The organism is Kosakonia sp. H7A, from assembly GCF_003028445.1.
Lineage (GTDB): Bacteria > Pseudomonadota > Gammaproteobacteria > Enterobacterales > Enterobacteriaceae > Kosakonia > Kosakonia radicincitans.
Genome location: NZ_PYTZ01000010.1, coordinates 57,672 through 115,342 on the forward strand (window position 1 = coordinate 57,672; position 57,671 = coordinate 115,342).

The 57,671-nt window shown below is 54.3% G+C and carries 51 protein-coding genes (1 of these 51 only partly in view); 26 read left to right on the forward strand and 25 right to left on the reverse strand.

All coding sequences use genetic code 11. The features are described 5' to 3' along the window. The first annotated feature begins 13 nt into the window (after positions 1–13). The 5 genes from alsB to alsK all read left to right on the forward strand — a co-directional run bounded on the left by alsB (position 14) and on the right by alsK (position 5,141). Complete coding sequence (gene alsB, locus CWM66_RS23880; protein ID WP_107147394.1) at positions 14–949, forward strand: D-allose transporter substrate-binding protein; 936 nt, start codon at positions 14–16, stop codon at positions 947–949. A gap of 63 nt (positions 950–1,012) precedes the next feature. Next, positions 1,013–2,545, forward strand: a complete 1,533-nt coding sequence (alsA, locus tag CWM66_RS23885) for a D-allose ABC transporter ATP-binding protein AlsA (RefSeq protein WP_007372513.1) — start codon at positions 1,013–1,015, stop codon at positions 2,543–2,545. Beyond that, entirely contained in the window at positions 2,524–3,504 is a 981-nt protein-coding gene (gene alsC, locus CWM66_RS23890; protein WP_007372512.1) for a D-allose ABC transporter permease, read from the forward strand. Before alsA ends, alsC begins: the two co-directional genes overlap by 22 nt. Positions 3,505–3,514: 10 nt before the next feature. Next, complete coding sequence (alsE, locus tag CWM66_RS23895; protein ID WP_007372511.1) at positions 3,515–4,210, forward strand: D-allulose 6-phosphate 3-epimerase; 696 nt, start codon at positions 3,515–3,517, stop codon at positions 4,208–4,210. Next, positions 4,194–5,141: an allose kinase gene (gene alsK, locus CWM66_RS23900; protein WP_071920054.1), complete on the forward strand. Its 948-nt coding sequence runs from the start codon at positions 4,194–4,196 to the stop codon at positions 5,139–5,141. Before alsE ends, alsK begins: the two co-directional genes overlap by 17 nt. Here alsK and CWM66_RS23905 read toward each other — a convergent pair. Further along, a complete protein-coding gene (locus tag CWM66_RS23905; RefSeq protein WP_107147396.1) occupies positions 5,095–7,659 on the reverse strand; it encodes an ATP-binding protein in 2,565 nt (854 codons plus the stop codon). The genes alsK and CWM66_RS23905 overlap by 47 nt on opposite strands. Before the next feature lie 148 nt (positions 7,660–7,807). Between CWM66_RS23905 and CWM66_RS23910 the strand changes: the two genes are divergently transcribed. The 6 genes from CWM66_RS23910 to CWM66_RS23935 are packed head-to-tail and all read left to right on the forward strand — an operon-like array spanning position 7,808 to position 13,904. After that, positions 7,808–9,331: a sugar ABC transporter ATP-binding protein gene (locus tag CWM66_RS23910; protein ID WP_107147397.1), complete on the forward strand. Its 1,524-nt coding sequence runs from the start codon at positions 7,808–7,810 to the stop codon at positions 9,329–9,331. Beyond that, positions 9,324–10,313 (forward strand): ribose ABC transporter permease, encoded by a 990-nt coding sequence (locus CWM66_RS23915; RefSeq protein ID WP_007372507.1) that lies wholly within the window; start codon positions 9,324–9,326, stop codon positions 10,311–10,313. Before CWM66_RS23910 ends, CWM66_RS23915 begins: the two co-directional genes overlap by 8 nt. A gap of 40 nt (positions 10,314–10,353) precedes the next feature. Continuing rightward, on the forward strand, positions 10,354–11,295 hold the full coding sequence (locus CWM66_RS23920) for an ABC transporter substrate-binding protein (RefSeq protein ID WP_007372506.1): 942 nt from the start codon (positions 10,354–10,356) through the stop codon (positions 11,293–11,295). A gap of 46 nt (positions 11,296–11,341) precedes the next feature. Next, positions 11,342–12,028 (forward strand): D-lyxose/D-mannose family sugar isomerase, encoded by a 687-nt coding sequence (locus tag CWM66_RS23925; RefSeq protein WP_007372505.1) that lies wholly within the window; start codon positions 11,342–11,344, stop codon positions 12,026–12,028. Between the two features lie 11 nt (positions 12,029–12,039). After that, positions 12,040–12,900 carry a ketose 1,6-bisphosphate aldolase gene (locus tag CWM66_RS23930; protein WP_007372504.1) on the forward strand — a complete coding sequence of 287 codons (861 nt, stop codon included), beginning with the start codon at positions 12,040–12,042 and terminating at the stop codon, positions 12,898–12,900. Further along, positions 12,900–13,904, forward strand: a complete 1,005-nt coding sequence (locus tag CWM66_RS23935; RefSeq protein ID WP_107147399.1) for a carbohydrate kinase family protein — start codon at positions 12,900–12,902, stop codon at positions 13,902–13,904. Before CWM66_RS23930 ends, CWM66_RS23935 begins: the two co-directional genes overlap by 1 nt. Before the next feature lie 76 nt (positions 13,905–13,980). On the opposite strand, the gene CWM66_RS23940 is transcribed toward CWM66_RS23935, so the two are convergent. Continuing rightward, complete coding sequence (locus tag CWM66_RS23940; protein ID WP_007372502.1) at positions 13,981–14,712, reverse strand: response regulator; 732 nt, start codon at positions 14,710–14,712, stop codon at positions 13,981–13,983. 256 nt (positions 14,713–14,968) lie between these two features. Between CWM66_RS23940 and fdhF the strand changes: the two genes are divergently transcribed. The 3 genes from fdhF to CWM66_RS23955 all read left to right on the forward strand — a co-directional run bounded on the left by fdhF (position 14,969) and on the right by CWM66_RS23955 (position 20,386). Then, the gene (gene fdhF / locus CWM66_RS23945; RefSeq protein ID WP_107147400.1) at positions 14,969–17,116 is read left to right on the forward strand and encodes a formate dehydrogenase subunit alpha; all 2,148 of its coding nucleotides are present in this window, start codon (positions 14,969–14,971) and stop codon (positions 17,114–17,116) included. Between the two features lie 213 nt (positions 17,117–17,329). Then, positions 17,330–19,060: a penicillin-binding transpeptidase domain-containing protein gene (locus CWM66_RS23950; RefSeq protein ID WP_064568766.1), complete on the forward strand. Its 1,731-nt coding sequence runs from the start codon at positions 17,330–17,332 to the stop codon at positions 19,058–19,060. Positions 19,061–19,177: 117 nt separating this feature from the next. Further along, positions 19,178–20,386 (forward strand): MFS transporter, encoded by a 1,209-nt coding sequence (locus tag CWM66_RS23955; protein ID WP_071920047.1) that lies wholly within the window; start codon positions 19,178–19,180, stop codon positions 20,384–20,386. A gap of 33 nt (positions 20,387–20,419) precedes the next feature. On the opposite strand, the gene gltP is transcribed toward CWM66_RS23955, so the two are convergent. After that, positions 20,420–21,733, reverse strand: a complete 1,314-nt coding sequence (gene gltP / locus CWM66_RS23960) for a glutamate/aspartate:proton symporter GltP (RefSeq protein ID WP_007372496.1) — start codon at positions 21,731–21,733, stop codon at positions 20,420–20,422. A gap of 688 nt (positions 21,734–22,421) precedes the next feature. Between gltP and acs the strand changes: the two genes are divergently transcribed. From acs to actP, 3 genes are all read left to right on the forward strand, one after another. After that, positions 22,422–24,380 carry an acetate--CoA ligase gene (acs, locus tag CWM66_RS23970; RefSeq protein WP_107147404.1) on the forward strand — a complete coding sequence of 653 codons (1,959 nt, stop codon included), beginning with the start codon at positions 22,422–22,424 and terminating at the stop codon, positions 24,378–24,380. 248 nt (positions 24,381–24,628) lie between these two features. Then, a complete protein-coding gene (locus CWM66_RS23975; protein ID WP_035886908.1) occupies positions 24,629–24,940 on the forward strand; it encodes a DUF485 domain-containing protein in 312 nt (103 codons plus the stop codon). Beyond that, entirely contained in the window at positions 24,937–26,586 is a 1,650-nt protein-coding gene (actP, locus tag CWM66_RS23980; protein ID WP_007372492.1) for a cation/acetate symporter ActP, read from the forward strand. Before CWM66_RS23975 ends, actP begins: the two co-directional genes overlap by 4 nt. 230 nt (positions 26,587–26,816) lie before the next feature. On the opposite strand, the gene CWM66_RS23985 is transcribed toward actP, so the two are convergent. Further along, positions 26,817–27,299: a hypothetical protein gene (locus CWM66_RS23985; protein WP_107147405.1), complete on the reverse strand. Its 483-nt coding sequence runs from the start codon at positions 27,297–27,299 to the stop codon at positions 26,817–26,819. A 516-nt stretch (positions 27,300–27,815) separates the two neighbouring features. Between CWM66_RS23985 and yajD the strand changes: the two genes are divergently transcribed. Both yajD and CWM66_RS23995 read left to right on the forward strand, forming a co-directional pair. Then, on the forward strand, positions 27,816–28,163 hold the full coding sequence (gene yajD / locus CWM66_RS23990) for an HNH nuclease YajD (RefSeq protein WP_043955614.1): 348 nt from the start codon (positions 27,816–27,818) through the stop codon (positions 28,161–28,163). Positions 28,164–28,357: 194 nt separating this feature from the next. Beyond that, the gene (locus tag CWM66_RS23995; RefSeq protein WP_072440842.1) at positions 28,358–29,296 is read left to right on the forward strand and encodes an omptin family outer membrane protease; all 939 of its coding nucleotides are present in this window, start codon (positions 28,358–28,360) and stop codon (positions 29,294–29,296) included. Positions 29,297–29,594: 298 nt separating this feature from the next. Here the strand turns inward: CWM66_RS23995 and blaOXA are convergent, their stop codons facing one another. The 3 genes from blaOXA to CWM66_RS24010 all read right to left on the reverse strand — a co-directional run bounded on the left by blaOXA (position 29,595) and on the right by CWM66_RS24010 (position 31,551). After that, entirely contained in the window at positions 29,595–30,398 is an 804-nt protein-coding gene (blaOXA, locus tag CWM66_RS24000; protein ID WP_107147407.1) for a class D beta-lactamase, read from the reverse strand. A 39-nt stretch (positions 30,399–30,437) separates the two neighbouring features. Further along, positions 30,438–30,998, reverse strand: coding sequence for a GNAT family N-acetyltransferase (locus tag CWM66_RS24005; protein ID WP_107147430.1), 561 nt, complete (start codon positions 30,996–30,998; stop codon positions 30,438–30,440). Positions 30,999–31,119: 121 nt separating this feature from the next. Next, positions 31,120–31,551 carry a VOC family protein gene (locus tag CWM66_RS24010; RefSeq protein WP_007372486.1) on the reverse strand — a complete coding sequence of 144 codons (432 nt, stop codon included), beginning with the start codon at positions 31,549–31,551 and terminating at the stop codon, positions 31,120–31,122. Between the two features lie 261 nt (positions 31,552–31,812). Here CWM66_RS24010 and CWM66_RS24015 point away from each other — a divergent pair, with 261 nt between their 5' ends. Beyond that, positions 31,813–32,724, forward strand: coding sequence for a LysR substrate-binding domain-containing protein (locus CWM66_RS24015; RefSeq protein ID WP_007372485.1), 912 nt, complete (start codon positions 31,813–31,815; stop codon positions 32,722–32,724). Positions 32,725–32,808: 84 nt separating this feature from the next. Here the strand turns inward: CWM66_RS24015 and CWM66_RS24020 are convergent, their stop codons facing one another. After that, positions 32,809–33,708 carry a LysR family transcriptional regulator gene (locus tag CWM66_RS24020; RefSeq protein ID WP_035886901.1) on the reverse strand — a complete coding sequence of 300 codons (900 nt, stop codon included), beginning with the start codon at positions 33,706–33,708 and terminating at the stop codon, positions 32,809–32,811. Between the two features lie 163 nt (positions 33,709–33,871). Between CWM66_RS24020 and attM the strand changes: the two genes are divergently transcribed. Continuing rightward, positions 33,872–34,663: an N-acyl homoserine lactonase AttM gene (gene attM / locus CWM66_RS24025; protein WP_072440844.1), complete on the forward strand. Its 792-nt coding sequence runs from the start codon at positions 33,872–33,874 to the stop codon at positions 34,661–34,663. A gap of 141 nt (positions 34,664–34,804) precedes the next feature. After that, positions 34,805–35,719 carry a LysR family transcriptional regulator gene (locus CWM66_RS24030; protein WP_007372482.1) on the forward strand — a complete coding sequence of 305 codons (915 nt, stop codon included), beginning with the start codon at positions 34,805–34,807 and terminating at the stop codon, positions 35,717–35,719. Between the two features lies 1 nt (position 35,720). Here the strand turns inward: CWM66_RS24030 and CWM66_RS24035 are convergent, their stop codons facing one another. The 11 genes from CWM66_RS24035 to soxR form a co-directional block, all read right to left on the reverse strand. After that, positions 35,721–36,401, reverse strand: a complete 681-nt coding sequence (locus CWM66_RS24035; protein ID WP_007372481.1) for a DUF1989 domain-containing protein — start codon at positions 36,399–36,401, stop codon at positions 35,721–35,723. A gap of 14 nt (positions 36,402–36,415) precedes the next feature. Continuing rightward, positions 36,416–37,084 (reverse strand): amino acid ABC transporter permease, encoded by a 669-nt coding sequence (locus CWM66_RS24040; RefSeq protein ID WP_079518347.1) that lies wholly within the window; start codon positions 37,082–37,084, stop codon positions 36,416–36,418. Further along, a complete protein-coding gene (locus tag CWM66_RS24045; protein WP_072440846.1) occupies positions 37,084–37,734 on the reverse strand; it encodes an amino acid ABC transporter permease in 651 nt (216 codons plus the stop codon). The genes CWM66_RS24040 and CWM66_RS24045 overlap by 1 nt, the downstream gene beginning before the upstream one ends. Before the next feature lie 3 nt (positions 37,735–37,737). After that, positions 37,738–38,385, reverse strand: coding sequence for an urea carboxylase-associated family protein (locus tag CWM66_RS24050; protein ID WP_035886900.1), 648 nt, complete (start codon positions 38,383–38,385; stop codon positions 37,738–37,740). Beyond that, positions 38,369–39,001 (reverse strand): DUF1989 domain-containing protein, encoded by a 633-nt coding sequence (locus CWM66_RS24055; protein ID WP_007372477.1) that lies wholly within the window; start codon positions 38,999–39,001, stop codon positions 38,369–38,371. The genes CWM66_RS24050 and CWM66_RS24055 overlap by 17 nt, the downstream gene beginning before the upstream one ends. A 2-nt stretch (positions 39,002–39,003) precedes the next feature. After that, entirely contained in the window at positions 39,004–39,840 is an 837-nt protein-coding gene (locus CWM66_RS24060; RefSeq protein ID WP_007372476.1) for a transporter substrate-binding domain-containing protein, read from the reverse strand. A 251-nt stretch (positions 39,841–40,091) separates the two neighbouring features. Then, on the reverse strand, positions 40,092–40,943 hold the full coding sequence (locus CWM66_RS24065; RefSeq protein ID WP_043955630.1) for a MurR/RpiR family transcriptional regulator: 852 nt from the start codon (positions 40,941–40,943) through the stop codon (positions 40,092–40,094). A 115-nt stretch (positions 40,944–41,058) separates the two neighbouring features. After that, positions 41,059–42,705, reverse strand: coding sequence for a Na+/H+ antiporter (locus CWM66_RS24070; RefSeq protein WP_007372474.1), 1,647 nt, complete (start codon positions 42,703–42,705; stop codon positions 41,059–41,061). Positions 42,706–42,841: 136 nt separating this feature from the next. Further along, positions 42,842–44,191 carry a guanine/hypoxanthine transporter GhxP gene (gene ghxP / locus CWM66_RS24075; RefSeq protein WP_043955634.1) on the reverse strand — a complete coding sequence of 450 codons (1,350 nt, stop codon included), beginning with the start codon at positions 44,189–44,191 and terminating at the stop codon, positions 42,842–42,844. 300 nt (positions 44,192–44,491) lie between these two features. Beyond that, positions 44,492–45,160, reverse strand: a complete 669-nt coding sequence (locus CWM66_RS24085; protein ID WP_107147408.1) for a glutathione S-transferase family protein — start codon at positions 45,158–45,160, stop codon at positions 44,492–44,494. Between the two features lie 265 nt (positions 45,161–45,425). Further along, the gene (gene soxR, locus CWM66_RS24090; protein WP_035886898.1) at positions 45,426–45,884 is read right to left on the reverse strand and encodes a redox-sensitive transcriptional activator SoxR; all 459 of its coding nucleotides are present in this window, start codon (positions 45,882–45,884) and stop codon (positions 45,426–45,428) included. An 81-nt stretch (positions 45,885–45,965) separates the two neighbouring features. Between soxR and soxS the strand changes: the two genes are divergently transcribed. After that, positions 45,966–46,289, forward strand: a complete 324-nt coding sequence (soxS, locus tag CWM66_RS24095; RefSeq protein WP_007372469.1) for a superoxide response transcriptional regulator SoxS — start codon at positions 45,966–45,968, stop codon at positions 46,287–46,289. 344 nt (positions 46,290–46,633) lie between these two features. Beyond that, complete coding sequence (locus CWM66_RS24100; RefSeq protein ID WP_158262966.1) at positions 46,634–49,087, forward strand: autotransporter outer membrane beta-barrel domain-containing protein; 2,454 nt, start codon at positions 46,634–46,636, stop codon at positions 49,085–49,087. 19 nt (positions 49,088–49,106) lie between these two features. Here the strand turns inward: CWM66_RS24100 and CWM66_RS24105 are convergent, their stop codons facing one another. Next, positions 49,107–50,678, reverse strand: a complete 1,572-nt coding sequence (locus CWM66_RS24105) for an EAL domain-containing protein (RefSeq protein WP_007372467.1) — start codon at positions 50,676–50,678, stop codon at positions 49,107–49,109. Positions 50,679–51,017: 339 nt separating this feature from the next. Continuing rightward, a complete protein-coding gene (locus CWM66_RS24110; RefSeq protein ID WP_071921816.1) occupies positions 51,018–52,424 on the reverse strand; it encodes a sensor domain-containing diguanylate cyclase in 1,407 nt (468 codons plus the stop codon). A gap of 528 nt (positions 52,425–52,952) precedes the next feature. Between CWM66_RS24110 and CWM66_RS24115 the strand changes: the two genes are divergently transcribed. Next, positions 52,953–53,234: a YjcB family protein gene (locus CWM66_RS24115; protein ID WP_007372465.1), complete on the forward strand. Its 282-nt coding sequence runs from the start codon at positions 52,953–52,955 to the stop codon at positions 53,232–53,234. Between the two features lie 343 nt (positions 53,235–53,577). Here the strand turns inward: CWM66_RS24115 and CWM66_RS24120 are convergent, their stop codons facing one another. From CWM66_RS24120 to CWM66_RS24135, 4 genes are all read right to left on the reverse strand, one after another. Further along, positions 53,578–54,399, reverse strand: coding sequence for an ABC transporter permease (locus CWM66_RS24120; protein WP_079517081.1), 822 nt, complete (start codon positions 54,397–54,399; stop codon positions 53,578–53,580). After that, entirely contained in the window at positions 54,396–55,229 is an 834-nt protein-coding gene (locus CWM66_RS24125) for an ABC transporter permease (protein ID WP_107147412.1), read from the reverse strand. Before CWM66_RS24125 ends, CWM66_RS24120 begins: the two co-directional genes overlap by 4 nt. A gap of 65 nt (positions 55,230–55,294) precedes the next feature. After that, entirely contained in the window at positions 55,295–56,440 is a 1,146-nt protein-coding gene (locus CWM66_RS24130) for an extracellular solute-binding protein (RefSeq protein WP_035886891.1), read from the reverse strand. 34 nt (positions 56,441–56,474) lie between these two features. Then, complete coding sequence (locus CWM66_RS24135; RefSeq protein WP_035886889.1) at positions 56,475–57,461, reverse strand: ABC transporter ATP-binding protein; 987 nt, start codon at positions 57,459–57,461, stop codon at positions 56,475–56,477. Positions 57,462–57,614: 153 nt separating this feature from the next. Between CWM66_RS24135 and CWM66_RS24140 the strand changes: the two genes are divergently transcribed. Beyond that, positions 57,615–57,671, forward strand: partial view of an MBL fold metallo-hydrolase gene (locus CWM66_RS24140; protein ID WP_107147413.1) — the 5' end (the start) only. 702 nt of this gene lie beyond the right edge of the window; the window shows 57 of its 759 coding nt (coding positions 1–57); its start codon is at positions 57,615–57,617; the stop codon falls past the right edge of the window.

Below are 57,671 nucleotides of genomic sequence, written 5' to 3' on the forward strand. Positions count from 1 at the left end.
TGAGAAGACCACTATGAATAAATATCTGAAATTATTCAGCGGAGCTGCTATCGGCCTGATGATGAGCACCAGCGTATTTGCCGCTGCCGAATACGCCGTCGTCTTAAAAACATTATCCAACCCGTTCTGGGTGGATATGAAAAAAGGTATCGAAGACGAAGCGAAAACACTGGGTGTCAGTGTGGATATTTTTGCCTCGCCGTCGGAAGGTGATTTTCAGTCGCAATTACAATTATTCGAAGATCTGAGCAATAAAAATTATAAAGGCATCGCCTTTGCCCCACTCTCTTCCGTTAACCTGGTGATGCCGGTCGCCCGCGCCTGGAAAAAAGGCATTTATCTGGTGAACCTCGATGAAAAAATCGATATGGATAACCTGAAAAAAGCCGGCGGGAATGTCGAAGGTTTTATTACCACCGATAACGTTGCAGTCGGCGCAAAAGGCGCAAGCTTTATCATTGAACAGCTTGGCGCACAGGGCGGCGAAGTGGCGATTATAGAAGGTAAAGCAGGCAACGCCTCGGGTGAAGCGCGCCGCAACGGCGCCAGCGAAGCGTTTAAGAAAACCAGCCAAATCAAGCTGGTCGCCAGCCAGCCCGCCGACTGGGATCGCATTAAGGCGCTGGACGTCGCTACCAACGTGCTGCAACGCAACCCGAACCTGAAAGCCTTCTACTGCGCCAATGACACCATGGCGATGGGCGTTGCCCAGGCGGTGGCGAACGCCGGTAAAACCGGCAAAGTGCTGGTCGTCGGCACCGACGGCATTCCGGAAGCGCGCAAAATGGTGGAAGCCGGGCAGATGACCGCCACCGTCGCGCAAAACCCGGCGAATATTGGCGCTTCGGGTCTGAAAATGATGGTTGATGCGGCAAAAACCGGCAAAGTTATTCCGCTGGATAAAGCCCCGGAATTCAAGCTGGTCGATTCAATTCTGGTCACTAAGTAAGCCATCAACGCCGGATGACGCTTTGCGCGCATCCGGCCTGAAGAGTGTGCAAAGAGGTTACTTATGGTCACGCCATATATCTCAATGGCGGGTATCGGCAAATCCTTTGGCCCGGTCCACGCATTAAAGTCCGTTGATTTAACTATTTATCCTTATGAAATTCATGCGTTATTAGGAGAGAATGGTGCCGGTAAATCAACGTTAATGAAAATTCTCTCGGGGATTCACGACCCGACCAAAGGCACCATCACCATTAATAACGTTAATTACGACAAACTTGATCATAAACTGGCGGCACAACTTGGTATTGGCATTATTTATCAGGAACTCAGCGTTATTGATGAATTAACCGTGCTGGAGAATTTATATATTGGCCGCCATATCACCAAAAAGGTATGCGGCGTCAATATTATCGACTGGCGAGAAATGCGCGTACGGGCGGCAATGATGTTATTGCGCGTCGGCTTAAAAGTCGATCTCGATACCAAAGTGGCGAATTTATCGATTAGCCACAAGCAGATGCTGGAAATTGCCAAAACATTAATGCTGGATGCCAAAGTCATTATTATGGATGAGCCCACCTCTTCGCTGACAAATAAAGAGGTGGATTATCTTTTCCTGATCATGAATCAGCTGCGTAAAGAAGGCACCGCCATTGTTTATATCTCGCATAAGCTGGCGGAAATTCGCCGGATCTGCGATCGCTATACGGTGATGAAAGACGGCAGCAGCGTCTGCAGCGGCATGGTCAGCGACGTCACCAATGACGACATCGTGCGGCTGATGGTCGGACGCGAACTGCAAAACCGCTTTAACGCGATGAAAGAGAGCACCGGCAATATCGAGCGCGATACGGTGTTTGAGGTGAAAAACGTCACCAGTCGCGACAAGAAAAAAGTCCGTGATATCTCTTTTAGCGTGAACCGCGGCGAGATCCTCGGTTTTGCCGGGCTGGTCGGCTCCGGCCGCACCGAACTGATGAACTGCCTGTTCGGCGTCGATAAGCGCAGCCGCGGTGAAATTCGCCTCAATGGTCACGCGATTTCCCCACGCTCACCGCTGGATGCGCTGAAAAAAGGCATGGCATATATCACCGAAAGCCGCCGCGACAACGGCTTCTTCCCTAACTTCTCGATTGCGCAAAACATAGCGCTCAGCAAAAGCCTCAAGCACGGCGGTTACAAAGGCGCAATGGGGCTGTTTAACGAACACGAAGAGCGACGGATTGCTGAAGCGCAGCGCGAGCTGCTGGCGCTGAAGTGCCACTCGGTGGAGCAGAGCATCACCGAGCTTTCCGGCGGTAACCAACAGAAAGTACTGATCTCCAAATGGCTGTGCTGCGAACCCGAGGTGATCATTTTCGATGAACCGACCCGCGGTATCGACGTCGGCGCGAAGGCCGAGATCTACAAAGTGATGCGCCAGCTATCGGATGACGGAAAAGTCATCCTGATGGTGTCATCCGAGCTTCCCGAAATTATTGCCGTCTGCGACCGCATCGCCGTGTTCTGCGAAGGGCGGCTGACGCAAATCCTGACCAATCGCGACGACATGAGCGAAGAGGAGATTATGGCATGGGCATTACCACACGAGTAAAAAGCGAAATGAGCGAGAAAAAGCCCTTCAACTTCGCGCTGTTCTGGGATAAATACGGCACCTTTTTTATCCTCGCGATCATCGTCGCCATCTTCGGCACGATGTCGCCGGAATACTTCCTCAACACCAATAACATCACGCAGATTTTTGTTCAGAGTTCAGTAACGGTGTTGATCGGCATGGGTGAGTTCTTTGCCATTCTGATCGCCGGGATTGATCTCTCCGTCGGTGCGATTCTTGCGCTCTCCGGCATGGTAACCGCCAAACTGATGCTGGCGGGCGTCGATCCCGTGCTGGCGGCATTGATCGGCGGCGTGTTGGTGGGCGGCGTGCTGGGGGCGATTAACGGCTGCCTGGTCAACTGGACCGGCCTGCACCCGTTCATTATTACCCTTGGCACCAACGCGATTTTTCGCGGCATTACGCTGGTTATTTCCGACGCCAACTCGGTGTATGGCTTCTCCTTCGACTTTGTGAATTTCTTTGCCGCCAGCGTGGCAGGCATTCCGGTGCCGGTGATCTTCTCGCTGCTGGTGGCGCTGCTGCTCTGGTTCCTCACTACGCGCATGCGGCTGGGGCGCAATATTTACGCGCTGGGCGGCAATAAAAACTCCGCCTTCTACTCCGGTATCGATGTGAAGTTTCACGTGCTGGTGGTGTTCATTATCTCCGGTGTTTGCGCCGGGCTGGCGGGCGTGGTCTCCACCGCGCGTCTCGGTGCGGCGGAGCCGCTGGCGGGAATGGGGTTTGAAACCTACGCCATCGCCAGCGCCATTATCGGCGGCACCAGCTTCTTCGGCGGTAAGGGGCGTATTTTCTCGGTCGTGATTGGCGGGTTGATTATCGGCACCATCAATAACGGCCTGAATATCCTGCAAGTTCAAACGTATTACCAGCTGGTGGTAATGGGCGGGCTGATTATTGCCGCTGTTGCGCTTGACCGGCTTATCAGCAAGTAAGGAATGAATGATGAAAATCTCCCCCTCCCTGATGTGTATGGATCTGCTCAAGTTTAAAGAACAGATCGAGTTTATCGACAGCCACGCGGACTATTTCCATATCGACATTATGGACGGCCACTTTGTGCCGAACCTGACGCTGTCGCCATTCTTTGTCAGCCAGGTGAAGAAGCTGGCCAGCAAACCGCTGGATTGCCATCTGATGGTGACGCGCCCGCAGGATTATATCGGCCAACTGGCGCGCGCAGGCGCAGACTTTATCACCCTGCACCCGGAAACGATCAACGGCCAGGCGTTTCGCCTGATCGATGAGATCCGCCGCCACGGCATGAAAGTCGGGCTGATCCTCAACCCGGAAACCTCCGTCGAAACGATGAAATACTATATTCATAAGGCGGACAAAGTGACGGTGATGACGGTCGATCCTGGCTTTGCCGGTCAGCCGTTCATTCCGGAAATGCTCGACAAGGTCGCCGAGCTGAAAGCCTGGCGCGAGCGCGAAGGGCTGAGTTATGAAATCGAAATCGACGGCTCCTGCAACCAGGCCACTTATCAGCGTTTGATGGCCGCAGGCGCGGATGTCTTTATCGTCGGCACCTCCGGGTTATTCAACCATGCGGAAAACATCGATGACGCCTGGACGGTAATGACCGAACAGATTCTGGCGGCCAAAAACGAGGTACTGCCTCATGCACGAACCGCATAATCAACTGGTAGCAGGCGTTGATATGGGCGCGACCCATATTCGCTTCTGCCTGCAAACCGCCGCAGGCGAGGTGCTGCATTGTGAAAAGCAGCGCACCGCGGAGGTCATTGCGCACGGCGTGGTAAACGGCATTACTGCGCTTATCCAGGCGCAGCTTGACGCACGTAATGCCCGCTGTTACGGGCTGGTAATGGGCTTTCCTGCGCTGGTCGGCAAAGATAAACGCACCATTATCTCCACGCCCAACTTACCGCTGGCACCTGGTGAACTGAGCGGGCTGGCCAGGCAACTGGAAAATGCGCTGGGCTGCCCGGTGGAGTTTTCCCGTGATGTGAATCTGCAACTCTCTTTTGACGTGCAGGAGCATAACCTCACGCAGCAGCAGGTGTTGGCGGCCTATCTCGGCACCGGCATGGGTTTCGCCATCTGGCTGAACGGTGCACCGTGGACAGGCGCGCACGGCGTGGCGGGCGAACTGGGGCATATTCCGCAGGGAGACAGGCAACTGCGCTGCGGCTGCGGCAATGCGGGTTGTCTGGAAACGGTGTGTTCTGGCCTTGCGCTGCGCCGCTGGTATGAACAGCAGCCGCGGGATTACGATCTTGGCGATCTGTTTATCCATGCAGCACAGGAGCCTTTTGTCGTCGATCTGCTGGATCACGCCGCGCGCGCCATCGCCACCAGCATTAACCTGTTCGATCCCGATGCAGTGATCCTCGGCGGCGGCGTCATGGATATGTCCGCATTTCCGCGTGAAGCGTTGATCGCGGCGATCCGCACCTGGCTGCGCAAACCGTTGCCGTGGGAAGCGGTGCGTTTTCTGGCGGCCTCATCATCAGCGTTTAACGGCGCGCAGGGCGCGGCGACACTGGCCCGCAACCGTTTTACGCCGCAATCCGTCGCAGCGCCTGCGCAAGCTCTGCACGGGTAAAGGGTTTACGCAGCAGTTCCACGTCCGGCAGCGCAGGGTTGTGCGCCGGGCGCAGATCCTGGCCGCTGATGAGCAGCATCGGCAGATGCGGATTCTGCTGGCGCGCCTGGTGAATCACTTCCGCGCCGCTGAGCGCGCCCGGTAGCATTAAATCACTGACCAATGCGCCAATCTCCGTCGAAGCGGCCAGTAGCTGCAACGCCTGCTCACCGGTTTCCGCTTCCAGCGTCAGATAGCCCAGTTCGTGCAACTGTTCGCACAATGTCTGGCGCACATCGGCCTCATCTTCCAGCACCAGAATCAGCGTGTCGCTGCTATCGCGCGCCTGCGCGGCATCCGGTTCGCGGCTTTCCACCGCCTGCACCGTTGCGCGCGGTAGTTGCAGACGCACGGTGGTGCCCTGCCCCGGCGCGCTCTCAATCTCTACCCGCCCGCCGGACTGGCGAACAAAGCCATATACCATCGACAGGCCCAGCCCGCTGCCGCTGCCGGTCTGTTTGGTGGTGAAGAAGGGTTCGAACACCTGTGCTTTGACCTCCTGAGACATACCGCAGCCGCGATCGATCACCTCCAGTGCCACCATATCCTGGCGGCGTCCGTCACTGCGGGTGACGCGCTGGTTCCAGGTGCGGATTTTAATGGTGCCGCTCTCGCCCTCCATCGCATCGCGGGCATTCATCACCAGATTGATGATGGCATTTTCCAGTTGTCCAACATCGATCCACGCGGGCCATGCCGGGCTTTGCGCTTCGATCTCCAGCGCCAGTGTGCCGGGTAACGAATGGCGCATAAGCTCGCCGAGATTCTCCAGCAGCGGTTGCATCTCCACGGCATGAGGATGCAACGACTGCTTGCGGGAAAAGGCCAGCAGCCGCTGGGTCAGTAACGCGCCGCGCTCAGCGGCTTTCAGCGCCCGCGAGATACGCGGCGCATCCGGCGAGCCGGGCGTCACCAGTTCAAGGCTGCCAATAATCACCGCCAGCAGGTTATTGAAATCGTGCGCCAGCCCGCCGGTCAATTGGCCGACTGCTTTCATCTTCTGACTGTGCAGCAGCGCCTCTTCCAGCCCTTTACGCTCCGTGCGATCCAGCACCACGTTAACCATGCCGCGCCCCGGTACCGGGCTAAAACGCAGCTCAATGGTACGATTGTCCGCCAGCCGTAATTCCTGCGGTTTGGGCAGCGGGCGAGCCAGATTCTCCTGTACGTGACCGGGGAGATCGCTCACCTGTTGTAACAGGCTCTGATAGTGCTGGCCGCGCTGCAATGCCTCTGCCGTCAGCCCCAGCAGCAACGGATATTGCGGATTCCACACCACCAGGCAACCCCGGTTATCGAACAGCGCAAAACCATCGCGCATCGCGTGGAAAGTGGTTTCCAGCTGTGTGCTTTTCTCTTTCAACAACTTAGAGGTGTGTTCCAGCGAAGCAGTATTACGGGCAAACACGTTAAACGCACGCGCCAGTTCGCCCAGCTCATCGCGCCGTTGCAGCGCCGGAACCGACACGTCCTGCTCGCCACGCGCCAGCCGCGACATGGCGCGCGAAATGGCCGTCAGATTCGAGCCCAGATTGCGGTAGATATACCATCCGGCAAAGCCGGTGATCACCAGCGCCAGCAGGGCGAAAACGCTGATAAACAGAATGATCGAGCGCATCTCCTGGTGGCTTTGCGCCGTGCGCAGTTCCGACGCCTGCGCGACCTGCGCAACGTACTGGTTGATGTCGCTGTTGAGCAGCGCCACCAGCGCTTTGATATGAAACATCGACCAGCTAATCGCCAGATCGCTCTCTTCCAGCCGGAGCGACAGCGGCCCCAGCTTGCGCAGCTCGGCGCTGAAATCCGGCAGGATAAAATCCACCGTCGGGCTGGCGGCGCGCAGCGGCAATTGCCCCATGATGTCGGAGATCTGTTTGATTGTCGGCCGGGGAGACGGCGTCTGAATGGCGGCGATGATCAGCCGGTCCATCTCGGCGAGCAGGCGGTTATCCGGGATGTTGCTCGCTTCCCGGGCGGTGATCACCTGTAAATGGCGCAAATAACTTTGGTTCTGGTACAGCGAACTGAGCAGCGCATTACGCTCCAGATGCCGCTGTTGTCCGCGTTGCAGCATCACGGTGACGCTTTGCTGCAATTCGTGGCTGCGGCGGGTGATCTGCGCCACCAGTTGCGGTTCCTGCTGCGCCAGCGGCGCGTGGGCAAGCTGGCTGAGCGAGTGTTGCAGCGCGCTCTGCGTCGCTTTCAGGCGTTCGGCTTCGCCCTGATACTCCAGCGCTCCGACCACCTGCGACAACCGCACAGCCGCCGTGGCGACGCTGGCGGTATCGCGCGCCAGATTCATGCTGCCGGTCATGTCGTCCAGCGTCTGCTGCTGCGCCAGTTCCTGAATCTGGCTGGCGTGGCGAAATCCCAGCACTGCCACGCCGCAGACCATTAAAGTTACCGCCACCACCAGTAAATTGAAGAACAGCAGACGCCCGCGAGCGCTGGTGAAAAACGGGTTCGCGCGATACGACATAGTGGCTCCGGTGCAATGTTGATCCTGCCGCAGGACGGCAGGAAACGGTTTCTCCAGGTAACTATGACAAATATGAACAGAACCTGACATTGTGCATTTACTAACGTGTGATGAAGTGCGGATATCGTTCCTCCAAGGAAGCCCGCTGATGAGCAACACGCCCGTACTGGAGATGCGCAACATTGCCAAAGCTTTTGGCAAATTTTACGCCCTCAAAGGGGTCGATCTGACGGTCTGGCCCGGCGAGATCCATGCGCTGATGGGGGAAAACGGCGCGGGGAAAAGCACGCTGATGAAGATTCTCGCCGGGGCGTATAGCGCCACCAGCGGCGAGATCATGATTGACGGCCAGCCTTACGCCATCAAAAGCCCCAAAGATGCGCTCGCTGCCGGTATCACACTGATTTACCAGGAGATGCAGTTAGCGCCGAACCTGACCGTGGCGGAAAACATCTTTCTTGGCAGTGAAATCGCCCGCGGCGGGCTGGTGCAGCGCAAAGAGATGGTGACACAGGCGCAGGCGGTGATTGATCGCCTTGGCGCGAATTTCACCGCCACCGATCGGGTGATGAAGCTGACTATCGCCGAGCAGCAACAGGTGGAGATCGCCCGCGCTTTACACCGCAACAGCCGCATTCTGGTGATGGATGAACCCACCGCCGCCCTCTCCTCACGCGAAACGCATCGTCTGTTCGAACTGATCCTGCGCCTGCGCGATGAAGGGATGGCGATTATCTACATCAGCCATCGCATGGCGGAAGTGTATGAACTCTCCGATCGCGTCAGCGTCCTGCGCGACGGCCAGTATGTCGGCAGCCTGACGCGCGACAAACTCAATGCCTCTGAACTGGTGCGCATGATGGTCGGGCGGCCATTGAGCGACCTGTTTAACAAAGAGCGCGATATCCCACTTGGCAACCCGCGTCTGAGCGTTCAACACCTGACAGACGGCGAGAAAATCCAGCCAGTCAGCTTGCAGGTGCGTGCCGGGGAGATCGTCGGCCTTGCCGGGCTGGTCGGTGCCGGACGATCCGAACTGGCGCAGCTGATCTTCGGCGTACGCAAAGCCACTGGCGGCATGATCGAAGTGGACGGTGAACCAGTGGTGATCCACTCGCCGCGCGCCGCCATCGATTTAGGCATCGGTTTTCTGACGGAGAACCGCAAAGAGCAAGGCCTGTTTCTGGAGCTGGCGGCGCAGGAAAACATCACCATGGCAACGCTGGAGCGCGACGCGGCGTGGGGAATGCTCGATCGCAAAAAAGCGCAGTCGATCTCCGATGACGCCATCAAGTTATTAAATATTCGCGTACCGCACGCGCAGGTGCGGGCGGGCGGCTTATCCGGCGGCAACCAGCAAAAGCTCTTGATCTCCCGCTGGGTGGCGATCGGCCCGCGCATTCTGATCCTTGATGAGCCAACGCGCGGCGTGGATGTCGGTGCCAAAAGCGAGATCTACCGGATCATGAACCAGATGGCGCGCCAAGGCGTGGCGATCCTGATGATCTCCAGCGAGCTGCCGGAAGTGGTCGGCATGAGCGATCGTGTTTATGTGATGCGCGAAGGCAGCATCGTCGGCGAGCTGCAACAACATGAGATTACTCAGGAAAACATTATGACGCTGGCCACCGGCGTTAACGAATCCCACCACCAGGCGGTACACCATGACTGATGCTAAAGAGAACGCAGCGAAAAGCCCTTCCGCCAAAAAGATGTTGATGGGCGATCTGATGCAAACTGTCGGCATTTTGCCGATTCTCATCCTGATCGTCGCGGTTTTTGGCTTTATCGCGCCAAACTTTTTTACCGAAAGCAACCTGCTGAATATTACCCGCCAGGCGTCGATCAACATTGTGCTGGCGGCGGGCATGACTTTCATCATTCTGACCGGCGGTATCGATCTCTCTGTGGGTTCGATTCTCGGCACCACGGCGGTCGCGGCGATGGTGGTTTCGCTGATGCCCGAACTGGCCCTGCTCTCCGTCCCGGCGGCGCTGATGCTCGGCCTGGTGCTCGGCCTGTTTAATGGCGCGCTGGTGGCGTTTGCTGGTTTGCCGCCATTCATTGTCACCCTCGGTACGTATACCGCGCTGCGCGGGGTGGCCTATCTGCTGGCAGACGGCACCACGGTGATTAACTCCGATATCAGTTTTGAGTGGGTCGGCAATAACTATCTTGGCCCGGTGCCGTGGCTGGTGGTGATTGCGCTGGCGGTGATTGTACTGTGCTGGTTTATCCTGCGCCGCACGACGCTGGGCGTTCATATCTACGCGGTGGGCGGCAATATGCAGGCAGCGCGCCTGACCGGCATCAAAGTGTGGCTGGTGCTGCTGTTCGTCTACGGCATGAGCGGCTTGCTCTCCGGCCTTGGCGGCGTGATGAGCGCCTCGCGGCTGTACAGCGCCAACGGCAACCTCGGCACCGGCTATGAGCTGGATGCCATCGCCGCGGTGATCCTTGGCGGCACCAGTTTTGTCGGCGGAATCGGCACCATCACCGGCACGCTGGTTGGCGCGCTGATTATCGCCACCCTTAACAATGGCATGACGCTAATGGGCGTCTCCTACTTCTGGCAATTGGTGATCAAAGGGGCGGTGATCATCATAGCGGTGCTGATCGACAAATACCGTACCCGGCATCATCAGGCAGCATAACAATACCCTACAAAACAGCAACATAAGTGAGGATTACAGCATGCGTCTTAAACCTCTTGTCACGGCGCTCTGCGCCGCTGCTCTGCTGACCAGCGCGCCGTTTGCGCAGGCCAAAGATCTGAAGTCCATTGGCGTTACGGTGGGCGATCTGGCGAACCCCTTCTTCGTGCAGATCACCAAAGGCGCGGAGCTGGAAGCGCGCAAACTGGCGGGCGATAACGTCAAAGTGACGCTGGTCTCCAGCGGTTACGATCTGGGCCAGCAGGTCGCGCAGATCGATAACTTTATTGCCGCCAAAGTGGACATGATCATCCTCAACGCCGCGGATTCCAAAGGCATCGGCCCGGCGGTGAAACGGGCAAAAGAGGCCGGGATTGTGGTGGTGGCGGTTGACGTGGCGGCAGAAGGTGCCGACGCCACCATCACCTCCGATAACACCCAGGCGGGGGAAATGGCCTGTAAGTACATTACCGACCGCCTGAAAGGCAAAGGCAATGTGGTGATCATCAACGGACCGCCGGTCTCTGCGGTGCAAAACCGTGTCGAAGGCTGCCAGACCGAGTTTAAGCGCCACCCGGATATCAAAGTGCTCTCTGATAACCAGAACGCGAAAGGCAGCCGCGAAGGTGGGCTGGAAGTGATGACCTCGCTGCTTGCCGCCAACCCGAAAATCGACGGTGTCTTTGCGATTAACGATCCGACAGCGATCGGTGCCGATCTGGCCGCCAAACAGGCACAGCGTCACGAGTTCTTTATTGTAGGCGTCGATGGCAGCCCGGATGGCGAAGAGGCGCTGAAACGCAAAAACTCGCTGTTTGTCGCCACTCCGGCGCAGGATCCGCAAGTGATGGCCGCCCGCGCGGTGGAGATCGGCTACGACATTCTGCAAGGCAAGCCCGCGCCAACCGCGCCGGTGCTGATCCCGGTGACGATGATCGATAAACAGAACGTCGGCAGCTACAAAGGCTGGACGGTGAAATAGGGTTTTCCCCCCGCTTTTCCGGCGGGGGATCTTCTCTGGAGGTGAAATGAAACGCTCCGCCATTAATGAAATTCTCGGCCACACGCGGCAGTTTTTCTCAATGCACGATGTCCATTTGCCGCCTTTCGCCAGCTTCCCGCCAACCAAATGGCAACAGCTCGATCGTGCGGCGTGGCGTGAAGTGTTCGATCTGAAACTGGGATGGGATGTCACTGCATTTGGCGGCGACGATTTCTTTACCCAGGGATTGACGCTGTTCACTCTGCGTAACGGCTCGCCCAACGGCACGCCGTATGAAAAATGTTATGCGGAAAAGATTATGCACGTGCGCGACGGTCAGCTTACGCCGATGCATTTTCACTGGCGCAAGCGCGAGGACATCATTAATCGCGGCGGCGGTAATCTGATTATTGAGCTGTGGAACGCCGGCGCACATGAAGAGACGATTGCCTCCGACGTTACCGTGGTCATTGATGGCTGTATCCAGACTCATGCGGCAGGCAGCCAGTTGCGCCTCTCACCAGGGGAAAGTATTTGCCTGTCGCCGGGGCTGTATCACAGCTTCTGGGGCGAACCGGGCTTTGGCGATGTGCTGGTTGGTGAAGTGTCGTCGGTGAATGACGATGATCACGACAACCACTTCCTGTACCCCGTTGATCGCTTTAACGCTATTCAGGAAGACGAACCGGCACTGCTGGCGCTGTGTAACGAATATCATCTGTTTCTCGGCTAAAGGAGGAAGCTATGCCTTTGATTTCGCTCGCTGAAGGTCTGACGCACGCCCGTGAACATCACTATGCGCTGGGCGCGTTTAACGTGCTCGACTCGCACTTTTTACGCGCGCTGTTTGCCGCGGCAAAGCAGGAGCGCTCGCCCTTTATCATCAACATCGCCGAAGTCCATTTTAAATATGTCTCGCTGGAATCGCTGGTCGAAGCGGTGAAGTTCGAAGCCGCGCGCCACGACATTCCGGTGGTGCTGAACCTCGATCACGGGCTGCATTTTGAATCGGTCGTGCGCGCGCTGCGCCTCGGTTTTAGCTCGGTGATGTTTGACGGTTCCGTGCTGGAGTATGAAGAAAATATTCGCCAGACGCGGGAAGTGGTGAAGATGTGCCATGCGGTCGGCGTTTCGGTGGAAGCGGAGCTGGGCGCGGTTGGCGGTGATGAAGGCGGCGCGCTGTATGGCCATGCCGACGAAGCCTGTTTTACCGACCCGGCGCGGGCGCGGGATTTTGTTGACCGTACCGGCATCGACACGCTGGCGGTGGCTATCGGCAATGCCCACGGCAAATACAAAGGCGAACCGAAGCTGGATTTTGAGCGCCTGGATGCCATTCGCCAGCAGACCGGTCTGCCGCTGGTGCTGCACGGCGGTTCCGGTATCAGCGATGCGGATTTCCGCCGCGCCATTTCGCTGGGTATCCATAAAATCAATTTCTACACCGGCATGTCACAGGCCGCGCTCGGCGCCATTGAGCAGCGCATGGCAGATCGCCAGCCATTGTACGATGAGTTCGCCCAGCTCCTGCTGAGCGTCGAAGAAGCCATCACCGATACCGTTGCCACACAGATGCGCATTTTCGGCAGCGCGGGGCAACTCTGATGGCGCGCAAGGGCGTTATCGCCGCCGGCAATATGCTGGTCGATCATGTTCACCAGATCGTGCAGTGGCCGGAACGCGGCTGGCTGGCGGAGATCACCCAGAGCGAGCGCTCAACGGGCGGCGCGCCTCTGAATGTGCTGCTGACGCTGGCAAAGCTGCACGTGGGCATGCCGTTGCAGGCGGTGGGATTAGTGGGCGAAGACAGCGATGGCGATTACATTATGGCGATGCTGGATCAGTACCACGTCAATCGCCAGGCGGTGCAGCGCACCCCTTCTGCACCCACCTCAATGTCGCAGGTGATGACCGATCCCTCCGGGCAGCGCACCTTTTTCCACTCGCCCGGCGCGAACCGTCTGCTGGATTTACCGGCGTTTGAGCAGTTGGACGGCAGCATGAAGATTTTCCATCTCGGCTATCTCTTGCTACTTGATAGCCTCGATTTGCCGGACGAAGAGTACGGAACACGCAGCGCGCGGCTGCTGGCGCAGATGCGCGAGCAGGGTTTTCTCACCTCGCTGGATTTGGTGTCACGCAAGGGCGATCCGCGTTACCAGCCGCTGGTGCTGCCGTGCCTGAAGCATCTTGATTTTCTGGTGATTAACGAGCTGGAAGCCGGGGAATTTAGCGGGCTGCCCATGCGCACCGCAACCGATGAACCGCATATTGAGCATATCGCTGCCGCCGCCGCGCAACTGCTGGCCGCCGGTGTGCGCCAGCGGGTAGTGATCCACTGCCCGGAAGGCGCATGGGGCGAAGCGGCAGATCAGGCCGGAGCGTGGATCCCGTCGCGCACGTTAAGCCAGTCGGAGATTATCGGCAGTGTCGGTGCGGGCGATGCTTTTTGCGCCGGTTTTTTATACGGCTGCCACGAAGCCTGGCCGCTGCAAAAGAGCATTCAACTGGCACATGCCTGCGCACGCGCCAGCCTGCTGTGCGCCAATGCGATCGACGGCGCGAAGACGCTGGAGGCATTGCAGCAGGAGATTGGAGATTCGCTGTAGGAGTTTGCCGGAACAAGAGACGATATAGCCAGCGCCAGATAACCTGTTGATTGTCTGGTGTTTGGCCGGATGACGGCTACGCCGCTTTATCGCTGTGCGCAACGTCGGCGGCAAAGACATAGCCGAGGCCGCGCAAGGTTTTTATTAGCGCCGGTTGGTGGGGATTAGCTTCGATTTTGCGGCGTAAGCGCATGATCAACACATCAATGGTGCGATCAAACACTTCCACGCTTTCGCTGTGCGTTAAGGTCAGCAACTGTTCGCGGTTCAGCACCCGACGCGCATTTTGCACCAGCGCCAGCAACAAGCTGTACTCGCCTTGCGTCAGGCCAACCACCTGATGCTGCGGGTTAAACAGCTCGCAGCGCTCAGGGTCAAGATGCCAGCCATTAAAGGTAAAACCGGGCTGCTTTTCCATTGGGATTTCTGCCGCCAGCACGCCGCTGCGCCGCAGTACCGCGTTGACGCGCGCCACCAGCACGCGGGCGTTAAACGGTTTGCCGATATAGTCGTCCGCGCCCATCTCCAGGCCGACCACCACATCCGACTCGCTACCAAGCCCGGTAAGCATCACCACCGGCAGCGACGGACGCTGTTTTTGCAACTGCTGCAACACCCGCAGGCCGTTGATATCCGGCAGCATCATATCGAGCAGCACCAGCGCGATATCCGCATGCTGCGCGCTGAGCGTCAGCGCATCCCGCCCGTTATGGCAGACGTAAACCGTAAAGACATGCTCGCTCAGCACCTCTTTCAACAGTTCGCACACCGCGCTATCGTCATCCACCACCAGAATTGCAGGTTTCATTGTCCGCTTCCGCCAGGCCCGTTTGGGTAAGTCTGATCCATTCTGTTGGCGGTCATTTATAAATGCAGCGACTAAATGCCGAATTTTTAACCGTGGTCACATCCCCCTCGCTCTTCGTCACGTCACTTTTGACGATGGCCTGTTTTTCGTCAGTATTTTGCGCAAATTTCCGGCGTAACATCGGTAAATACCCCCAATATTGTTATGGCATAGAAGATGCATAGTGGGGGCGACACTGTTAACTGGAGCGAAAGTGATGAAAAAAGTCGTCACGGTTTGCCCGTATTGCGCCTCGGGATGCAAAATCCATCTGGTGGTCGATAACGGCAAAATCGTTCGGGCGGAAGCCGCACAGGGCAAAACCAATCAGGGCACTCTCTGCCTGAAAGGTTATTACGGCTGGGATTTTATCAACGATACCCAGATCCTGACGCCCCGGCTTAAAAGCCCGATGATCCGTCGCCAGCGCGGCGGAAAACTGGAGTCGGTCTCCTGGGATGAAGCGCTCGATTATGTCGCCAGCCGTTTACGCGCCATTAAAGAGAAGTACGGCCCGGATGCCATTCAGACCACTGGTTCTTCCCGTGGTACGGGTAATGAAACCAACTACATAATGCAAAAATTCGCGCGCGCCGTTATTGGTACCAATAACGTCGACTGCTGCGCTCGTGTCTGACACGGCCCTTCGGTTGCAGGTCTGCACCAATCGGTCGGCAATGGCGCGATGAGTAATGCCATTAATGAAATCGATAACACGGATTTAGTGTTTATCTTTGGGTACAACCCGGCGGATTCTCACCCTATCGTCGCCAATCATGTGATTCGGGCGAAACAGAATGGGGCGAAAATCATCGTCTGCGATCCGCGCAAAATTGAAACCGCGCGCATTGCCGACATGCACGTCGCACTGAAAAACGGATCCAACATCGCCCTGCTTAACGCCATGGGCCATGTGATCATTGAAGAGAACCTCTACGACCAGGCGTTTGTCGCCAACCGGACGGAAGGGTTTGAAGAGTACCGGAAGATTGTCGAGGGCTACACTCCGGAATCGGTCGAGGAGATCACCGGCGTCAGCGCGCAGGAGATCCGCCAGGCCGCCCGTATGTACGCCGGGGCGAAAACTGCAGCCATTCTGTGGGGCATGGGCGTGACCCAGTTCTATCAGGGCGTGGAAACGGTACGTTCGCTCACCAGTCTTGCCATGCTGACCGGCAACCTGGGTAAACCGCATGTTGGGGTCAACCCGGTACGCGGTCAGAACAACGTGCAGGGCGCGTGCGATATGGGCGCGCTGCCGGATACCTACCCCGGCTATCAGTATGTGAAAGAAGAGGCGCACCGCGAGAAATTCGCCAAAGCGTGGGGCGTGGAAAGCCTGCCAGCGCATACCGGTTATCGCATTAGCGAACTACCGCATCGCGTTGAGCATGGCGAAGTGCGCGCCGCGTACATTATGGGTGAAGATCCGCTGCAAACGGATGCCGAACTGTCGGCAGTTCGTAAGGCATTTGAAGGGCTTGAACTGGTGATTGTGCAGGATATTTTCATGACCAAAACCGCAGCCGCGGCGGATGTCATCCTGCCTTCCACCTCCTGGGGCGAGCACGAAGGCGTTTATACCGCAGCAGATCGCGGTTTCCAGCGCTTCTTCAAAGCGGTTGAACCAAAGTGGGATCTGAAAACGGACTGGCAAATCATCAGTGAAATCGCCACCCGTATGGGTTATCCGATGCATTACAACAACACGCAGGAGATCTGGGACGAGTTGCGTCATTTATGCCCCGATTTCTACGGCGCCACCTACGAAAAAATGGGTGAGCTGGGCTACATCCAGTGGCCGTGTCGCGATACGTCGGAGGCCGATCAGGGCACCTCTTATCTCTTTAAAGAGAAGTTCGACACGCCGAACGGGCTGGCGAAATTCTTCACCTGCGACTGGGTCGCGCCGATGGATAAACTCACCGACGAGTATCCGATGGTGCTCTCCACCGTGCGTGAAGTGGGCCATTACTCTTGCCGTTCAATGACCGGCAACTGTGCGGCGCTGGCCGCGCTGGCGGATGAACCAGGCTATGCGCAAATCAACGCCGACGACGCCGCAAGGCTGGGCATTGAGGATGAAGCGCTGGTGTGGGTTAACTCGCGTAAAGGCAAAATCATCACCCGTGCGCAGGTCAGCGAACGCCCGAACAAAGGTGCGGTGTATATGACCTACCAGTGGTGGATTGGCGCCTGTAACGAGCTGGTGACGGAGAACTTAAGCCCGATAACCAAAACGCCGGAGTACAAGTACTGCGCCGTGCGCATCGAGCCGATCGCCGATCAGCGCGCCGCCGAGCAGTATGTGATCGACGAATATAACAAGCTGAAAACCCGGCTGCGCGAAAGCGCGATGGGCTGATAGCCGCGTTTGTCGAAGTCAAAGCGGAGTGATCTTCACTCCGCTTTTTTATTTATCTTCCGTTAGTCACGCCACGAGTGGACAGCGCCGCAATCAACTTCCTGAAAAATCATCATTATTAACGAACTGAAACACAGTTCTTCTGTCATCTGCTGGCATGTTTACCTATAACTAACAGGTAAATGTGCTCATTGATGATTGCCGCGAAACCCCATGCCTCCTGTTAAAAAACACCGTAGAGAAGATCACCCCAGTTCCTCATTTAACCTGAACAGGTATCACCTGCTTTCTCTTGTGATTCTGGTGTTTTTAGCACTCCTGCTGGCACGCGTTGCCGACCTGCAACTGCTCAATCACCCGATGCTGGAGCATGAAGCCGATCAGCGCTCATTACGCACCATTACGCTACCGACCAACCGCGGCACGCTGGTGGATCGTGACGGCCAGGCGTTAGCCCTGAGTGTTCCCTCGCGCGACATCATTGCCGATCCGAAACGCATTCTCGAGGCGAATCCTGATTTTACCAGCCCGAAGTGGGCTTACCTCGCCGCAGCGCTCAATGTCAGCCCGCAAGCCCTGCGGGCGCAGCTTACAGCGAATCCCACGAAGCACTTCCTCTACCTGGGCCGAAAAATCGAACTGGGTATCGCCAAAGATATTGCCGCGCTGCATCTGAAAGGGATCACGACCGAATATGACGACAGCCGCTTTTATCCTATGGGAGAAGCTGCCGCGCCGCTTTTAGGCATCGTGGGCGCCGATAACACGGGGCTGAATGGGCTGGAGAAAAGTTATAACACCATTCTTGAAGGCAAACCGGGCCAGGAAGAGTACCGCCAGGACGGTGACGGCCACCTGATTTCCGTGGTCAATTACGAACCGCCGCAGCAACCGCCAACCGTTCAGCTCAGCATCGACAAGTTCGATCAATACACACTTTACAGCGCATTACGTGATGGCGTGCTGCTCAACAAGGCGGATTCAGGTGCGGCTGTGCTGGTGAAAATCGACACCGGCGAGATTCTGGGAATGGCGTCTTACCCTTCGTTTAATCCCAACAATTACGAAAGCGCCACCCCGATGCAAATGCGCAACACGGCCATTAACGATAGCTATGAACCGGGTTCAACCGTGAAACCGCTGGTGGTTCTCGAAGGGCTGGAGCGCCATTTAATCCAGCCGAACTCGGTTCTTGATACCTCGCCTTACGTCGTCAACGGGCATTTGATACGGGATGTCGGGCACTGGCCGCGCCTGACGATAACCGGCATTTTGCAGAAATCGAGCGATACGGGCGCGTCCCACATTGCGCTTGCCATGCCAGCTCAGGCGCTGGTGAATACCTACCAGGCGTTTGGCCTCGGCAAACCTACCGGGCTGGGCTTAACGGGCGAGAGTGTGGGTTACTTTCCCTTACACCGCCAGCGCTGGGCCGATATTGAACGCGCAACGTTCTCTTTTGGCTACGGCCTGCGCGTAACCCCGCTGCAGATCGCACGGGAATATGCGACGCTGGGCTCGTTCGGTATCTATCGCCCTCTTTCCATCACCAAAGTCACGCCGCCGGTGATGGGCGTCAGAGTGGCGAATCCGGCCACCGCGAAAACCGTCGTGTATATGATGGAAAGCGATGTTTTACCCGGCGGCTCAGGTTTACGCGCGGCAGTACCGGGCTATCAGCTCGCCACCAAAACCGGTACGGCGGAAAAAATGGGTACCGACGGGAAGTACGATGGCGGCTACGTCAACTACACCGCAGGCGTTGCCCCGGCCAGCCACCCGGAAGTGGCGCTGGTGGTGATGGTTAACCATCCGACAGTGGGCGATCACTTTGGTGGCTCGGTCGCAGCGCCGATTTTCGGCAAAATCATCGGCCCGGTACTGAAACATATGAACATCGCGCCTGATGCCATCAGCAATAAACCCTCCGTAAATGCATCCTGATGCCGGGAGGCTCACGCCGCATGGGGATGTTGATGGCGGTGTCACGATGGGGCGTAATGTCTGACAGGTGTGGCAAACCGCCCGGTAGTGTAATGTCATCAACAGAATCCCCTGATAATGAGAGCGCAGGTGTTGAACTCCACGGAAGCAGAATTACCGGTCAGCCAGCAGAACCACAACATTGCGCGTCTCGCGACAGCACAGGCGCTGGCTGGCGCTAACTCGGTCGTCTTTTACGCCACCGGCGCGATAGTCGGTAATACCCTCGCGCCGAGCAGCACGCTGGCAACACTGCCCGTCACAGTTTTTGTTCTGGGGATGGCGGCCTGCATTCTGCCGTTTGGCGCGCTGGCTCGCCGTCGTGGCAGGCGGGCTGCCTTTATGACCGGTACTGGCGCAGGCGTGTTGACCGGGCTGCTGGCCTCGCTGGCGGTCGTGCTCGGTTCCTTTTCCCTGTTCTGCCTGGCGGCTTTTTTCGGCGGCGCGTACGCGGCTGTTGCGCTCTCGTTTCGCTTTGCCGCCACCGATGGCGTGGGCAGTGAACGACGGGCGCGCGCGTTATCGCTGGTGATGGGCGGCGGCGTCGTAGCGGGCGTACTTGGCCCGATGCTGGTCACCGGCACCATGAATGCCTGGCCGGAGCATACTTTTGCCGTTACCTTTCTCGCGCAGGCAGCGGTCGCGGCGCTTGCCGCAACGGTACTGCTCGGCGTCAAATCCCCTGCCGTTGTCGCTCACGCGCAGCACGGCGGCCGCCCACTTCATGAAATAGCCCGCCTGCCGGGCTTTCGTCGCACCGTGTTTGGCGGCGCGGTGGCCTATATGGTGATGAACTTCCTGATGACTGCCGCGCCGCTGTCGATGCATCAGCACGGCCTTTCTCAGCAGGCAGCGAATCTGGGCATTCAGTGGCATGTGATTGCGATGTACGGGCCGGGCTTTTTTACCGGCAAACTGATTCAGCGCTTTGGCGCCAGCCGCATTGGCGCTGCGGGATTATTGATCACCGCCCTCTCCGTGCTCGCCGGTCTGCTCGGTACTGACATCCTGCATTACTGGCTGTCGCTGATCCTGCTTGGCATCGGCTGGAACTTTGGTTTTACCGGCGCTTCGGCGAAGATCATTGAGTTTCACCGCCCGGAAGAGAAAACCCGCGTCCAGTCACTGAATGACTTTATTGTCTTTGGCGTGATGATTGTCGGCTCTTTCTCCTCCGGCGCACTACTTAATGCCTTCGGCTGGAATGCGGTGCTGTGGGGATCGCTGGTGCCGGTGGTGGCGGGTTTTCTGGCGATGATGGGCAAAAGCCACACGGTAAAGGGATAAAAAAATCCCTCCGTGAAGGAGGGATTGAGCAGTTTACTGACCGGCTGTTTTATCAAATTTGCCCAGCATTTCGCGCTCGTAGGCCAGCGCTTTTTTGCGGTCGAATTTGTGTTCCCACTTGGCAATGACCAGCACCGCCAGCGCATTCCCCACCACGTTCAGCGCGGTACGCGCCATATCGAGGATACGGTCAACACCGGCGATAAAGGCCAGCCCTTCCAGCGGAATACCGACGCTGCCCAGCGTCGCCAGCAATACCACGAAGGAGACGCCCGGAACGCCCGCGATGCCTTTTGAGGTCACCATCAGCGTCAGCACGAGGATAATCTCCTGCCACAGCGACAGATCGATACCGTACAACTGCGCAATAAAGATGGCGGCAATACTCTGGTACAGCGTTGAACCGTCGAGGTTAAAGGAGTAACCGGTCGGCACCACGAAGCTGGTAATGGAAGCAGGCGCGCCGTAGGCTTCCATTTTTTCGATAATACGCGGCAGCACGCTCTCTGAACTGGCGGTTGAGTAGGCCAGAATCAGCTCATCTTTCAGGATGCGGATCAGGATCCAGATGCTCAGCCCGCAGATGCGCGCCACAATGCCCAGCACCACCAGCGCGAAGAACAGGATCGCGAAGTAAACCAGAATCACCAGCTTCGCCAGCGGCCACAGCGAGGCAAAACCGAAGTTCGCCACCGTTACCGAGATCAGCGCGAACACGCCGACCGGCGCATAGCGCATCACCATATGGGTGACTTTAAACATGGTTTCGGAAATAGAACGGAACACGGTCACCAGCGGCTCGCGGTGCGATGCCGGCAGCGATGACAGCCCCAGGCCAAACAGCACCGAGAAGAAGATGATCGGCAGCATATCGCCCTTCGCCATCGACGCGATGATATTGGTCGGCACCAGCGACAGAATCGTCCCCATCAGGCCGTGGGCGTGGCTTTGCACATCCGCGGTGGTGCTTTGGTATTTCGAAATATCCACCGTGGCCAGCTGCGACATATCGATTCCCGCCCCCGGCTGGAACACATTCGCCAGCGTAATACCGAGCACGATCGCAACCGTAGTGATCACTTCGAAATAGATGATGGTTTTCGCGCCAATACGGCCAAGCTGTTTCGCGTCGCCCACACCAGCAATCCCGACAATCAACGTCGAGATAACAATCGGCACCACGATCATTTTGATCAGATGAATAAAGATATCGCCCGCAGGAGACAGGAGATTCGCAATCAGCCATTCGCGGCTGTCGCTGTGATAATGCAGGTAACTACCCAGAAGAATACCCAGCACAAGGGCTAGCAGAATCTGCCAGGCCAGGCTGATTTTCATGTTTTTCATAACTACAGACTTCCTCAATGAAGCGCCATTCCATGCTCGGGAACGACACATACTGAAAGGGTATGATTAACGTCGCACGGTATTGCGGGGTTTTTTAACGCGCATTATCAGTATCATTTGCAGGGTGTAACGCGCAACCCTATACCGGGAGGGGGTTTGACTGATTTTTTAGCTAAAAGCCGTCTTTTATTTCAGTTATTAATAATAAGTATTTGTTATACAAAAAATTTCAATCTGCTGAATTCCAATATTTCCGTCAGGAAATTATTCCGCAAAATTTGTTCATTTGCGTATTTTTTAATCATTAGAAATGTCGCAGGGGTCGCTTCATACCGGAAATTTCGTCTGCTATTTGTCATTAACTCAGTGAATAGTACCTGTTAAAAATAATTAAGACGCTATTGGTTCCGCAATGTATTTTCAGCAGGTTGCCATAGCGCATTATTCTGCAACGCTATTAAGTGTAATCGAACCGTCACATTCCATAACCTGCTGTTATGAGTCATTTTTCTTCTTCCTGCCGCTATTTTTCATTTCTGCATTACACCAGCGCATTTATTTTGCTGCTTTTTTACTGAATCTCATCAATGCGTGATCTATCGCTCAAATAGTAAACAAAGCTTGTAAAGGCCCTACAATTAACGTTCTTGTGACATATTATTAACATCTTACAAGGAGAGCAATTGCCATGAGCCAAATACATAAACACGATATTCCCGCCAATATTGCGGAACGTTGCCTGATCAATCCGGAGCAGTATGAAGCCAAATATCAGCAATCCATCACCGACCCTGACACATTCTGGGGCGAGCAGGGAAAGATCCTCGACTGGATCACGCCGTATAAAACGGTGAAAAACACCTCCTTCGCACCCGGCAATATTTCGATTAAATGGTATGAAGACGGCACATTAAACCTGGCCGCCAACTGCCTTGACCGCCACCTTGCCGAACGCGGCGACCAGACGGCCATTATCTGGGAAGGCGATGACGCCAGCCAGAGTAAAAAAATCACCTATCGCGAGCTGCACCGCAGCGTATGCCAGTTTGCCAATGTGCTGGTCGATCTCGGGATTAAGAAAGGTGATGTTGTCGCGATTTACATGCCGATGGTGCCGGAAGCGGCAGTCGCGATGCTCGCCTGCGCCCGTATCGGCGCGGTGCATTCGGTGATTTTCGGCGGCTTCTCGCCGGAAGCGGTAGCCGGACGCATTATTGATTCCAGTTCCCGGCTGGTGATCACCGCCGACGAAGGTGTTCGCGCCGGTCGTAATATTCCGCTGAAGAAAAATGTTGATGACGCGCTGAAAAACCCGAACGTTAACAGCGTTGAGCATGTCGTGGTTCTGAAACGTACCGGCGGCAAAATCGACTGGAACGCCGGCCGCGATCTGTGGTGGAACGAGCTGACCGAAAAAGCCAGCGACCAGCATCAGCCGGTGGAAGTTGGCGCGGAAGATCCGCTCTTTATCCTCTATACCTCCGGTTCAACCGGCAAACCGAAAGGCGTGCTGCACACCACCGGCGGTTATCTGGTTTATGCCGCGACGACCTTTAAATATGTCTTTGATTATCATCCGGGCGATGTTTACTGGTGTACAGCCGATGTCGGCTGGGTGACCGGCCACAGCTATTTGCTCTACGGGCCGCTGGCCTGCGGTGCCATCACGCTGATGTTTGAAGGCGTGCCGAACTGGCCAACCCCGGCGCGCATGAGCCAGGTGGTGGATAAACACCAGGTCAATATTCTCTACACCGCACCGACGGCGATCCGCGCACTGATGGCAGAAGGCGACAAAGCCATTGAGGGTACCGACCGCTCTTCGCTGCGTATTCTCGGTTCCGTGGGCGAGCCCATTAACCCGGAAGCGTGGGAGTGGTACTGGTCGAAGATCGGCAACGGTAAATGCCCGGTGATGGACACCTGGTGGCAGACGGAAACCGGCGGTTTTATGATCACCCCGCTGCCTGGCGCAACGAGCCTGAAAGCCGGTTCGGCAACCCATCCGTTCTTTGGCGTGCAACCGGCGCTGGTGGATAACGAAGGGAATGTGCTTGAGGGCGCGACCGAAGGTAACCTGGTGATCACCGATTCCTGGCCAGGCCAGGCGCGTACGCTGTTTGGCGATCACGAGCGTTTTGAACAGACCTACTTCTCCACCTTCAAAAACTGCTACTTCAGCGGCGACGGCGCGCGTCGTGACGAAGAGGGCTATTACTGGATCACCGGCCGCGTGGACGATGTGCTGAACGTTTCCGGCCACCGCCTGGGTACCGCTGAGATTGAATCGGCGCTGGTTTCGCATCCGAAAATCGCCGAGGCCGCCGTAGTGGGTATTCCGCACAACATCAAAGGCCAGGCGATTTATGCCTATGTCACGCTGAATCACGGAGAAGAACCGTCGCCGGAACTCTACACCGAAGTGCGTAACTGGGTGCGTAAAGAGATTGGTCCGCTGGCAACGCCGGATGTACTGCACTGGACAGATTCGCTGCCGAAAACACGCTCCGGCAAAATCATGCGCCGCATCCTGCGCAAAATCGCGGCGGGCGATACCAGTAACTTCGGCGATACCTCGACGCTCGCCGATCCTGGCGTCGTGGAAAAACTGCTCGAAGAGAAACAGGCCATTACCATGCCGTCTTAAGAATCGTAACACCCTGCCGGATAAGGCGTCAGCCACTATCCGGCTGACAAACAAAACCATAACGCTCTCCTTATAAGGAGAGGAAACAATCACCTCACCCTACAGTTCCCAATGGATTTCGTGTTGCAGGAAGGCGGCAAACGCACACATCCCCAGGCGCATAGATAACTGTGTGACTGGGGTGGGCATGTGCGGCCAACGAACCTGCGGCGCGAAAGACTACGGGGAGACCTCTGGAGAATTCTGTGATGAATAACATTTATCAGCAGATAGAAAACAGTGCGCATTTCAGGGAGTTAGTTGAAAGACGGCAACGGTTTGCCTTTTCCCTTTCCATCATCATGCTGATTATCTACGTCGGCTTTATTCTGCTTATCGCTTTTGCGCCGCACTGGCTCGGTACGCCGCTGCACGAAGGCACCAGCGTGACGCGCGGCATCCCGATTGGGATTGGCGTGATTGTGATTTCGTTTGTGCTGACCGGCGTCTACGTCTGGCGGGCAAACGGTGAGTTTGATCGTCTGACCAAAGCCGTGCTAAGCGAGGTAAAAGCACCATGAAACGAGTCCTGACGGCGCTGGCCGCCACACTTCCTTTCACGGCGCACGCCGCCGATGCCATTACCGGCGAGGTACAACGCCAGCCAACCAACTGGCAGGCGATTATCATGTTTGTGATTTTCGTGGCGCTCACCCTGTACATCACTTACTGGGCGTCGAAACGCGTGCGTTCGCGTAACGATTACTACACCGCGGGCGGCAATATTACCGGTTTTCAGAACGGGCTGGCGATTGCCGGTGACTTTATGTCGGCGGCCTCCTTCCTCGGGATTTCCGCGCTGGTGTACACCTCCGGCTATGACGGGCTGATTTACTCGCTGGGCTTCCTTGTCGGCTGGCCGATTATCCTGTTTTTGATCGCCGAACGGCTGCGCAACCTTGGGCGCTATACCTTCGCCGACGTGGCCTCGTACCGCCTGAAACAGGGGCCGATTCGCACCCTTTCCGCCTGCGGTTCGCTGGTGGTGGTTGCGCTGTATCTGATTGCGCAGATGGTGGGTGCCGGGAAGCTTATCGAGCTGCTGTTCGGCCTGAACTATCACGTCGCCGTGGTACTGGTTGGCGTGCTGATGGTGCTGTATGTGCTGTTCGGCGGCATGCTCGCCACCACCTGGGTACAAATTATCAAAGCGGTATTGCTGCTGTTTGGCGCAAGTTTTATGGCCTTTATGGTGATGAAACACGTCGGTTTCAGCTTCAATAACCTGTTCACCGAAGCGATGGCGGTGCATCCGAAAGGCGCGGCAATCATGAGCCCTGGCGGGCTGGTGAAAGATCCGATCTCTGCCCTGTCGTTAGGCCTGGGCCTGATGTTCGGCACCGCCGGTTTGCCGCATATCCTGATGCGTTTCTTCACCGTCAGCGATGCGCGGGAAGCCCGTAAAAGCGTGTTCTACGCCACCGGTTTTATGGGTTACTTCTACATTCTGACCTTTATCATCGGCTTTGGCGCGATCATGCTGGTCGGCGCGAATCCGGCGTTTAAAGATGCGGCGGGCACGCTGATTGGCGGTAACAATATGGCAGCGGTTCACCTTGCCGATGCGGTTGGCGGCAACCTGTTCCTCGGCTTTATTTCCGCCGTGGCGTTCGCCACCATTCTGGCGGTGGTCGCCGGGCTGACGCTGGCGGGCGCGTCGGCGGTCTCGCACGATCTCTACGCCAACGTGTTCCGTAAAGGCGCGACCGAGCGCCAGGAACTGAAGGTATCCAAAATCACCGTGCTGGTGCTCGGCGTGGTCGCCATTTTGTTGGGCATTCTGTTTGAGAAGCAGAACATCGCCTTTATGGTCGGTCTGGCCTTCTCCATTGCCGCAAGCTGCAACTTCCCGATTATTCTGCTCTCGATGTACTGGTCGAAACTGACCACGCGCGGTGCGATGATCGGCGGCTGGCTTGGCCTGCTGACGGCGGTGATTTTGATGATCCTCGGCCCGACCATTTGGGTACAGATCCTCGGCCACGCCACCGCGGTCTTCCCGTATGAGTATCCGGCGCTGTTCTCGATTGCTGTCGCGTTTATCGGCATCTGGATCTTCTCCGCTACCGATAACACCGAAGCGGGCAAGCTGGAACGCGAGCAGTTCCGCGCGCAGTTTATTCGCTCGCAGACCGGTATTGGTATCGAACAGGGTCGCGCGCATTAATCCCCCTGCCCCGGCCTGCCAGGGCCGGGGATCATATTGGTTTCGCCGACGCCACCCGTAATCCAGGTTGCACCGACACATCCATAAAAGCGCCGGAATTCGGCCTTCCCCCGAAAAACAAAGCATGCCGCTGTCGAGGCAGCCAGCGGCAATGCAACAATAGAAGATAACGTTCAGGTTTTTAATCCTGAAAAAGCATTGTACGTATCAATTATAAATCGGTGGAAAATCTATTCTGTTATTAACGAGATCCAGTCGCTGGGTATATCCGTAAAAAATGTGGCTTCCTGCGTGACGGTTCTTGTTCCTACAATAACGTATTGACTTAAATCCGGGTTAACATCCGTTAAAATATAGTACGGTTTGCGCCCGGACATACTCCCCTGATTTTCCAGCTGCGCGCCCTCACTGCCATCGGTTTTAAATTCAAAATACAGCGCATTAGCCGGAACGGTGATTTTATATTTATAAGTACCATAGGAGGCGCCATCGAGAATACATGAGGCGGAGACGGAATCGCCTTTTGCATTACTGATAATATAACCGCCAATATCCGCAAGGCTTTTATAATTATTGTCTTTAATAATCTTTTGAATATAGGCAATCGCCTGGCCTGGCGTTCGCCCTCTGCACGACACTATTTGTGGCTGGAATCCCGTTTTCTGGATTTCGGCAAGCTCCCGTTTATCCCCACGATAATAAACAGATGACATATCTTTATCTCCTCATGGCAATGACACTCCCGCAACAGAATGCGTTTCTGTCATTAGGGTTGTAATACGAACGTTTTACACATCAAGGGTGTTAGTGATTTTTTATTTGCACAGCAAATCGGTTTATTAAGAGGAAATAAGCGGAACACGCCGATTTACGCTGTATAACCAACCGGTTCATCAAGCAAATAACAGTTTTAAAAGTAACAGCATCAATAAGAAAAGAAATCAGGCTTTTGGCGTAGACCTTTTATCCTGATGAACAGCACGCGGATGTAAACAGGTCATCGTGTTTAACGCGATAACATGGCGGTAATTAAGGGAATTTACCGGAAAGAGCCAGTATAGGGCAGCGAATACTATCCCGGGGACATCCTGAACAGAGGCTTCGAGCCTGAGTCGGCCCATGTTCTTTTTCCCGTCAGCGCATGTGCGGCAAAACAATGATGCTCCATCTCTTTCTGTTCTATTATGGGATATTATCAAACTATCTCTTTGTAACAGGCGGCATCGGCAATGGCTTTGATCCCAAAAAACTACGCGCGGCTGGAAAGCGGCTACCGTGAGAAAGCACTAAAAATCTACCCGTGGGTGTGTGGACGCTGTTCGCGGGAGTTTGTTTATTCAAACCTGCGTGAATTGACGGTTCACCATATCGATCATGACCATACCAATAACCCGGAAGATGGCAGCAACTGGGAGCTATTGTGTCTGTATTGCCATGACCACGAACACTCAAAATACACGGAAGCGGATCAGTACGGCACCACCGTTGTGGCGGGGGAAGATGCACAAAAAGATGTCGGTGCAGCAACCTATAATCCGTTTGCCGATTTGAAGTCGATGCTTAACAAGAAGAAATAGTGCCAGCAGCGTCTCCTTCGGCAAAAAACGGTCGGTGTGCGGCACTTCGTCTGCTTGCAGATTGAATCCAGCCGGTTCCTTGCTCATGACATAAGTTTGCAAAAAATTACCAAAACTGGCAGTTGATTGTTATTTGTATGACTTTTAATATTCACCCGCAACTTATTGATTAAATTTGCCTTAGGGATATAAAAATGAAAAAAAGTAGTGTTGCAGTGATGATGATGGCCGCGTTTTCAGGAGCAGTTTATGCAGGACCGGCGCAATTTACGCCGGATTTTTCCCCGGAGAGTTTAACGGTTTCAGCCTCGGGTGGGATGCTGAGCGGGAAATCCCATGAGATGGTTTACGACGAAGTCACTGGGCGTAAAATCAGCCAACTCGACTGGAAACTCAAAAATGTCGCCATTCTGAAAGGCGATATTTCCTGGGATGCATACTCTTTTCTGACACTGAACGCCCGCGGCTGGACATCTATGGCATCTGGCTCCGGTCATATGGATGATTATGACTGGTTGAACGACAAGCAATCCGCATGGACAGACCACTCATCCCATCCAGCTACGCATGTTAATTATGCCAATGAATACGATCTCAATGTCAAAGGCTGGATATTCCAGGGCGAGAACTATAAAGCGGGTGTAACGGCAGGTTATCAGGAAACGCGTTTCAGCTGGACCGCTACCGGTGGTTCTTACAATTACGATAACGGGACAAATATCGGGAATTTCCCGGCCGGTGAACGTGGTATTGGTTATAGCCAGCGTTTCTCTATGCCATACATTGGCCTTGCTGGCCAGTATCGTATTAATGACTTTGAATTTAACGCGCTGTTTAAATTCAGTGATTGGGTCCGTGCTCATGATAACGACGAGCACTATATGCGCGACTTGACTTTCCGTGAGAAAACGTCAAGTTCACGCTATTACGGTGCATCAATTGATGCCGGATATTACGTCACACCGCAGGCCAAAGTTTTTGCTGAATTCGCCTATAGCCGTTTTGAAGAAGGCAAAGGCGGTACGCAAATTATTGATACCAACAGTGGCGAATCAGCATCTATTAGCGGAGATGCTGCCGGCATTTCTAACAATAACTATACCGTTACAGCCGGTCTGCAATATCGCTTCTGAAGCAGCGCAACGCGTATATCTTTAAAAAATACCGGGCCCCTGACGGGGCCTTTTTCATTAAAGGTGCCCGAATAAAGGGGGCTGCCCCATTGATTAATTTCTTATATTAGAAATGTCTATTCCCGGCACGAAGTGGGCCAGTACAGAGTTGCTATAAGCGAACAGCGGAAGCACCCTGGTATTCTAATAACCGACAGAGGCATTACTAACATGATCAACCTCGCCAAGGGAATCATACAGTGTATTCGTGCAACCTGGATGCTACTGAACGCGTGGCTGTTACCTCCTGCCTTACCAATTACGGCTTCATGACGGCAGAGATTTGGTGAATAAGTTGATCGCGAGCCCGTATGCCAGCATTGGGCGAAAGCGCCTGTTCATCCTGAATCAGTTTAGCGAAAACGATTTTTTGGGTTCCTTTTGTTGCCCAGCCGACATACCAGCCATAGGCATTATTTGGATCGTATTTATTGTCCTGTCCCGGCGAACCTGTACCCGTCTTGCCGTGAATAGTCCAGCCCTCAGGGCTGACATCATACCGGGTGATGTTATCCGTCATTTCGTACGCAATACTCTTCAATGGCAACTGACGGTTGACCACTTTCCTTAAAAAGGCGATTTGCTGAACAGGCGATACCTGTAATGATGACATCACCCATACGCCCTTTTGACCCGGTGCGCTGACATCAACGGCAGAAACATCTTTATTGCCGTAATCAAAAGCCCTCACATAGCGTTCAAATGTCTGTTGCCCGAGCTTTCCCACAACCTGTTGTGAATACCAGAAAACAGAATATTTTAACCACGCGGTTGGATCGATTTTTTTCTTCCAGTTGTCACCGCCCCAGTCCGGGTATCCTGCTTTGTAGTCCCAAGCAGGTTCACTTTCGTTTTTTAATACTCCGGCATCAAACCCCATCAGGCTTATCGCTATTTTAAACGTTGAAGCGGGGGTCACTTGTTTATTGCATTCCTGACCCTCCTGCAAAATGACTTTTCCTGATTCGGCCGCAACGATCAGTGTACATAAGTCTTTGGAGAATGCATTTTGGGCGCAGAGAATAGAAATTAATGAGGCAATCACAGCTATATTATTTTTCATTGTTTTCCGGTGAAGTCTGGACGTTACTTAAAATGAACTTTATTTCTTTTCAAAAGAACAAGTCCTGCAATAGTCGCTATTCAGCAGCGCATAAAGATACTCATCCCCCCACTCTCCTTTAAAAAAAATATTCTGCCGGTAATGTGCTTCGCGGCGGAAACCAAGTTTTTCCAGTAAATTCACGGCACGTGTATTACGGGTGTCAACAACAGCAGTAAGCCGGTGCTTTGCAAAATCATTAAAAAGCACCGCGATGAGGGCACGCATTGCCTCGCTGGCATATCCCTGCTTCTGATATTCCACATCAAAGGTCATGCCCAGTTCAGCCTGTCTTCCCTCATCAAAAAAATGGATACCGATGTCCCCTATTAGTGCCCCATCTTCCCGCCGTTCAACAGCAAGCTGATACCAGGTTTCATCGCTGTTGAACGCCAGCGAATGCTGCTGCGCGTATAATTTCTCAGCATCCTGCAAAGTATAATGCTCCCAGCTCTGGAAACGGGCGACGTCAGGCTTGTCGCGGTAGCGTGCAAGCTGCGGTAGATCGGTTGGTTTCAACTTGCGTAATAATAATTGTTGAGTTTGTAGCGGCAACGCCAGTGCCATATTTTCTCCCTTATCGACTGTTATTTATTGGCTGGAACTTATTCGGCAACGTTAAACAATGATGTCGATACATTGAAAATGTACCTCGCACGCATATCCGTAATTAAACGCCAAGCTAACGGAAAGCCCGTATTGCTTCAAGCCCGACACGTTGCCCGAATGAAAGTTCTAAGGTATTCCCGTCAGGGTCTGCAAAAAAAACATAATAGCCGACCGGATCACCCAGATATTCCGGTGCTTTCCTTAATACACCGTCAGCGATTGCCATAGCGGTTTTACGATCAATTTCTTCGCGAGTTGCGCAGGCAACGCCAAGGTGACCAAAATTACCCAGCGGTGTATCAGTGATGTTATCCGCCTGTACCAGCACCAGCGCAAATGGGCGCGTATGATCGCTTAACCACGCAACCTTGCGGGCATCCGGGACGCCGGGTTCGCGCATATGTATAACTTCCATACCGGCATAGCGGCGATAGAAAGCAATACTTTTGTCCAAATCCCTGACCATAAATGCAACATGTGTGAATCCCACATCAATATCTTTCATACCCAGAATAACTCCTTATTAGCTCGTGGCTGGCATCATAAAAGCTCAAGTTAACTTTGGGTCAACAGGCGAGTTAAACTATAAGACCACTAATATTTGTAGTGGCGCAGGACGTCAGGTTCTGAGCTCTGCATGTCCGGTTTCTGCAACAGGAAATGTAGGTACATACCCTGAGTCACGACTCCCGTGGCGCATATTAATAACGTTGACGTCGCGGCAGGAAAAACGATTTAATTTCAGGTCGGTTTTCAGGAAAACTCAATGATGCGTGACCATCTCCCTTCCCTTAACGCCCTGAGGGCGTTTGAATCCGTTGCCAGGCATCTCAGCATGACCCGTGCCGGCCAGGAATTGCACGTCACGCCTGGGGCTATCAGCCTGCACATCAGGGAACTCGAACGGCAACTCGGACTTGCGCTCTTTCTGCGCAAAGGACGCGGACTGGTGCTCACAGCCGCCGGTGAGTCCTACTATTCTTCGATAAATTCGGCGTTTAGCCTGATGCGCGAAGCCACCAAATCTCTCGTGCAAGAGATGCAGGGAAATACCATAACACTGGCGTGCACGACAGGCTTTGCCACGCACTGGTTGCTTCCGCGGCTTCCTGATTTTGAGCGCGACTGCCCGGAAATTGATCTGCGTATCAGTGCCACTTCCCGCATTCAGTCCTTCATTACAGAGGGTATTGATATGGCAGTCCGACATGGCGATGGCCGCTGTGAGGACGCCGTCAGTGAAAAACTGATTGATGACGACTATATCGTGGTATGCACACCGACTGTGGCGAGGCTGTTGGGCGAACCACCTGCGCTTTCAGCGCTCAGTCGTGTAACGCTTCTGCATGATATGCACCGTGAGGACTGGGGCCGCTGGCTCGCTGAAGCGGGCGTCAGCCATGTGGATCCCCGTAAGGGGCCGCTTTACACCGATGGCAGCGGGGCCTGGCTTGCCATGCTGGCCGGAAGAGGCATGGCGCTGATGCGACGGGGGTTCGTTCAGGAAAACATTTTATCAGGTGAAGTGGTTTCACCCTTCATGAACACACTGAATACCGGACAGGCATATTGGCTCATTTATCCCCCTGAAGCGCTCATGCGTCCTGCCATAGTGAAAGTGAGAACATGGTTAATGCAGCAGAGCGCAAAACAAACAATCGCAGGAGCTCACCGCTAAACAATTAGCCGTGATGGTGATTTTATGTATAGCTGCGCGGGGCGACCGTAGAATATGAAATGGTTTCTTTTTAGCCACAGGCGCTTATTTTTGTTCATGAGCGGCTAAATCTGCGAGGCTGGCGCGAAGTTCGTTTTCAAGGAAAGCTGCACATATTCGGGTTTCAGCCGAAATGACGTTTGCTGGCGGATAAAGCAAACAGGCATTGAACGGCGGAACGACGTAGTCGGGTAAAACAGGCACAAGATTCCCCTGCGCAATATCTTGCCTGCAAACGGGAGATTGCAATACGCCGATGGCACTCCCTGCCAGAAGAAGAGTATGCAATGGCCGCCAGTGGCTGGCACTGAATGTTATCTTCACGGGCACACTGAGTAGTGATTTGTCAGGAGCTATCAGGGCAACATGATTGTTCATAAACAAGCCCGCTACGCGTGCAAAGGCATGCCGGACAAGTTCAGCGGGCGAACCCGGCGTGCCATGGCGATGGAGATAAGCGGGAGAGGCGACCAGTAAACGCCCCACGCAGCCTAACTGACGGGCAATATAATACCCTTCCCCCATCTCCCCCAGACGCAATGAAATATCAACGCCTTCCGTAACCGGATCCGTCACAAGATCATTAAGTATCAGCTCTATTTGCAGATCGGGATGTTCAGCCTGAAGTTTTATCAGGGCTGGCATCAGCAACGCTTCTCCGGCCCCATAGGGCGCGGCGATACGCAGCGTTCCGTTAAGCGAATTTGTGGGATTGACGATTGCCAGTGCATGTTCTGCCGCAGCGACAGCATTTTTACTGCGTTCATAAAACAGAGTGCCGGAACTGGTGAGGGACATTCGACGCGTGTGACGTCGCAACAGGCGCGTACCAAGATGAGCTTCCAGACGCTCTATCCGTTCACTAACCGCCGGTTGTCCGATGCCGAGATCGCGGGCGGCGGCAGACATATTTCCCCGCTCGACCACCCGAATGAAAATGCGCATTGCCGCAAGGAGATCCATGCAGAGATTATATTGGTAAAACCGATAAATAATAGTGGCTGGCCATCTCTACCTGATGTTCGTGACGTCGCGGACAATACATTTCCTGTCGCTGTTCATGAAGTGACAGAGGCATAAATTCATTGAATTCCACAGGTAGAGATCAATGTCAGAAATAAAACTTTATATGCTGCAGTCGGGGTACCAGCGTTGCCAATATCATGACATCAGGATGAATCAGGGCAAGGGTGACAGCTACGTCATTCCCGTCCCCTGGTTTTTACTGACACATCCGCAGGGCAATACCGTTATTGACGGTGGCCTGGCTGTCGAAGGGTTGAACAATCCTCATGGCTACTGGGGAAATGCCGTTGAACACTATAAGCCCATCATGGATGCCGATCAGGGTTGCGCCAGTCAACTGACGAATCTGGGCATATCACCGGAATCCGTGCGTTATGTTTTACTCTCCCACCTCCACTCTGATCATACAGGGGCGATTGGTCGCTTTCCTGCGGCTACGCATATTGTGCAACGTCAGGAGTATGACTATGCCTTTTCACCGGACTGGTTTGCGGCCGGCGCGTATTGTCGGAAAGATTTTGATCGTGAAGGGTTGAAATGGCACTTCCTGAAAGGTCTGGCAACGGACGGTTTTGACCTGTACGACGATGGTGTTTTACAGGCCTTTTTCACACCCGGTCATACGCCAGGGCATCAGTCCTTCATCGTCTCACTTCCCAGCGGAAGGGCATTTACTCTTGCGATAGACGCCGCTTACACACTCGACCATTTTTACGATAAAGCCCTGCCCGGTTTGATGACTTCCGCCAGTGAAGCGGCACGTTCGGTCGCCAAACTCAGGGCGTTAACAGAAATGCACAATGCAGAGATTATCCCAGGCCACGATCCTGATATCTGGCCGCGTTATATCATGAAAACGGAGGGGTATAACTAACCCGACATACAGTACCATCAGAACCGGTAAGCGCCCTTATACTCGTTTTCCAATAAATTCAGTGAGACGCCGTTACAGAGAGCGCACTTCCATTGCCGAAATGAATTAAACTCATCGCATACAGAGTTCCAGGGAATCATTATGGACATCAGAACGCTGCGCTATTTTGTCGAGGTGGTACGCCAGCAAAGTTTCACCCGCGCGGCGGAGCGCCTGTTCGTCACCCAACCGACCATCAGCAAGATGCTGAAAAATCTTGAGGATGAACTCAACTGCACGTTGTTGATTCGCGATGGTCGCAAATTACTGCTGACCGATACCGGCCGCGTGGTGTTTGAACGCGGCATGGCGATCCTCGCCGAATTCCGGCAACTGGAAACGGAGCTTGGCGATATCAATCATCTGAACAAAGGCCTGTTGCGCCTCGGCATTCCGCCAATGGTGGGCATGCTGATGGCCGGGCCGATCAGCTTGTTTCGCCAGCGTTATCCCGGCGTCGAGCTGAAAATTGCCGAATTTGGCGGTCTGACGGTGCAGCATGCGGTAAGCAATAGCGAGCTGGATCTGGCGATGACCGCGCTGCCGGTTGAAGATGACAGCGGCTTAGCGACAATGCCACTGTTCAGCTACCCAATGTGTGTGCTGGTACCTCGCTCCGGCAACTGGCTGAAACACGAAGCGGTCGCGCCGGAAGAGTTAGGCGAGCACCCTTTGCTTATCTACAACGAAGATTTTGCCCTCAGCCGCCAGCTGATGCAGCTCTTTAATCAGCACGGCGTGAAGCCGCGCATCGCTGTGCGGAGCGGGCAGTGGGATTTTCTGGCAGCGATGGTGCAGGCGGGCGTCGGCATAGCCATTCTGCCGGAACCGATCTGCCAGCGGCTGGATAAACAAACCCTGCGCTGGCTTCCTTTGCAGAGCGATTTACGCTGGCAACTGGGGATGATTTGGCGCGAAGGCGTCTATCTTTCCCACAGTGCGCAGGCGTGGTTAAGCTGTTGTGAAGGGTTCTGGCTTGAGTCGGACGCTCCATCATTGCCCACGGGGAAAGCGTAACTCAGGCGGCGTTGCCCGGCACCCACGGCCCTTGCAGATTCACCTGCGGAAATCCTGCCGTCAGAATACGCACTTCCACATCGCGCGGGGTGTTATCTCCCTGCCCCTGAATGCTGACGATATCCTGCGGGCAGGCCGAAAATGCCACATAGCAATCCATCTCCGCGCGCAGAATGATGTAATCCCCTGGCTTCGTCACGACCGGCAGCGTCTTCAGGGTAATGCCATCCGGCTGCACCTGGATATTCATGAAAATATTGAAGGATGCGAGATTGCCATGGGGCAGCATCACGCCCAGTTCCGCCATCCCTTCGTGCAGATTGTCATGGCAGTTACGATGCGGCTCGGTGCAGCCTAACAGTTCATAACGGCGGGCATCGCAGGCGGCCATAAATGTGTCGTGTACGCCCGGTGAAGTGTCCGCCACCAGCGTCAGAATCGGGTGGCGCTGGTCAGTGATAAAGCTGTCGCCCACGCGCGGATTGAGGCGCTGATTCCATACTCTTGTCGCTTCCATACACATATATTCGCTGACATCGCTGGCGTTATAGGCCCAGCAATCCACCACCTGCGTACCGTGCAGATTGATCACCTGCACCGCTTCCCCTTTATTTAAGCGCACGGCTTTGCCATAACGTGCCGGAACCGTAACCACCTCACGGTGCTGCAATTCAGCAGACATGATTCTCTCCTGGTTTATTCATGTTGCATGCCGCGACGATAGCGCGTCATACGGGATTCAAAATGGCGCGCCAGCCAGTCAAGCAGACTGTTCAGCAGCCAGTAACAGAGCGCGACCGTCAGGTAGATCTCCAGCGGCGCATAGGTTTCCGATATCGCCTGTTTGGCGGCGTACATAAACTCCTGTACCGAGACAATCGACAGCAGGGCCGAGTCTTTAATCAGGCCGATCATCAGACCAACCAGCGGCGACAGCATCTGCGGCAGGGTTTGCGGCAGCACCACATCGCGCAACTGCTCGCGGCGGCTGAGTCCGAGAACCCGGCAGGCTTCCCACTGCCCTTTGGGCAACGCCTCAATGGCCGCGCGGATCACCTGCGCAATATAGGGCGCGTAATAGAGCGTTAACGCCAGCACGCCGACAACCGGCGATGAGAGCGTGATGCCATACTCCGGCAGCACAAAATAGAGCAGATAAATCACCACCAGCAGCGGAAGCGCCAGCGTGATGTTGCTGTACACCCGCAATAACCACTGCCAGAAGCGTGACGCTCGCATTAACGCCGCCGCCATTAACGCTCCCCACAGCAACGAACAGATCGCCGCCATCGCGCAGAGTTGCAATGTTGCCGCCATCCCTTCACCCAGCGAGGGAAGCGCATCAATAATGGCCTGCCAGTCCATCATGCCGGCCTCCGTTTCGCTTCCAGCCGCCGCGCAAGAGTGGTCAGCGGCAGCGCAATCAACAGATATCCCGCCGCCACCAGCAACAGTACCTGCGTGGCTTCATAGGTACGCGCGATGACGATCTGCCCGGCAAACGTCAGCTCCGTCAGCGCCACCACCGAGGCCAGCGGCGTGGTTTTCAGCAGAATGGTGAACTCATTCACCAGCATCGGCAGACTGGCGCGCAACACCTGCGGGTTAATGACATACCACCAGGTGAGCAGGCGGCTCAGCCCCAGCGTCCGCGCTGCTTCCAGTTGCCCGGGCGTGACCAGGCCTCGGTTAACGCGCAGGATTTCAGCAACATACGCGCCGCTGTTTAAACCGATCGCCAGCACCGCCGCCAGCAACGGCTGCCCGCCAAGCCCCAGTTTCGGCAGGGTAAAAAACACCACAAACAGTTGCACAATCGCGGGCGTCCCGCGCATCAGGCTGACATACAAGCGGCCGAAGGTTCGCCAGATCCAGGCCCGGCGCAGTTGCAGGAAGCAACCGAGTTGCCCCATCACCACACTCACCAGCGACGCCAGCACGGTTAACAGCAGCGTCATCAGCAACCCGCGCCCTAACTCCGGCAGCGCGGTCAGTACCTGTTGATCCAGCCCCATTAATTACTCCGGGCCAAAGCCGGTCAGGTTTTCCGCCACCGACAACCGCAGCGGCGCGGGTTTATCATTCCCCTCAATGCCGGTATTGCAGGCGGAGACAATAAACTGCGTATCCATCACCACCCGGCAGGTAATGCTGTCGCCTGCCTGCGTGAGATTGGTTTCCGGCACAATGCGGCCGTCGCGCGTTAAGCGGACATGCATAAACAGGTTGATGGGATCGGGCAGTTTTGGCACGTTCATCCCCCGTCGCGCCAGTTCTGCGCTGACGGCTTCGATACACCCTTCGCCGTCATAGCCCTTTTCCGCCAGAAACGCGCGGGTCGATGCCGGTAGCAGCAGGTCGTGGCGTTTCACGCGATCTTTACCTAACACCATCATCGGGCGACGGCGGTTAGTGACCATACGCATACCAGAACCGAGCAGGTAGCTGTTGCTGAATACACGCGTGTGGTGCACCGAGAGCCAGACCGCCGGATCCTCCACACTAAAGCCAAACAGCGACGCCACTGCGCCATCGCCCATTGCCGTGATGCGCAATAACTGGCCGCGCAGCACGCGAATCGATCCGACGCTTCCGGCGGCTACATCCACCGGTGCCGCCAGCGGGCGCACCGCGTTTTCCACGAATTCCTCACGCATTAACAACATGGTGCGTCTCCTCTGTGGGGAAGTGGTCGCTGATGCGGATATCAATCGGCGTCACCTGTAACCCGTTGCCAGGAATGATGTCCTGCGGGCAGGATGAGACGGCGCAAATCAGATCGCACAGGGCTTCGAAAGTGATGTAATCCCCGGCTTTACTGTGCGGATCGGTCACTTCCATACGCCCGTCGGCGGTAACCGGGCCGTTCTGAAACAGGTTGAACGGCTCCGGCAACGTAAAGTACGTCACGCCGTGCGCTTTCATCCCTTCAAGCAGGTTATCCACGCAGTTGCGGTGCCCTTCGACACCGAAATCAACGCTAAACCGCGTCCGATCGCAGGCCGGTACGTTGGCGTCGTGAATGCCAATCGTGTCGGCAACGATGCGCAGCAGCGGGCGGTTTTCACTCGACCACAGCGCATCGCCCGGTGCAAAAAAGAGCGAGCGCAACTGCTGACGGGTATGCACCGGCGATAACTTCTCGTTCAGATTGTCAGCATTGACCGCCACAAAATCGGCGGCCTGCTGCCCTTCACTGTCGATAACGGTAATAAACTGCCCTTTACGCACACGGAAGGTTTTGCCGTGGCCCGCCGGAACCGTCAGGTGGGATTGGCACATAATTACTCCTGAGGAATGAAATCACTGGCCGGAACGGTAAAGGTGGTGCCGAGATACTGCTGTTGCAGTTGGGCCAACTGACCGCTTTTCTGCATCGCCAGAATGTGGTCGCTGATGGCTTTGTTCAGGCTGCTGTCCTCTTTGCGCGTCGCCCACGCCATCCATTGCGATGGCCCGACTTCGCCCACCTGCGCGACTTTACCGGCATACTTTTTCGCCACGGGTGCCAGCACTGAAATATCGTCATAGACGAAATCGGCGCGTTTGGTCATCAGCGTGCTGACAGTCTGATCGAGGGAATCGACGCTGATGATGGTGATCGGTTTTTTCCCGGCTTTTTTCAGCTCGCTATTAAAGCCTTTAAGCAGTTGCTCCGGCACGCTGGCAGTTTTCACCGCGCCGCGCAGGCCAGAGAGACTTTCCGGGCTCAGCGGCTTGCCGCTCAGGGCTTTCGCTTCATCCTCACGCACCAGAACGCCGTTCACCGTTTTGCTGTAAGGCACGGTAAAAAGCACTTTTTTGGCACGTTCGGCCGTCACATTAAGCGTGGAGCCTTCGGCATTGAACGCCCCGGAAATCAGCCCCGGCAAAATGCCGCTGAATGCGGTTTTCTGAAACTCCAGTTTCACACCGAGATCTTTGGCGAACGACTGCATGATCGCCACGCTATACCCGGTGATCTCGCCTTTATCGTCGGTGTATTCATACGGTGGAAAGGTGGGGTCGATGCCGACCGTCATTTTGCCGCTGCTCTTGATGTCGGACAGCGTATCGGCCTGTGCCTGCGCCAGTGTGCCCACGGAAAGAAGAGCGGCGATCAGCAGTGCTGTTTTTTTCATTGTGGTGTTTCCCTGGTGTTGGTGAAATGTCTTTTTCTGATGAGCACTTTTTGTGCCAGTTTTTTCACCACGGCTTAAACCGTCATCACAAGAAACATCTTTTCTTCATAAAATCATAAAGAAACATTTGTTTCTTTAATTTTCATTTGAATTTCTATTGTTTCTTAAAGAGCGGCGCTACACCAGCCAGGGTAAGGCGACAGGCACTCTTTTGGGGAAAAATCTGGCGCAACCTGCGCCAGAATGGGGCGTTATTCGAGTTCGTCGAGGGATTGATGCAGCGCTTCAACCTGCGCAAGGTGATCGTTGCCGCTTTTGCCCATCTGGCGGGCCACCAGCGAACACAGCAGATTACACACGCCGGAGAGGGCGACGGTGCTGTCAAAGAGCATACTGCCATCGGTGTGGCAGCGAACCACCCATTGCGCATGGCGCGCAGGTTTGCCGGAGAGCACATCCGCCAGGTAAAGCATCGGCACTTGCCGTTCCGCCAGCGCGCTCATGGCGGCATCCAGCGCAGGCATTCGCCGCCGCAGGCCAACGCAGATCGCCACATCCTGTGGGCCGAGCGCCGCCAGATGTTCAGCCAGCGAATCGCCAGGCCGCGGCAACAATCGCACATCGGAGTGCACATGCACCAGGTCGCGATAGATCAATTGCGCAATAGTCTGGCTGTGCCGCCAGCCCATCACCACCACGCGACGCGCCTGGGCAATGGCGGCAATCGCCTCCTGCAACTGCGCGCTATCCAGCGTGCGGTAGCTGTTCACCAGGTTAGCGATCTCTTTTTCCAGATGCTGCTGCATTACGCTGTCCATCGGCGATGCGCCCGGCGCGGCTTGCAGGTAGAGCGGCGATCCGCTGCTTTGCATTTCGCGCGCCTGGCGGCGTGCTGCTTCATAACTCTCATAACCAAGATGGCGGAAAAAACGGGTGGTGGTGGCTTTGGAAACGCCTGCGCTTTGCGCCAGCTCGGTGGCGGTATTCATCGCCAGTTGTCCAGGAGCGGCAAGCAGTACATCTGCCAGCCGCTGCTCGTGGCTGGAGAGTTGATCCCAGTGCTGTCGGATCCGGCCTTCTAGCGATGCCGTTTTTGCACTCATGGTAATTCCCTGAAATGAAAAACCTCATCCTGCACAGAGCATGCCCGGATGTCACCAGAATTTTAGATTTTTATGGCGCGGGGAAAGGGGCGGGAAAGCCCGCCCCGGAAGGTAATTATTTATTTTCCAGCAGCAACGCTTCCAGCAAATCGAGGTCGTGCAGCAGTTTTTGCAGCGTCTCGTTGCTGATCTGCCGGGTGGCGCGCAGGTGGTAAAGCTCGGCGCGTTCAGAGCGCAGCGCCGCCAGACGGAAACGGCGCTCCAGATTCTCTTCCTGCAATGAGCTTTCGATGTTATTGCGCCCATCCGCGCGGCGTCGCAGATTACCAATCACCCGCGAGCTGACCTCCGTCAGCAACTGGTTATCGATATTCTCTTCGGCATCCGCCGCCAGGCGCTCTTCCATTTTCTGGATCGCGACAATCGCCACATCGGCAGTCGCCGCCCGCGCCATCCGCTCTTCTTTGTGCTGCTGAGCGTGGTCGCGCACTTCAATATGTTGCAACAGCGACGGCAGCGCGATGACGCCAACGAACAGCGAGAAGAGGATCACCCCGGCGGAAAGGAACACCAGTTCGTAACGCGCCGGGAAGACATCGCCGCCAGGCAGCAGCAACGGAATGGAGAGTACACCGGCCAGCGTGATGGCCCCGCGAACCCCGGCGAAGGTGGCGATCAGCAGCTCGCGATCGCTCCAGGAGGCAAATTCCATCGGCTTTTTATGTAAGAAACGCAGGCTGAACCTCTTCATCGTCCACAGCCAGCCGAAACGCACCAGCATCAGCGCGGCATAAATCAGCACGATATCGGTGAACAGCATCCAGGTTTCGACATTCGGATCGGCTTCCGCCGCCACCAGCGACGATTCCAGGATCCCCGGCAATTGCAGGCCTAACAGCAGGAACACCATGCCGTTAAAGACAAATTCCAGCATCGCCCAGGTGCTGTTAGCGCGCAGACGCATCGCCAGTGGTGCGGTGCGCATAACGCCGGAACGGGTAATTGTCATCCCCGCCGCAACGGCGGCCAGGATGCCGGAGACGCCGATATGTTCCGCAATCAGATAAGAAGCAAACGGCAGCAGGAACAGCAACACGATTTGCGTGGCCGGTTCATCGCCGCCCCAGCGGCTGAGAAAACGCAGCGAACGGCCGTACAGCCAGCTCACCACAAAGCCCGCCAGCAGGCCGCCAATCGCCACTTTCATAAACTCGACCGTAGCGCCGCCGACGGTAAAAACCATCGTGCCCATCGCCACGGCGACGGCGAATTTCAGTGACACCAGGCCGGAAGCGTCGTTCATCAACGCTTCGCCCTGCAAAATACCCATGATTTTTTTCGGAATGCGCCCTTCACCGACAATGCCGGAGAGCGCCACCGCATCGGTTGGCGACAGCACCGCCGCCAGCGCGAAAGCGGGCACCAGCGGAATGCCTGGCACCAGCCAGTAGATTAAGAAGCCGATCCCAACCACGGTGACCACCACCAGCGCCAGCGCAAGGCCGAAGATTTCGCGGCCATGTTCGAGAAACTCGCGCGTCGGTGTTTTCCAGCCGTCAGCGAACAGCAGCGGCGGGATAAACAGCACCAGAAACAGTTCGGGATCGAACTCGACATGCAGGCCAAATGTGGGAAAGGCCAGCAGTGCGCCGATGGCAATTTGCATCAACGGCAGCGGGATTTGAAAAGGTAGTACACGCGTGACGACGCCCGAGAGCGATACCACGAGCGTCATGATAAGAATGGTAAAAAATATTTCCATGCGTTCCCTGTTTGCGATGTTTTGTTATAGCGGTCTCAGACCTTGAGGCCAGAGCATTCAGCTTAACGCAAAGAAACCGGGCTGTGGGCAAAAAAAATGGGCGACCGGAGTCGCCCATTATGTAACCGTTTATGGTTCAGATTGCCCAGCCGCCTGCATAGAAAGCAACCAGTGCAACCGCAATCACGATAGTCCCGATGTTCAGCTTGCGCCACTCACCGGAAACTACACGGCCAATCACCAGCGAGGCGAAACCGATCATGATGCCGGTAACGATGTTACAGGTCAGCACGATGAACACAGCGGTGATCAGGCCGGACATCGCATCCACGAAGTCAGCAAAATCAATTTTCGCCACGTTGCTCAGCATCAGCAAACCTACGTACATCAGCGCTGGCGCGGTGGCATACGCCGGAACCAGATAAGAGAGCGGAGAGAGGAACAGGATCAACAGAAACAGCACGCCGACGGTAATTGCTGTCAGACCGGTTTTACCGCCTGCCGCCGTACCTGCCGCCGATTCGATATACACCGCAGCCGGCGCCGCGCCAACCAGACCGGAGAAGACGCTGCTCAGTGAGTCGGTGGTCAGCGCTTTGCCGCCATCGATGATCTGGCCGTCTTTATCCAGCAGATTAGCCTGGCCCGCTACCGCACGGATAGTACCGGTGGCGTCAAACACCGCCGTCATCACCAGCGCCAGCACGCTCGGCAACACCACCGGGTTCAGCGCACCCACGATATCCAGGCTGCCGATCAGCGAGTTGCCTTTGTCATCGCTCAGCGATGGCATGGCGAAAATACCGGAGAAGTGCACGCTCGGATCGAAAATCAGGCCAACGATGGAAACGCCGATGATGGTCAGCAGGATGCCGCCCGGCACTTTCAATTTTTCCAGACCGATAATCACCGCCAGGCCGATCAGCGACATGATCACCGGGAAGCTGGCGAAGTGGCCCAGCGTAACCGGCAGACCGTCCAGCGGGTTTTTGATCACCAGACCAACGCCGTTTGCGGCAATCAGCAGCAGGAACAGGCCGATACCGATGCCGGTGCCGTGCGCAACGCCATGTGGCAGGTTGCGCAGGATCCAGCTACGGATGCCGGTCGCGGAGATAATGGTGAACAGCACGCCCATCAGGAACACCGCGCCAAGCGCGACAGGCACGCTGATGTGCTGACCCAGCACCAGGCTGAAAGCGGTGAACGCGGTCAGAGAGATAGCGCAGCCGATAGCCAGCGGCAGATTCGCCCACAACCCCATCACAATGGAGCCAACACCGGCGACCAGACAGGTGGCGACGAAAACTGCGGCAGGCGGGAAACCTGCTTTACCCAGCATGCCAGGCACCACGATCACCGAATAGACCATCGCGAGGAACGTGGTTAAACCGGCAACGATTTCCTGACGAACGGTACTGCCGCGGGCAGAAATTTTAAACAGTGCGTCAAGCGAACCATTGGTACGCGCAGAAGGCGTAGACATAGAAAACATCCCCTGAGAATTTTATTGTGCATTGTATTGCGTGGTGGACAGTCCACTGCCGGTTAAACGTCATCTCCCTGTGCTGCGTTGTGGTAAGGGGCCACAAAAAAGCAAACGTTTAACTCCGCGCATACAACGGGTGGTCAAAAAAAGGCAAACGATTATCCAGCGTTTATATGGCGCTTTTCAACTGAACTTTGCCGCTTTTTGCTAAATTTTGCTTATAGCGGCGAAGATCCAGGCGGACGATGCGCAAACGTTATCGTCGGTGCGCAACTTTGCAACATATTACGAACATTCTTAGCCGTCGGGGAAATCAACCGGCCCGCCCTGGACAATCGCCCGCTGCCAGGCCGGACGCATTTCCACCCGCTTTTTCCACGCCCGTAAATTGGGTAAATCATCCACGCCACCACGCGCCAGCAGCGCGAATACGGGGAAACTCATCTGTATATCCGCCATGCTGAGTTGATTGCCGGTAAACCAGCTATGCTGCGCCAGTTCCGCTTCAATAAAACGTGCGTGGGTTTCCAGTTGTCGGTTGAGAAAGGTTTTCTCCACACCACTCGCCAGCAGCTTACCGACGCTGCGCACGCCAAACGGCACAGGCGGTTTGCCAAGGCGTGTCATTATCAGTTTCATCAATAGTAGTGGCATCAGCGAACCTTCGGCGTAATGCAGCCAGAAGCGATAATCCTGTTTGCTTTTTCCCGTTTGCAGCGCAAACCGGTGTTCGGGATCGTAGGTTTCCTGCAAATATTCAAGAATCGCACCGGACTCAGCGATGATAAGCCCGCTATCTTCCACCACCGGCGATTTGCCCAACGGATGGATTTTTTTTAACGATTCAGGCGCCAGCATGGTTTTTTCACGCTGATAACGGACGATCTGGTACGGCACGCCCAGCTCTTCCAAAGCCCAGAGAATGCGCTGCGAGCGCGATTGGTTCAGGTGATGCACCGTAAGCATGGTTTACTCCTGTGCGGATTGACGCATTAACTATAGAAAATCAGCGGAACGGCGGATGAAATTTCCTGAAAAAAATTGAGCAAAAAAGTAGCAATTTTGCATAAGGAAACTACACTAAAAGTATCAGCACAATCCGGAACCTCCAACATACCTGAGGGGTGCTGATGTCGGGGGAAACCCTCCTGTACAGAACGGGATAGAGCGAAAGACAAAGACCGGAAAACGACTAAAGCGCCCCAACGGGCGCTTTAGTTTTTTATGCATTTCAGTCATCTTCCAGCAAGCGCGCGCCGGTGCCCTGCTGCCCCAACTGATCGCCTGGGTTACGCAACGGGCATTCACTGCGTGACAAACAGCCGCAGCCGATGCAGCCATCCAGCTCATCACGCAGAGCAACCAGCGTATGAATACGCCGGTCCAGTTCTTCCCGCCATTGCGACGACAACTGCTTCCACTCTTTTTTGCTCAGGGTGTGCCCCTCCGGCAAAACCCCGAACGCTTCGCCGATGGTCGCCAGCGGAATACCAATGCGCTGGGCAATCTTGATGATCGCCACATAGCGCAGCACATCGCGGGTATACCGCCGCTGATTGCCGCTATTGCGCAGGCTTTTAATAAGCCCTTTGCTCTCATAAAAGTGCAGCGCAGAGACGGCCACCCCGCTACGTTTCGCCACTTCTCCGGGGCTGAGCAGTGCTTTAATGCGTGGCATTCTCTTTTCCATAAAACCTCTTTACCTCAAGTTAACTTGAGGAATTATACTCGCTCCCAGACAAAACGACGAATCGGGAAATGAGGAAGCTTTATGTCCCATCAGCAAATTATTCAGGCACTTATCGAATGGATTGATGAACATATCGACCAACCAATGAACATTGATGTAGTCGCCAGAAAGTCAGGTTATTCAAAGTGGTATCTACAGAGAATGTTCCGTACCGTGATGCATCAAACGCTGGGCGACTATATTCGCCAGCGCCGATTACTGCTGGCAGCCGAAGCGCTGCGCACCACGCAACGCCCTATTTTTGATATTGCGATGGATTTAGGCTACGTCTCACAGCAGACGTTTTCGCGGGTGTTTCGCCGTGAATTCGATCGCACCCCCAGCGATTACCGGCACCAGGCCTGACAACCATCAACGCAGCTTTCAGGGCGAGCAGGTGTGGTAAATCTTCACTGCCCGCCCAGGTTTTACCGCCGTATCCTCCCTCACCAGCGATAAAATTGTCTCCTCTCTGATTCGCGTTCAATGCAGTGACTATTTTTCCGGATTGTTGTTTCAGCGGAATAATGCCGCTTTTCGCGCAGGGTCGGAATTAAAATTCCGAATTAACTGACCACAGATTGTCTTTCACCCTTATAAAATAGAAAATCCATTATAAAGCACGTCAGTTATCTCTGCCGACGAACCTCATTAAATATTCACAGGGCTGTACGTCTGTAAGTTCGATACATTTTTTCAATGGAATGAATATGCTTCTCCATCATGCTTTCAATAAAGTATTTATTGCCGTTATTACTGCACTATGGGCCACCAGTACAATAGCGATAACGGCCTACACACCACCGGAAAAAAGCCGAATTAAAAGCATTAACGCGCCTGATTCGGCTAATGATAATAAACACATTGACTTTACACTCGATGAAATAACCAACATCGGCCCGGATGTTATTCTGGCAGAAAAAGAAGATGCGGATATTTCAATAAAAAACAACTCAATAATTCATTTAACTGATGTTCTTTTCAGTGCAGATTATAGTGGTTCACTCTCGTTAGTGAATAACGGTGAGTTTTACAGCGAAGGGGGATTATTCCTGTTCACGCCGCAGAAAAACGCTACCCTGCACATTGAAAACAACGGCACTTTAGTGATGAATTCTTTGTTTTCCGCCTCGTTAGGCGAAGCGACTTCCTTCAGCTTAATCAACAAAGGGAAGATGCTCACCACGGACAATGACCTCATCCTGCTGCACTCTGCGCGGGGCGGCGATCTGAATATCATCAACAACGGCACAATGCATTCAGATAATTATGGTGTTCTGCACTTTTACCCCATCAGCGCAAATAAAATAAATGTCATTAATACGGGTGAAATTTCCGGCGCCAGAAAAACCCTCTTTTTTTCTACGGAGAATAGTGATGTTGACATCATGAACTCCGGGCTTATTTCAGCAACGGATGCCGGTTATTTTGCTATCGGTGTGGATGGTCAGCAATCATTTACGCTGACGCTTGAGAAAGGCTGGCGGATTGACGGCGCGGTCAACATTGATGACGCTTATGACAGTAAAAAAAATACCGTCAGAAATAACAGACTGGTGTTGAGCGGTAACGGCGACTCCTCTATTTCGTTATCACGCTTTTTAAATACGGGCAATATTAATGCCAGCAATAACAATGCGATCACCGGTATTAATTATCTGGAAAAAGAGGGTGACGCCATATGGACGCTGAAAGATAAACAAACCTCCGGAGGTTTTGAGCAGGTTAATATAAATCGGGGCGCAATCGTGCTTGATAACGCCACGCTACTGATGAATGCCCCCACCAAAGCCGTCATCAATAACGCCAATATTATTGTAAATGGCGATGCAGTTATTGAGGGCAGCCTGAAAAATGCCGGAACATTATCTACTGGTAAAGAAAAAGAGATCAACACACTGATTATTAAAGGCAATTACGAAGGAACCAACGGCAGTACACTCGTCTTTAATGCCACACAGAGCAGCGATCCCGCCGCCACGGGCCAGATGGTTATCGCGGGCGATGTCAGCGGAAGTACGCGCGTGCAGGTAAATCACCTGGGCGGCAGGCGCGCCAGCGCGATAGAAGGTAGTGGGTTGATTGCCGTAGTCGGGAAAGCTGACGGCGAGTTCCATCAGGGCGATCGTATAGTCGCTGGCGCATACGATTACACCCTGCAAAACACTAAAGACCAGACGGCAACCTACTGGTATCTGACCAGCGCACTTCCGGCACAGGGAAATAGCGCGATACGCCCGGAAGCGGGTCTGTATGGCGCCAACCTGGCGGCGGCCAACAGCCTGTTTACTACGCACCTGCAAGACCGTCAGACGAACGGTGAGGAAACGGCCTCCAGCCTGTGGTTACGTAATACCGGCGGTTATAGCGGCCAGTTCACGCCAGGCAACCAATTGGATATCCGCAGCAACCGCTATGTTGCGCAGTTGGGGGGTAACATTGCCCAGTGGAACACGGATAAAGAACGTTACCAACTGGGCATTATGGCAGGCTACGCGAGGGAGAAGAGTCACGCGCAAAACCGCTATAACGGTAACCACGCAAGCAGCATGATCAGCGGTTACAGCGCAGGTATTTATGCAACGTGGCTGCAGAATAACGACACGCGCGAAGGTGCATATATAGATAGCTGGGCGCAGTACAACTGGTTCGATAACACCCTTTCCGGCGATACGCTGGAAACCGAGACCTGGAAATCCCGCGGCTTCACGGCGGCGGTTGAATCCGGCTATAGCTGGCAACTGGTGGGCAGCCGAAATAACGGCCTCTATCTTCAGCCAAAGGCGCAACTGACCTGGATGGGCGTCAAGGCGGATTCGCTTACCGAGGCCAACGGCACCGCTGTCGAAAACAGGGGGAGCAACAACGTGCAGGCACGCGCGGGCGTGCGACTGTACGGCCACCTCACGCTGGATAATAGTCTGCACCGCACCTTCCAGCCCTTCGCCGAAGTGAACTGGCTACATAACACCCGGCAGTTCGGCGCATCTCTTGATGGCACGCGGGTTGATCTGACGGACAGCCGCAATGCGGCCGAAATTAAAACGGGAGTAGAAGGTCAGTTTACGCAGAATTTCTCACTGCGCGGCAGCGTAGGTGTGCAGGCCGGGAATAAAAGCGACCGGGAAACGTCGGCAATGCTGGAGGCAAAACTGTTCTTCTGATGGGATACGCGGCCCGCCATCATTTTAATGAGGGCGGATGCCGCACCCAGAGTTTAAAGTCCTCAGGCGGCAACGCTCTGGCAAAGTGCCAGCCCTGGCAGAACTGCACACCTCGCTTCAGCAGCCAGCTCACCTGCTCTGCCGTCTCCACGCCTTCGGCAATGATCTTCAGACGCAGGCTCTGCGCCATCTCGATAATATGTTCAGCAATCAAATGACTGGTGCTGTTGGTGGTCAGCGTGTCGATAAAGGATTTGTCGATTTTCAGGATATCGACATTCAACGAATAGAGGTTGTGCAGGTTGGAATAGCCGGTACCAAAATCATCAATGGCCACTTCATAGCCCGCCTGACGAAACGCCTGAATCACCGGCGTGGTTTTTGGCACATCAATAAACCCGCGCTCCGTCACTTCGATCTTAATCTGCTCCGCGCGTACCGAGTGTTCTCTTATTTTATTGGAAATCAACGAAATAAGGCGTGAAGAGTGAAAATCCGCAGCCGATAAGTTAATCGAAATATAAAGATGCGGCACCACCGCCAGGAAGTCGCCGAGATCGCTAAACACTTCATCGACGACATAATCCGTTATGCGTTCGATCATCCCCTCTTTTTCCGCCAGCGGAATAAATTCCGCCGGGCTCATCACCTGACCATTAAAACCCGGCCAACGTAACAACGCCTCAGCGCCGACGCAGGCGCCATTTTTAATATCGATAATCGGTTGATAGTGGAGTCGGAGCTGGCGTTTGGTTAACGCACGGTGGAGCATACGGCGGGGCGAGTTAAATTCTTGTCGTGTTCGTGACCACACTAAACAAAGGATCACACTGCAAATTAGCCCCAGCGGTAGCAGCAGCATCACCTGATGGTACAGTGCCTGAAAATAGTGCGCATTAGAGGTCGACACGATGATAGCAATTGGACGTTTATCCGAATGCGCGATGGTGTAAAAACGCCCGTCCTGCTGGAAGGTTGATGCCTGGCTGTGGATCAGCTTCTTCAGCGTCTCCAGATGCGCACTTTTACTGAGGGAGAAAAATAATTCGCTTACGGTGTCGTAGACGCCGTACGCCAGCGCGTCATCTTCTGAGGCGACATCGCTATAAGAAAGAGGATTGATCACTGCAACGTAATTACCGCGCTGCATATAGACCATTTTATAACCGGCATAAAAGGGGGTATTGCGGTAATAATAAATAGCAATGTCAGGCGAGCGTTTATACTCTGCGGGCGCAATAGCATACGATTGCGCGGGGGCAATAACGCTGGAGCATAAAAATTGGTCGCCATGCGCATAAATGAGATCGGCAACATACAAACTGCTGCGCACAATATCCAGCATCGCTTTGCGATGCTCCTGCGAGCATATCTGACCGTGAAATTTTTCCGCCGCGGTGCGAACGCTATCCACTTGCTGGATAACCACTTCAGTTTTATTTAACGCCAGGTGGGCAAAAGAGCGGAGCTGGAAGGCAGTTTCATTTACTGCTCGGATATGTGCAAACCATAGCGACAGCATCACCGGCAGGATGACTCCTATGATGATCCCGACGACTCTGAGCATCTTGCGACGCACGCTATGATTCATGTCCGCCTATATCCACGCATTTATTGTGCCTTTTTAATGTACGGCAGGATGCTTTGATAAACAGGTGATTACGTTGCATGAATCACACGACATTAGCAACTGACTTTTCTCATTAAAAACCTAATATTTGGTTATGACGAGAATATTCGACCGTAAGGTAAACTCAAAGTGTGCCCAATGTTTATATTAAGGAAAATATTTATCCATTCGTTATGGGGTGTTTTCACTTAATACAACACAGTATCACTGATTAAGCCAAACTTACCGTAGGATAAAAAATGGTGCGGCCTGTCGGGTATTTTTTCATCTAATGAATGACATTCCTTCATCTTTGCGTATTTATTTATAAAAAGCGCTGGCGACCACTGTTTTACTGCGTCCGCTACGTTTTGCATCGTACAGCGCGTTGTCAGCAAGCGTAAGTAAAACTGAAGTATCTGTCTGCTCACCGCACACGAATACTAAACCAGCGCTAAAGGATAATGGGATCTTTTCACTCCCGCTTAATAACGGTGAACGGACTAATGCCGCACGAATTTTTTGGCTAAAACGCAGCGCATTTTTACGATCGATGTGCGGCATCAAAATCAGAAATTCCTCACCCCCCAAACGGCCAAAGAGATAAGAGGGATCGCTATGCTCACGAATCTGGTCACAAAAATGCACCAGAGCAGCGTCGCCCGTCAGATGTCCCCAGCGATCGTTGATATTTTTGAAGTGGTCCAGATCCAGCATTAACAGACTGAAATGGCTACGAGAATCCTCAGGTTTGCACTGTACCAGCGCCTCCTTTAACTTCCGTAGCATAGAAAAACGATTATAGCAGCCGGTCAGATCGTCAATCGTCGCTTTTTTCTCCAGCTGCCGCTCCACTTTTTTACGCTCGGTGATATCCAGGCCAATACTCAGGATCGAGCGATCCGGCAGCAAAATATTTGACCAAAGCACGGTCAGCATCTGACCATCGCGCCGTATCGGATGCCACTCATGCATATCGACGGCGGGCGAAGTATTAATCGAAGAGCGAATTTGCTGGCGCATCTCCGGATCGGGGAAAAAGAGTGCTAATGGATCGGGCTGCTGATTAAGCTCATTAATGCTCCAGCCAAATAAACGTTCACACTCGCCATTCCATAAAATACAACGATTCGATTTATCGAAAGAATTCATTAAAACCGGGGCACGATCGAACAGTGCTTTATATTGTGTTACGACGCGCTGCATTTCTTTAGCGGCACGTTCTCTGACAAGAATTTCCTCCATATAATCTTTAAGTTTCTCCACCAGAATAATAACCACGTTCTTGATTATTGACAGTGACGGCAAAGGATAGGCAAACGCTAAAAAGAAATAACCTTTGATACTCGCATCTTTATAATTCAGCTTACATAATATACCGCTTTGCAATTTATTGGTGGAGAATGACTGTGTCGGAAATAATAATTTTCCAACATGCCGTCGCCAGCATATAACGCGCCAGGCACGCTGATTACGGCGCAGTTGCAACTGTTCCAGCAGGGTCTGCGCATCGCGGATCGTACACTCCATCTCTCCGCTGCAGGCTATCTGCCATGCGTCGTCCTGCTCGATCACCACCCAGGCAAGATGCGCGCCCAGGGACGCGTTGATGACCGACAATATATCTTCCATAGAGCGTTGCGCAGCGAGCCACGGCATCAACTTCGCCAGAAGCGTCAATGCCGCAGCACCGTCTCCTAAAGAAACGGCTAAATTCTCTGTTTTCATTTTTTCTTTTCGCAGGTTATTAACACCAAACCGACCTGCCATGATTTAATCAGGAAGAAAAAACACTCGCCCACAGTTGTCACATAACGTAAACGCGCACTGCGCATAAACCGTGACAAGAAAGAATATATCGATAGAGATCAGATGCCTGAATAATCATCAACAGGTAAATAAAGCTAACCACACAAGCATAATATATGTTCCGCGGACTGTAAATATTGTGGCAATTAGGGTGCTAAATATCACTTTAATACATGAATAATACCAGGGTTAATTCTCGCAAGTGCTAAGCAATATATCCTGGTGAAAAAAACGCGGCCAAACCCACCAAAATTAGTAGGAATACCCCGCAAAAAATGCTTTTCCCACTGGTGAATAAATCATCAAATGTGATACAGTTCACACATTCTTGAAACGGCCAGCCCGTTTCACATTGTTGTGCTACTTCTGCGGACTTCTGCGTCATCTTTGCCACTCGCGCGTAACGCCTGGTCCGCCCGGTATTCGATTCTTTCTGAGGATGGTTTCATGGCTACCTTTACCACCAGCGTAGTTCTGTTGCGCTGGCAGTTATTGAGCGCAGTGTTGATGTTTATGGCCAGCACGCTGAATATTCGCTTCCGTCGGGCTGATTATATCGGTCTGGCAGTGATCAGCAGCGGCATGGGTTTAGCAGCGGCATGCTGGTTCGCGACCGGTCTGCTGGGCATTACAGTGATGGATCTCACCAACATCTGGCACAACGTGGTGCAGGTCATGGCGGACGTCTCAAGTAAAGCCCCGCCAGACTGGCCGATGGTCATTACCTGATAAAAAAGCGCCTGCGGGCGCTTTTTTTTGTGTCTCCACTTAGCCCTGAATATCCCCTGCCTGCCGAAAAAAAATTTCCTTTTGTGATTTCGTTCGCATGGGAATGATATCTTCCATCCAGAAAATAATATATGCGGGCTAATTAAACCCGCTGCCGCTGCGCTACTGAGGCATCACTTTCTCCATCAGCACGCTGCTGTTCTGTATCGTCGAACTGGAAAAAAACCTCAGTAAATAACGCCCGGCGCGACGTGATTCGCCGTGCGATGGTCGTTATTTTTGACAGTATCTGAAGTGACGGGTTGCCTTACGGAGCCCGTCATTTTTATTGTCTCCTGCCCGCTTATTTCCCCAGCTTCGACAGCATCTCGGGGCGCATAAACTTGTGGATCACCAGCATAAACAGCACCGACGGCACCAGCAGGATCAGCGCGGTGATCGACGACACCTGGTAGTTGCCCGACATACTGGCGGTATAAAGCAAAATAGGCAGCGTGGTGATATCCGGTGCGCCGACGAAGAAGGTGGCGGTAAACTCATCCAGCGATTCCAGAAACACAAAGATGCTGGCGGCAATCAGCCCTGGCGCGGCCTGCGGCAGAATAATATGGAAAAATGTGTACACCGGCCCGGCGCCCAGATTGCGCGATGCGCGCGCCAGCAGCGGAGCGAGCGACGAAAACGCCGCGACGCTTATCCAGATGGAATACATCAGCCCATGTACGCTGTGCACTAGTACCACGCCGGCAATCGTGCCATTAAGTCCCCACTGATAAAACAGCCGCGCCACGTTCATATACACCGTCAGATTGGGAAACGCCTGCGGGATCAGAAACAGCAGCATAAAGAACGCACGACACGGCATACCGCGCTGGGCAAGCGCATAACCAGCCGGTACAGAGATGATCAGGCAAACCAGCACTGCCAGCACGGCAATCAACACGCTTACCGACAGCGAACCCGAAACGTCACTATATGGGCTAAACACCTGGCTCCAGTATTTCAGCCCCCACTGGCTCGGCAGCGTATGCGGGAAGAACCAGCTCTCCGCCACCGTCCAGATCAGCAGATTCAGCAGCGGGCCGAACAGCGCCAGCACCAGAAATGTCAGCAGCAGCGTTTGCAGCAGAAAACTGCCGCGCAGTTTTTGTCGGAAGGTATTCATGGCTGTGTTCCTTTCACCTGCAGGCTGTGGCGTAAATAGAACCAGGAAAGCAGCGCGCAAATCAGATACGAAATGACACCCATCGCGTTGGCGACCGGGTAATCACCGTAAGAGTTGACGCGAAACGCCATATCCACCGTCATCATCGTTGGCGTACCGGTGCCGATCATCAGCGGCACAGAAAGAACCGACATCATCGTCACGGTCGACAGCACCATCGCCACGCCAATCGTCGGCAGCACCTGCGGCAAAATAATGTCGAACAGAATGCGCTGGCGGGAAGCACCCAGGTTTTTCGCTGCCAGAATATGGGCCGGATCGACCGCCGACATCGCGCCGCAAATCAGCAGCGTAGTGAAAGCCATCTGTTTCCAGACAAACGTAATAATGATCCCGCTCCAGCCGAGCATCGACGTGGTTTCCATCGGCGTCATCACCCCGGCGGCGACCAGCACATTATTCATCAGGCCGTTTTTCGCCAGAAAAGTGCGCATCATTTGCGCGGTCACAATAAAGGGAATAAACAGCGGCAGGCGGTACAAAAAGGCCAGCGTTTTGACGATGCCGCGAAACGGCGACAGCACAATGATCGCCGCAATGCTGATCGACAGCAGCGCGAGGATCGCCAGTGACGTCAGCACAATAATCACGGTAAACAGAATGTCATTCGAGTAAAGCGCCAACACTTTATCAAAGTGCGCCAGCGTCAGTTGCCCTGTCTCGCGGGTAAAGGCGGAGATCAGCGAAAAGCCCAGCGGCCAGAGGAAAAACACCGCTATCATCAGCGTCGCCGGAGCCACCAGCAGTAAATATTTCATCGCGTGTCGCATGGTAAACCTGAGTTATCGCCGTAAAAAAGATGCCCGGACCAACAACGTCCGGGCACTCACATCCATCAGTTCGAAACCTGGCTCTCGTAACCCTCTTTGATGTCGTCAAAGTAGTGGGTAATCGGGAAGTTTTTGCCGTATTTCGCTAAATCTTGCGGTGAAATTTCCGCGAACAGCTTCTGCCAGGTGGCGTCATCCAGCTTCTCTTTGACGTATTTCGCGTCAATCCCTGGATACCAGTTGAACTGCTTCACAATCCCCTGCGCCTGCACTTCCGGGCTAGTCGCCAGCGCAATAAATTCCTGCGCCAGTTTGGCCTGAGCGGCATGCGCCGGCACCACGTAGTACATCGGCTGTCCTGGCATACCCGGCGCAATCAACGCCAGTTTGATCGACGGCGGCAGCTTGCCCTGATCTTTCCAGCTATAGAACATATCGACCCACACCGGCCCCATGGAGATTTCACCACGGCTCAGCATATCCAGCGTCCCGGCGTTACCGGGCGTAAAAGTGACGTTCTTGTTGAATTCTTTCAGTTTGGCGTAAGCCTGGGTCCACTCTTTTTCCACACCTTTATCGTATGGCTGTGCAGTAAGGCGATCCGCGCTGGTGCCATAGGCATACATCCAGCCCACAACAAAGCTCACGCCGGACATACCGTTTTTAATGCCGTTATAACCAAAGGCTTTCGGGTTTTTCTCTGACCACTGCACAAGTTCGTCGTAGGATTTCGGCGGCGTTTTGACAAGATCGCTGTTATAGGCAATTGCCGTCTGGCTTAAGAACATCGGCATGACGTAGCCATCAACATTAACGCCCAGTGCGTTTTTCGCGTTTTCCGCCGTCACCATCGCGCCAGTGCTGACAGCCGGGCGGTATTTATCCAGCAACCCTTTTTCAACCAGTTGTCCACCGGCATTCTGATGCACCACGGCAACGTCGATATCCCAGCTTTTCGCGCCGCTCTGTTGCTGCGCCGTCAGTTTTTCAATGATTTTATTCGACCCGGCATCGCCCGGCCCGGTGCCGATCACCTGCACTTTTACACCCGGATGCGCGGCTTCAAATTTCGGCCCCAGCCAGGTTTTGACATAATCCACCATATTTTGGTCGCCCGCCGTTGCAACATTGAGAACCGTTTCGGCGTTCGCGGCGTGCAGAGACCCCAAACAGAGTGCGGCTGTGACAGCAAGTTTCGTTTTTACGGACATGATGTATCCCCAGGAAAAAGTGTGTCGGTTGGCATTACAAAGGTTGTTCAAAAAGATGCAGTGCCGGTTGCGGAACATGCAGCACCACGGGCGTTTGCGCCGGCCAGAACTGCGGTGAATCGGCGAGCAAAAGCTGTCCATCGCAGCGCACGCTGTGGCGGTACTGGTGGCCAAGAAACGCGCTCTCCTCAATCACGCCCTCCAGCACTAACCCCTGCGGCGCCGGGGGCGTCAATGCGGCGTGAATGGTGACATCCGCGCTGCGAAAATAGAGGGTTTTGCCCCCGTCATCGGCGCTTGCCAGGCAGTTATCCGCACCCATAAAATCCGCCACGAACGGCGTTGCCGGGCGATGGTAGATATCTTCCGGCGTACCGATTTGCTCAATACGCCCGTTATTCAGCACCGCAATGCGATCGGCCATCACCAGCGCTTCCTGCTGATCGTGGGTGACGATAAGCGAGGTAAAGCCAAGCTTCTTTTGCAGCGCTTTAATTTCATGGCGCACATTGAGGCGCACTTTGGCATCGAGGTTAGATAGCGGCTCATCCAGCACCAGCACGTCCGGTTCAATCGCCAGCGCGCGTGCCAGCGCCACGCGCTGACGCTGGCCGCCGGAAAGTGCGGTCACTTTTATATCCGCATAACCTTCAAGGTTGACGATTTTTAATAATTCCTGCACCCGTTGTTGAATCGCTTCTTTTTTCACGCGACGCACTTTTAAGCCATAGCCAATATTTTGTGCGACGGTAAAGTGCGGCCACAACGCATAACTCTGAAAAACCATGGTGATATTTCGCTGCTCCGGCGTGCTGTGCGTAATATCCCGGCCGTTGATGGCAATCGCCCCTGATCGCACGGGAACAAAACCGCATAACGCATTGAGAAGCGTGGTTTTTCCGCAACCAGAAGGCCCGAGCAGCGCGATCATCTCGCCCTTTTCCACAGCTAAATGAATATCGTGGAGAACGATGTTATTGCCGTAGCCAATCTTCAGCTTATTAATTTGCAAATAACTCATGGGCGATCCTTTTATTCGACATCTTTTTCAACGATGAACACGTGTTCATTTATTTGTAAAAAAAATGCAACCTTGCAGCGACATTATGTGAGCCTACTTTGTCGTCTATTTGTGACAGTTTGATTAAGTCCGCGATAATTTTGGTGGAGCGAAATGGAAATAGATGTTCTGGGTTGCGGCAGCGCCTTCTCGCTGCAACAAAATACCTCC

Excerpts from the sequence above, each read along its gene's own strand:
- alsB (WP_107147394.1), top strand. The coding sequence starts at position 14 with ATGAATAAATATCTGAAATTATTCAGCGGAGCTGCTATCGGCCTGATG.
- alsA (WP_007372513.1), top strand. The coding sequence starts at position 1,013 with ATGGTCACGCCATATATCTCAATGGCGGGTATCGGCAAATCCTTTGGC.
- alsC (WP_007372512.1), top strand. The coding sequence starts at position 2,524 with ATGGGCATTACCACACGAGTAAAAAGCGAAATGAGCGAGAAAAAGCCC.
- alsE (WP_007372511.1), top strand. The coding sequence starts at position 3,515 with ATGAAAATCTCCCCCTCCCTGATGTGTATGGATCTGCTCAAGTTTAAA.
- alsK (WP_071920054.1), top strand. The coding sequence starts at position 4,194 with ATGCACGAACCGCATAATCAACTGGTAGCAGGCGTTGATATGGGCGCG.
- CWM66_RS23905 (WP_107147396.1), bottom strand. The coding sequence starts at position 7,659 with ATGTCGTATCGCGCGAACCCGTTTTTCACCAGCGCTCGCGGGCGTCTG.
- CWM66_RS23910 (WP_107147397.1), top strand. The coding sequence starts at position 7,808 with ATGAGCAACACGCCCGTACTGGAGATGCGCAACATTGCCAAAGCTTTT.
- CWM66_RS23915 (WP_007372507.1), top strand. The coding sequence starts at position 9,324 with ATGACTGATGCTAAAGAGAACGCAGCGAAAAGCCCTTCCGCCAAAAAG.
- CWM66_RS23920 (WP_007372506.1), top strand. The coding sequence starts at position 10,354 with ATGCGTCTTAAACCTCTTGTCACGGCGCTCTGCGCCGCTGCTCTGCTG.
- CWM66_RS23925 (WP_007372505.1), top strand. The coding sequence starts at position 11,342 with ATGAAACGCTCCGCCATTAATGAAATTCTCGGCCACACGCGGCAGTTT.
- CWM66_RS23930 (WP_007372504.1), top strand. The coding sequence starts at position 12,040 with ATGCCTTTGATTTCGCTCGCTGAAGGTCTGACGCACGCCCGTGAACAT.
- CWM66_RS23935 (WP_107147399.1), top strand. The coding sequence starts at position 12,900 with ATGGCGCGCAAGGGCGTTATCGCCGCCGGCAATATGCTGGTCGATCAT.
- CWM66_RS23940 (WP_007372502.1), bottom strand. The coding sequence starts at position 14,712 with ATGAAACCTGCAATTCTGGTGGTGGATGACGATAGCGCGGTGTGCGAA.
- CWM66_RS23950 (WP_064568766.1), top strand. The coding sequence starts at position 17,330 with ATGCCTCCTGTTAAAAAACACCGTAGAGAAGATCACCCCAGTTCCTCA.
- CWM66_RS23955 (WP_071920047.1), top strand. The coding sequence starts at position 19,178 with ATGAGAGCGCAGGTGTTGAACTCCACGGAAGCAGAATTACCGGTCAGC.
- gltP (WP_007372496.1), bottom strand. The coding sequence starts at position 21,733 with ATGAAAAACATGAAAATCAGCCTGGCCTGGCAGATTCTGCTAGCCCTT.
- acs (WP_107147404.1), top strand. The coding sequence starts at position 22,422 with ATGAGCCAAATACATAAACACGATATTCCCGCCAATATTGCGGAACGT.
- CWM66_RS23975 (WP_035886908.1), top strand. The coding sequence starts at position 24,629 with ATGAATAACATTTATCAGCAGATAGAAAACAGTGCGCATTTCAGGGAG.
- actP (WP_007372492.1), top strand. The coding sequence starts at position 24,937 with ATGAAACGAGTCCTGACGGCGCTGGCCGCCACACTTCCTTTCACGGCG.
- CWM66_RS23985 (WP_107147405.1), bottom strand. The coding sequence starts at position 27,299 with ATGTCATCTGTTTATTATCGTGGGGATAAACGGGAGCTTGCCGAAATC.
- yajD (WP_043955614.1), top strand. The coding sequence starts at position 27,816 with ATGGCTTTGATCCCAAAAAACTACGCGCGGCTGGAAAGCGGCTACCGT.
- CWM66_RS23995 (WP_072440842.1), top strand. The coding sequence starts at position 28,358 with ATGAAAAAAAGTAGTGTTGCAGTGATGATGATGGCCGCGTTTTCAGGA.
- blaOXA (WP_107147407.1), bottom strand. The coding sequence starts at position 30,398 with ATGAAAAATAATATAGCTGTGATTGCCTCATTAATTTCTATTCTCTGC.
- CWM66_RS24010 (WP_007372486.1), bottom strand. The coding sequence starts at position 31,551 with ATGAAAGATATTGATGTGGGATTCACACATGTTGCATTTATGGTCAGG.
- CWM66_RS24015 (WP_007372485.1), top strand. The coding sequence starts at position 31,813 with ATGATGCGTGACCATCTCCCTTCCCTTAACGCCCTGAGGGCGTTTGAA.
- CWM66_RS24020 (WP_035886901.1), bottom strand. The coding sequence starts at position 33,708 with ATGCGCATTTTCATTCGGGTGGTCGAGCGGGGAAATATGTCTGCCGCC.
- attM (WP_072440844.1), top strand. The coding sequence starts at position 33,872 with ATGTCAGAAATAAAACTTTATATGCTGCAGTCGGGGTACCAGCGTTGC.
- CWM66_RS24030 (WP_007372482.1), top strand. The coding sequence starts at position 34,805 with ATGGACATCAGAACGCTGCGCTATTTTGTCGAGGTGGTACGCCAGCAA.
- CWM66_RS24035 (WP_007372481.1), bottom strand. The coding sequence starts at position 36,401 with ATGTCTGCTGAATTGCAGCACCGTGAGGTGGTTACGGTTCCGGCACGT.
- CWM66_RS24040 (WP_079518347.1), bottom strand. The coding sequence starts at position 37,084 with ATGGACTGGCAGGCCATTATTGATGCGCTTCCCTCGCTGGGTGAAGGG.
- CWM66_RS24045 (WP_072440846.1), bottom strand. The coding sequence starts at position 37,734 with ATGGGGCTGGATCAACAGGTACTGACCGCGCTGCCGGAGTTAGGGCGC.
- CWM66_RS24050 (WP_035886900.1), bottom strand. The coding sequence starts at position 38,385 with ATGTTGTTAATGCGTGAGGAATTCGTGGAAAACGCGGTGCGCCCGCTG.
- CWM66_RS24055 (WP_007372477.1), bottom strand. The coding sequence starts at position 39,001 with ATGTGCCAATCCCACCTGACGGTTCCGGCGGGCCACGGCAAAACCTTC.
- CWM66_RS24060 (WP_007372476.1), bottom strand. The coding sequence starts at position 39,840 with ATGAAAAAAACAGCACTGCTGATCGCCGCTCTTCTTTCCGTGGGCACA.
- CWM66_RS24065 (WP_043955630.1), bottom strand. The coding sequence starts at position 40,943 with ATGAGTGCAAAAACGGCATCGCTAGAAGGCCGGATCCGACAGCACTGG.
- CWM66_RS24070 (WP_007372474.1), bottom strand. The coding sequence starts at position 42,705 with ATGGAAATATTTTTTACCATTCTTATCATGACGCTCGTGGTATCGCTC.
- ghxP (WP_043955634.1), bottom strand. The coding sequence starts at position 44,191 with ATGTCTACGCCTTCTGCGCGTACCAATGGTTCGCTTGACGCACTGTTT.
- CWM66_RS24085 (WP_107147408.1), bottom strand. The coding sequence starts at position 45,160 with ATGCTTACGGTGCATCACCTGAACCAATCGCGCTCGCAGCGCATTCTC.
- soxR (WP_035886898.1), bottom strand. The coding sequence starts at position 45,884 with ATGGAAAAGAGAATGCCACGCATTAAAGCACTGCTCAGCCCCGGAGAA.
- soxS (WP_007372469.1), top strand. The coding sequence starts at position 45,966 with ATGTCCCATCAGCAAATTATTCAGGCACTTATCGAATGGATTGATGAA.
- CWM66_RS24100 (WP_158262966.1), top strand. The coding sequence starts at position 46,634 with ATGCTTCTCCATCATGCTTTCAATAAAGTATTTATTGCCGTTATTACT.
- CWM66_RS24105 (WP_007372467.1), bottom strand. The coding sequence starts at position 50,678 with ATGAATCATAGCGTGCGTCGCAAGATGCTCAGAGTCGTCGGGATCATC.
- CWM66_RS24110 (WP_071921816.1), bottom strand. The coding sequence starts at position 52,424 with ATGAAAACAGAGAATTTAGCCGTTTCTTTAGGAGACGGTGCTGCGGCA.
- CWM66_RS24115 (WP_007372465.1), top strand. The coding sequence starts at position 52,953 with ATGGCTACCTTTACCACCAGCGTAGTTCTGTTGCGCTGGCAGTTATTG.
- CWM66_RS24120 (WP_079517081.1), bottom strand. The coding sequence starts at position 54,399 with ATGAATACCTTCCGACAAAAACTGCGCGGCAGTTTTCTGCTGCAAACG.
- CWM66_RS24125 (WP_107147412.1), bottom strand. The coding sequence starts at position 55,229 with ATGCGACACGCGATGAAATATTTACTGCTGGTGGCTCCGGCGACGCTG.
- CWM66_RS24130 (WP_035886891.1), bottom strand. The coding sequence starts at position 56,440 with ATGTCCGTAAAAACGAAACTTGCTGTCACAGCCGCACTCTGTTTGGGG.
- CWM66_RS24135 (WP_035886889.1), bottom strand. The coding sequence starts at position 57,461 with ATGAGTTATTTGCAAATTAATAAGCTGAAGATTGGCTACGGCAATAAC.